This is a genomic window from Paenibacillus sp. JCM 9796 (assembly GCF_055379675.1).
In genome coordinates, this window is record NZ_AP043723.1 from 4,426,556 (window position 1) to 4,483,739 (window position 57,184).

General features: G+C 47.7%; 60 protein-coding genes, 5 pseudogenes and 1 riboswitch (2 of these 66 cut by a window edge). Of the genes and pseudogenes, 49 read left to right on the top strand and 16 right to left on the bottom strand.

Annotation, left to right across the window (positions count from 1 at the left end; genetic code table 11):
• The 3 genes from ACZ439_RS21270 to ACZ439_RS21280 form a co-directional block, all read left to right on the top strand.
• On the top strand, window positions 1-450 hold the 3' portion of the coding sequence (locus ACZ439_RS21270; protein WP_464620166.1) for an ABC transporter permease. 501 nt of this gene lie to the left of the window's left edge; only the last 450 of its 951 coding nucleotides appear in the window; its start codon lies beyond the left edge, outside the window; it ends in the stop codon at window positions 448-450.
• A gap of 34 nt (window positions 451-484) precedes the next feature.
• A complete protein-coding gene (locus ACZ439_RS21275; protein ID WP_464621153.1) occupies window positions 485-1,462 on the top strand; it encodes an ABC transporter permease in 978 nt (325 codons plus the stop codon).
• A 142-nt stretch (window positions 1,463-1,604) separates the two neighbouring features.
• Complete coding sequence (locus ACZ439_RS21280) at window positions 1,605-1,922, top strand: CHASE3 domain-containing protein (RefSeq protein ID WP_464620167.1); 318 nt, start codon at window positions 1,605-1,607, stop codon at window positions 1,920-1,922.
• A gap of 77 nt (window positions 1,923-1,999) precedes the next feature.
• On the opposite strand, the gene ACZ439_RS21285 is transcribed toward ACZ439_RS21280, so the two are convergent.
• From ACZ439_RS21285 to ACZ439_RS21295, 3 genes are read right to left on the bottom strand one after another with little or no spacing between them, the layout of a single operon-like run.
• Window positions 2,000-2,800: an ExeA family protein gene (locus ACZ439_RS21285; RefSeq protein WP_054799535.1), complete on the bottom strand. Its 801-nt coding sequence runs from the start codon at window positions 2,798-2,800 to the stop codon at window positions 2,000-2,002.
• Complete coding sequence (locus ACZ439_RS21290; RefSeq protein WP_464620168.1) at window positions 2,793-4,145, bottom strand: DDE-type integrase/transposase/recombinase; 1,353 nt, start codon at window positions 4,143-4,145, stop codon at window positions 2,793-2,795. The genes ACZ439_RS21285 and ACZ439_RS21290 overlap by 8 nt, the downstream gene beginning before the upstream one ends.
• A 49-nt stretch (window positions 4,146-4,194) precedes the next feature.
• Complete coding sequence (locus ACZ439_RS21295) at window positions 4,195-4,728, bottom strand: DUF6431 domain-containing protein (RefSeq protein WP_464620169.1); 534 nt, start codon at window positions 4,726-4,728, stop codon at window positions 4,195-4,197.
• A 482-nt stretch (window positions 4,729-5,210) separates the two neighbouring features.
• Here ACZ439_RS21295 and ACZ439_RS21300 point away from each other — a divergent pair.
• From ACZ439_RS21300 to ACZ439_RS21330, 7 genes and pseudogenes are all read left to right on the top strand, one after another.
• Window positions 5,211-6,544: pseudogene (locus tag ACZ439_RS21300) on the top strand (IS4 family transposase).
• Complete coding sequence (locus ACZ439_RS21305; RefSeq protein ID WP_464620170.1) at window positions 6,541-7,413, top strand: methyl-accepting chemotaxis protein; 873 nt, start codon at window positions 6,541-6,543, stop codon at window positions 7,411-7,413. Before ACZ439_RS21300 ends, ACZ439_RS21305 begins: the two are co-directional and overlap by 4 nt.
• A 32-nt stretch (window positions 7,414-7,445) precedes the next feature.
• The gene (locus tag ACZ439_RS21310; RefSeq protein ID WP_464620171.1) at window positions 7,446-7,790 is read left to right on the top strand and encodes a hypothetical protein; all 345 of its coding nucleotides are present in this window, start codon (window positions 7,446-7,448) and stop codon (window positions 7,788-7,790) included.
• 257 nt (window positions 7,791-8,047) lie between these two features.
• Complete coding sequence (locus ACZ439_RS21315) at window positions 8,048-8,923, top strand: D-psicose 3-epimerase (RefSeq protein ID WP_464620172.1); 876 nt, start codon at window positions 8,048-8,050, stop codon at window positions 8,921-8,923.
• 18 nt (window positions 8,924-8,941) lie between these two features.
• Window positions 8,942-9,181 carry a hypothetical protein gene (locus tag ACZ439_RS21320; RefSeq protein WP_464620173.1) on the top strand — a complete coding sequence of 80 codons (240 nt, stop codon included), beginning with the start codon at window positions 8,942-8,944 and terminating at the stop codon, window positions 9,179-9,181.
• A gap of 115 nt (window positions 9,182-9,296) precedes the next feature.
• Entirely contained in the window at window positions 9,297-9,830 is a 534-nt protein-coding gene (gene sigK, locus ACZ439_RS21325; protein ID WP_464621154.1) for an RNA polymerase sporulation sigma factor SigK, read from the top strand.
• 280 nt (window positions 9,831-10,110) lie between these two features.
• Window positions 10,111-10,563: a helix-turn-helix domain-containing protein gene (locus tag ACZ439_RS21330; RefSeq protein ID WP_464620174.1), complete on the top strand. Its 453-nt coding sequence runs from the start codon at window positions 10,111-10,113 to the stop codon at window positions 10,561-10,563.
• A gap of 138 nt (window positions 10,564-10,701) precedes the next feature.
• Here the strand turns inward: ACZ439_RS21330 and ACZ439_RS21335 are convergent.
• Window positions 10,702-10,884: pseudogene (locus ACZ439_RS21335) on the bottom strand (ABC transporter substrate-binding protein); the annotation flags it as partial.
• A gap of 159 nt (window positions 10,885-11,043) precedes the next feature.
• On the opposite strand from ACZ439_RS21335, the gene ACZ439_RS21340 reads away from it, so the two are divergent.
• The 12 genes and pseudogenes from ACZ439_RS21340 to ACZ439_RS21395 all read left to right on the top strand — a co-directional run bounded on the left by ACZ439_RS21340 (window position 11,044) and on the right by ACZ439_RS21395 (window position 21,019).
• Complete coding sequence (locus ACZ439_RS21340; protein ID WP_054798990.1) at window positions 11,044-11,943, top strand: ABC transporter substrate-binding protein; 900 nt, start codon at window positions 11,044-11,046, stop codon at window positions 11,941-11,943.
• Between the two features lie 137 nt (window positions 11,944-12,080).
• Window positions 12,081-13,076: a Gfo/Idh/MocA family protein gene (locus ACZ439_RS21345; protein ID WP_464620175.1), complete on the top strand. Its 996-nt coding sequence runs from the start codon at window positions 12,081-12,083 to the stop codon at window positions 13,074-13,076.
• Window positions 13,077-13,178: 102 nt separating this feature from the next.
• On the top strand, window positions 13,179-14,198 hold the full coding sequence (locus ACZ439_RS21350; protein ID WP_464621155.1) for a Gfo/Idh/MocA family oxidoreductase: 1,020 nt from the start codon (window positions 13,179-13,181) through the stop codon (window positions 14,196-14,198).
• 152 nt (window positions 14,199-14,350) lie between these two features.
• On the top strand, window positions 14,351-15,349 hold the full coding sequence (locus ACZ439_RS21355; RefSeq protein ID WP_464620176.1) for a LacI family DNA-binding transcriptional regulator: 999 nt from the start codon (window positions 14,351-14,353) through the stop codon (window positions 15,347-15,349).
• A gap of 223 nt (window positions 15,350-15,572) precedes the next feature.
• A complete protein-coding gene (locus ACZ439_RS21360; RefSeq protein WP_054795615.1) occupies window positions 15,573-16,571 on the top strand; it encodes a sugar ABC transporter substrate-binding protein in 999 nt (332 codons plus the stop codon).
• Between the two features lie 119 nt (window positions 16,572-16,690).
• Window positions 16,691-17,640 (top strand): annotated as a pseudogene (locus ACZ439_RS21365) (sugar phosphate isomerase/epimerase family protein).
• A gap of 80 nt (window positions 17,641-17,720) precedes the next feature.
• Window positions 17,721-18,788, top strand: a complete 1,068-nt coding sequence (locus ACZ439_RS21370) for a fatty acid desaturase family protein (RefSeq protein WP_464620177.1) — start codon at window positions 17,721-17,723, stop codon at window positions 18,786-18,788.
• A gap of 396 nt (window positions 18,789-19,184) precedes the next feature.
• Window positions 19,185-19,652 (top strand): annotated as a pseudogene (locus ACZ439_RS21375) (rhodanese-like domain-containing protein); the annotation flags it as partial.
• A 168-nt stretch (window positions 19,653-19,820) separates the two neighbouring features.
• Complete coding sequence (locus ACZ439_RS21380; RefSeq protein WP_464621156.1) at window positions 19,821-20,072, top strand: rhodanese-like domain-containing protein; 252 nt, start codon at window positions 19,821-19,823, stop codon at window positions 20,070-20,072.
• Window positions 20,065-20,352, top strand: coding sequence for a hypothetical protein (locus tag ACZ439_RS21385; protein WP_464620178.1), 288 nt, complete (start codon window positions 20,065-20,067; stop codon window positions 20,350-20,352). The genes ACZ439_RS21380 and ACZ439_RS21385 overlap by 8 nt, the downstream gene beginning before the upstream one ends.
• A pseudogene (locus ACZ439_RS21390) lies at window positions 20,312-20,667 on the top strand (DsrE/DsrF/DrsH-like family protein). The gene ACZ439_RS21385 and the pseudogene ACZ439_RS21390 overlap by 41 nt, the downstream one beginning before the upstream one ends.
• Before the next feature lie 91 nt (window positions 20,668-20,758).
• Window positions 20,759-21,019 carry a metal-sensitive transcriptional regulator gene (locus ACZ439_RS21395; protein ID WP_054795618.1) on the top strand — a complete coding sequence of 87 codons (261 nt, stop codon included), beginning with the start codon at window positions 20,759-20,761 and terminating at the stop codon, window positions 21,017-21,019.
• Between the two features lie 32 nt (window positions 21,020-21,051).
• Here ACZ439_RS21395 and ACZ439_RS21400 read toward each other — a convergent pair whose 3' ends face one another.
• Genes ACZ439_RS21400 through ACZ439_RS21410 form a run of 3 tightly spaced genes read right to left on the bottom strand, consistent with a single transcriptional unit; the run spans window position 21,052 to window position 22,819 of the window.
• Window positions 21,052-21,990 carry an SDR family NAD(P)-dependent oxidoreductase gene (locus ACZ439_RS21400; RefSeq protein ID WP_464620179.1) on the bottom strand — a complete coding sequence of 313 codons (939 nt, stop codon included), beginning with the start codon at window positions 21,988-21,990 and terminating at the stop codon, window positions 21,052-21,054.
• A gap of 23 nt (window positions 21,991-22,013) precedes the next feature.
• Window positions 22,014-22,565: a TetR/AcrR family transcriptional regulator gene (locus tag ACZ439_RS21405; protein WP_464621157.1), complete on the bottom strand. Its 552-nt coding sequence runs from the start codon at window positions 22,563-22,565 to the stop codon at window positions 22,014-22,016.
• A complete protein-coding gene (locus tag ACZ439_RS21410) occupies window positions 22,448-22,819 on the bottom strand; it encodes a hypothetical protein (protein WP_464620180.1) in 372 nt (123 codons plus the stop codon). The genes ACZ439_RS21405 and ACZ439_RS21410 overlap by 118 nt, the downstream gene beginning before the upstream one ends.
• A 169-nt stretch (window positions 22,820-22,988) precedes the next feature.
• On the opposite strand from ACZ439_RS21410, the gene ACZ439_RS21415 reads away from it, so the two are divergent.
• From ACZ439_RS21415 to ACZ439_RS21460, 10 genes are all read left to right on the top strand, one after another.
• Window positions 22,989-24,221 (top strand): aminopeptidase, encoded by a 1,233-nt coding sequence (locus ACZ439_RS21415; protein ID WP_464620181.1) that lies wholly within the window; start codon window positions 22,989-22,991, stop codon window positions 24,219-24,221.
• Window positions 24,222-24,377: 156 nt separating this feature from the next.
• Window positions 24,378-25,406: a hypothetical protein gene (locus ACZ439_RS21420; protein WP_155613811.1), complete on the top strand. Its 1,029-nt coding sequence runs from the start codon at window positions 24,378-24,380 to the stop codon at window positions 25,404-25,406.
• A 238-nt stretch (window positions 25,407-25,644) separates the two neighbouring features.
• Complete coding sequence (locus ACZ439_RS21425) at window positions 25,645-26,169, top strand: hypothetical protein (protein ID WP_054795620.1); 525 nt, start codon at window positions 25,645-25,647, stop codon at window positions 26,167-26,169.
• 23 nt (window positions 26,170-26,192) lie between these two features.
• On the top strand, window positions 26,193-26,645 hold the full coding sequence (locus ACZ439_RS21430; protein ID WP_054795621.1) for a hypothetical protein: 453 nt from the start codon (window positions 26,193-26,195) through the stop codon (window positions 26,643-26,645).
• Between the two features lie 128 nt (window positions 26,646-26,773).
• A complete protein-coding gene (locus ACZ439_RS21435; protein ID WP_054795622.1) occupies window positions 26,774-27,052 on the top strand; it encodes a hypothetical protein in 279 nt (92 codons plus the stop codon).
• Between the two features lie 12 nt (window positions 27,053-27,064).
• Window positions 27,065-28,948, top strand: coding sequence for an ATP-binding protein (locus ACZ439_RS21440; protein ID WP_464620182.1), 1,884 nt, complete (start codon window positions 27,065-27,067; stop codon window positions 28,946-28,948).
• 129 nt (window positions 28,949-29,077) lie between these two features.
• Window positions 29,078-30,319, top strand: a complete 1,242-nt coding sequence (locus ACZ439_RS21445; protein WP_464620183.1) for a DnaJ domain-containing protein — start codon at window positions 29,078-29,080, stop codon at window positions 30,317-30,319.
• A gap of 52 nt (window positions 30,320-30,371) precedes the next feature.
• Complete coding sequence (locus tag ACZ439_RS21450) at window positions 30,372-31,481, top strand: PD-(D/E)XK nuclease family protein (RefSeq protein WP_464620184.1); 1,110 nt, start codon at window positions 30,372-30,374, stop codon at window positions 31,479-31,481.
• Window positions 31,482-31,517: 36 nt separating this feature from the next.
• Window positions 31,518-32,099 carry a hypothetical protein gene (locus tag ACZ439_RS21455; protein WP_054795632.1) on the top strand — a complete coding sequence of 194 codons (582 nt, stop codon included), beginning with the start codon at window positions 31,518-31,520 and terminating at the stop codon, window positions 32,097-32,099.
• A complete protein-coding gene (locus ACZ439_RS21460) occupies window positions 32,039-35,095 on the top strand; it encodes a tetratricopeptide repeat protein (protein ID WP_054798999.1) in 3,057 nt (1,018 codons plus the stop codon). Before ACZ439_RS21455 ends, ACZ439_RS21460 begins: the two co-directional genes overlap by 61 nt.
• Before the next feature lie 121 nt (window positions 35,096-35,216).
• On the opposite strand, the gene ACZ439_RS21465 is transcribed toward ACZ439_RS21460, so the two are convergent.
• The 5 genes from ACZ439_RS21465 to ACZ439_RS21485 are packed head-to-tail and all read right to left on the bottom strand — an operon-like array spanning window position 35,217 to window position 38,936.
• Complete coding sequence (locus ACZ439_RS21465; protein WP_464620185.1) at window positions 35,217-36,101, bottom strand: transporter substrate-binding domain-containing protein; 885 nt, start codon at window positions 36,099-36,101, stop codon at window positions 35,217-35,219.
• Window positions 36,102-36,115: 14 nt separating this feature from the next.
• Window positions 36,116-36,874, bottom strand: a complete 759-nt coding sequence (locus ACZ439_RS21470) for an amino acid ABC transporter ATP-binding protein (RefSeq protein WP_464620186.1) — start codon at window positions 36,872-36,874, stop codon at window positions 36,116-36,118.
• 6 nt (window positions 36,875-36,880) lie between these two features.
• A complete protein-coding gene (locus ACZ439_RS21475) occupies window positions 36,881-37,537 on the bottom strand; it encodes an amino acid ABC transporter permease (protein ID WP_464620187.1) in 657 nt (218 codons plus the stop codon).
• Window positions 37,518-38,183, bottom strand: coding sequence for an amino acid ABC transporter permease (locus tag ACZ439_RS21480; RefSeq protein WP_155613819.1), 666 nt, complete (start codon window positions 38,181-38,183; stop codon window positions 37,518-37,520). Before ACZ439_RS21480 ends, ACZ439_RS21475 begins: the two co-directional genes overlap by 20 nt.
• Window positions 38,184-38,240: 57 nt before the next feature.
• Window positions 38,241-38,936: an aspartate/glutamate racemase family protein gene (locus ACZ439_RS21485; RefSeq protein WP_155613934.1), complete on the bottom strand. Its 696-nt coding sequence runs from the start codon at window positions 38,934-38,936 to the stop codon at window positions 38,241-38,243.
• Window positions 38,937-39,354: 418 nt separating this feature from the next.
• Here ACZ439_RS21485 and ACZ439_RS21490 point away from each other — a divergent pair, with 418 nt between their 5' ends.
• Genes ACZ439_RS21490 through ACZ439_RS21515 form a run of 6 tightly spaced genes read left to right on the top strand, consistent with a single transcriptional unit; the run spans window position 39,355 to window position 44,827 of the window.
• The gene (locus ACZ439_RS21490) at window positions 39,355-39,834 is read left to right on the top strand and encodes a MarR family winged helix-turn-helix transcriptional regulator (RefSeq protein ID WP_054795636.1); all 480 of its coding nucleotides are present in this window, start codon (window positions 39,355-39,357) and stop codon (window positions 39,832-39,834) included.
• Between the two features lie 34 nt (window positions 39,835-39,868).
• Entirely contained in the window at window positions 39,869-40,936 is a 1,068-nt protein-coding gene (locus tag ACZ439_RS21495) for an ABC transporter substrate-binding protein (RefSeq protein ID WP_230875901.1), read from the top strand.
• A gap of 17 nt (window positions 40,937-40,953) precedes the next feature.
• Window positions 40,954-41,730, top strand: a complete 777-nt coding sequence (locus ACZ439_RS21500) for an ABC transporter ATP-binding protein (protein WP_054795640.1) — start codon at window positions 40,954-40,956, stop codon at window positions 41,728-41,730.
• Between the two features lie 14 nt (window positions 41,731-41,744).
• Window positions 41,745-42,530 (top strand): ABC transporter permease, encoded by a 786-nt coding sequence (locus tag ACZ439_RS21505; RefSeq protein ID WP_464620188.1) that lies wholly within the window; start codon window positions 41,745-41,747, stop codon window positions 42,528-42,530.
• Window positions 42,531-42,555: 25 nt separating this feature from the next.
• A complete protein-coding gene (locus ACZ439_RS21510) occupies window positions 42,556-42,777 on the top strand; it encodes a hypothetical protein (RefSeq protein WP_464620189.1) in 222 nt (73 codons plus the stop codon).
• Window positions 42,743-44,827, top strand: a complete 2,085-nt coding sequence (locus ACZ439_RS21515) for a sulfatase-like hydrolase/transferase (RefSeq protein WP_464620190.1) — start codon at window positions 42,743-42,745, stop codon at window positions 44,825-44,827. Before ACZ439_RS21510 ends, ACZ439_RS21515 begins: the two co-directional genes overlap by 35 nt.
• A gap of 52 nt (window positions 44,828-44,879) precedes the next feature.
• Here the strand turns inward: ACZ439_RS21515 and ACZ439_RS21520 are convergent, their stop codons facing one another.
• Window positions 44,880-45,275, bottom strand: coding sequence for a hypothetical protein (locus ACZ439_RS21520; RefSeq protein WP_054795642.1), 396 nt, complete (start codon window positions 45,273-45,275; stop codon window positions 44,880-44,882).
• Window positions 45,276-45,592: 317 nt separating this feature from the next.
• Here ACZ439_RS21520 and ACZ439_RS21525 point away from each other — a divergent pair, with 317 nt between their 5' ends.
• The gene (locus ACZ439_RS21525; RefSeq protein ID WP_054795643.1) at window positions 45,593-45,925 is read left to right on the top strand and encodes an antibiotic biosynthesis monooxygenase; all 333 of its coding nucleotides are present in this window, start codon (window positions 45,593-45,595) and stop codon (window positions 45,923-45,925) included.
• A gap of 83 nt (window positions 45,926-46,008) precedes the next feature.
• Here ACZ439_RS21525 and ACZ439_RS21530 read toward each other — a convergent pair whose 3' ends face one another.
• Window positions 46,009-46,209: a sporulation protein Cse60 gene (locus ACZ439_RS21530; RefSeq protein ID WP_054795644.1), complete on the bottom strand. Its 201-nt coding sequence runs from the start codon at window positions 46,207-46,209 to the stop codon at window positions 46,009-46,011.
• Between the two features lie 304 nt (window positions 46,210-46,513).
• Between ACZ439_RS21530 and ACZ439_RS21535 the strand changes: the two genes are divergently transcribed.
• From ACZ439_RS21535 to ACZ439_RS21575, 9 genes are all read left to right on the top strand, one after another.
• Window positions 46,514-46,960 carry a GreA/GreB family elongation factor gene (locus ACZ439_RS21535; RefSeq protein ID WP_054795645.1) on the top strand — a complete coding sequence of 149 codons (447 nt, stop codon included), beginning with the start codon at window positions 46,514-46,516 and terminating at the stop codon, window positions 46,958-46,960.
• A gap of 303 nt (window positions 46,961-47,263) precedes the next feature.
• On the top strand, window positions 47,264-48,412 hold the full coding sequence (locus ACZ439_RS21540) for an ROK family protein (protein ID WP_464620191.1): 1,149 nt from the start codon (window positions 47,264-47,266) through the stop codon (window positions 48,410-48,412).
• A 263-nt stretch (window positions 48,413-48,675) separates the two neighbouring features.
• Window positions 48,676-49,977, top strand: coding sequence for an ABC transporter substrate-binding protein (locus ACZ439_RS21545; protein WP_464620192.1), 1,302 nt, complete (start codon window positions 48,676-48,678; stop codon window positions 49,975-49,977).
• Between the two features lie 80 nt (window positions 49,978-50,057).
• Window positions 50,058-50,975 carry a carbohydrate ABC transporter permease gene (locus ACZ439_RS21550; RefSeq protein ID WP_464620193.1) on the top strand — a complete coding sequence of 306 codons (918 nt, stop codon included), beginning with the start codon at window positions 50,058-50,060 and terminating at the stop codon, window positions 50,973-50,975.
• 11 nt (window positions 50,976-50,986) lie between these two features.
• Window positions 50,987-51,808 (top strand): carbohydrate ABC transporter permease, encoded by an 822-nt coding sequence (locus ACZ439_RS21555; RefSeq protein WP_141334479.1) that lies wholly within the window; start codon window positions 50,987-50,989, stop codon window positions 51,806-51,808.
• 30 nt (window positions 51,809-51,838) lie between these two features.
• Window positions 51,839-53,317, top strand: coding sequence for a sulfatase family protein (locus tag ACZ439_RS21560; RefSeq protein WP_464620194.1), 1,479 nt, complete (start codon window positions 51,839-51,841; stop codon window positions 53,315-53,317).
• Window positions 53,318-53,348: 31 nt separating this feature from the next.
• A complete protein-coding gene (locus ACZ439_RS21565; protein ID WP_464620195.1) occupies window positions 53,349-54,305 on the top strand; it encodes a formylglycine-generating enzyme family protein in 957 nt (318 codons plus the stop codon).
• A gap of 219 nt (window positions 54,306-54,524) precedes the next feature.
• Window positions 54,525-54,669: riboswitch (cyclic di-AMP (ydaO/yuaA leader) on the top strand.
• Between the two features lies 1 nt (window position 54,670).
• Window positions 54,671-54,820, top strand: coding sequence for a hypothetical protein (locus ACZ439_RS21570; RefSeq protein ID WP_464620196.1), 150 nt, complete (start codon window positions 54,671-54,673; stop codon window positions 54,818-54,820).
• Between the two features lie 42 nt (window positions 54,821-54,862).
• Window positions 54,863-55,522 carry a C40 family peptidase gene (locus ACZ439_RS21575; protein WP_464621158.1) on the top strand — a complete coding sequence of 220 codons (660 nt, stop codon included), beginning with the start codon at window positions 54,863-54,865 and terminating at the stop codon, window positions 55,520-55,522.
• Between the two features lie 119 nt (window positions 55,523-55,641).
• On the opposite strand, the gene ACZ439_RS21580 is transcribed toward ACZ439_RS21575, so the two are convergent.
• Entirely contained in the window at window positions 55,642-56,019 is a 378-nt protein-coding gene (locus ACZ439_RS21580) for a hypothetical protein (RefSeq protein ID WP_054795651.1), read from the bottom strand.
• Between the two features lie 243 nt (window positions 56,020-56,262).
• Between ACZ439_RS21580 and mobA the strand changes: the two genes are divergently transcribed.
• On the top strand, window positions 56,263-56,865 hold the full coding sequence (gene mobA / locus ACZ439_RS21585; RefSeq protein WP_054795652.1) for a molybdenum cofactor guanylyltransferase: 603 nt from the start codon (window positions 56,263-56,265) through the stop codon (window positions 56,863-56,865).
• A gap of 10 nt (window positions 56,866-56,875) precedes the next feature.
• On the opposite strand, the gene ACZ439_RS21590 is transcribed toward mobA, so the two are convergent.
• Window positions 56,876-57,184, bottom strand: the final stretch of a protein-coding gene (locus tag ACZ439_RS21590) for a PAS domain-containing sensor histidine kinase (RefSeq protein WP_464620197.1). 762 nt of this gene lie beyond the right edge of the window; only the last 309 of its 1,071 coding nucleotides appear in the window; its start codon lies beyond the right edge, outside the window; its stop codon occupies window positions 56,876-56,878.

The window sequence follows — 57,184 nt, forward strand, 5'->3', positions numbered from 1 at the left end:
TTGTTCATGTTTGCGCTTGTGGCAGTCCTGGAATGGTTAATTGTTAAATCCATTGTATTCAAAAAGATGTATTACGCAGGAGCAAATGTGGAAACGGCCAGAATTTACGGAATAAAAGCCGATAAGATAAAAATCATTACCTTCGCAGTCTCCAGCGTTACGGCTGCTGTAGGCGGCATTCTTGCTACTTCAAGAATCATGCATGCGGATGTTACGACGGGGGTTAACTTGGAGTTTCTGATGATAACCGCCGCAGTGGTGGGCGGAGCAAGCTTATTTGGCGGCAAAGGCAGCGTATTAAGATCGGTGCTTGGAATGGTCTTCCTCTCGGTTATTTTTAACGGGATGATCATTTTCAAAATCGATCCGTTTATTCAGCAAGTAATTGTCGGCTTTATTTTAATTATCGCCGTCTTTATTGATTCTCTACTCAATAGAAACGTGAAATGACCGATAACGCTGCAGGGGAACAGGAGTGCATGTCATGAACCTTAAACGTATGAACGGCTACTTTAAAAATGAAGCATCTTTATCATTTCTCATCAATGTAGTTCTGGTCATTGTTCTTGCTGGGTTTAGTCCATATTTTTTTAACGTGTCGAATCTGGATTCTTTGCAGACGGCGATTGCGCCTGCCGGCATTATCGCTATCGGAATGATGCTGCTTCTCGTCACCGGTGTGTTTGATCTTTCGGTCGGCTCCACGATGTGTATATGCGGTGTTGTGACCGCCATGCTTCTGGAACACGGGGTTCCCGTAGGCCTCTCCGTGCTTGCAGGGATCTTGGCCGGAACCGCAATCGGCTTGCTGAACGGGTATTTGGTCGCATATGCCAAAATCAATCATTTGATCGTGACCATCGGCATGATGTATATGATCCGAGGAATATCCGAAATTTTACTGGTCGGCAAAGGAAGGGAAGGCTATCGCAATTTTCCGGATTCATTCGTCCACCTAGGCAACGGGCAGTTTCTCGGAATTTATTATATGTTGTGGGTGTTGATCATCCTTGCTGTTATCGTACAATGCTTAATCTTTTATTCGCCGGCGGGACGTAACTTGTATTATTTGGGGGGAAACCCGGAAGCAGCGGCGTTAATGGGCTTACCTGTGCAAAAAATCAAATTGATCGCATTTGGGCTCAGCGGTTCATTAGCGGCAATTGCAGGAATTATGTCAACAGCGCGGTATGAAATGGCAAACAGGTACATGGGGCAGGGCATGCATATGAGTATTATCATCAGCTGCATTATCGGCGGAGCAAGCTTGGCAGGAGGCAAAGGGTCGATGATAGGGGCGGTTTCGGGGGTGGTGTTCACGTCTTTGCTCAGCAATTGTTTTAATTTATTTGAAGTGCAGCCTCAATGGCAAAATGTTGTTATTGGGATGATGCTGGTTCTGGTAGTGACCTCTGACGGAGTGTTGGCCCTCAGAAAACAACGTGGATTGGTGAAAAGGTAATAAAAATTATCTCAAGTTTATCTGCAATAAAATAAAATTTTATTCATTATTTACACAATAGAATAATATTCTATAATATGATCATGGGCTTTTTGGCCAATACAACCCATTTAGGCACCGATAAAAGGGAGATGTCCGCAGCATGAGATTTTCTATCAAACAAAAACTTATCGGAAGTTTTATTCTTGTTTCCCTGATTTTTGGCATTTCAGCATGGTTTTCTTATGATCATGCAACGCGGACAACAACATCGTACGATTACGTAATCGGAAGTTTTTTGGAACTGAAGTCCATTGTACAAAGCATTCAAGCAGGTTCGCATATGCAGAACGGATCTTTACGCGGATACCTGATGTATGAAACCAAAGACATGAGGGATTATACGAATTCTGCGAATAGCGATATTGATAAGTTTATTGAAAAAGGTCGCTCGTTGGCTGCTGTTACTGCTAACGCATAATGTCCGCCAGTTGACGGCGTAAGTTGTCCTGATGGTGACGGACAATCTGTCCGAGCGAGACTACGAGAAAGGGAGAATCACGATAATTCTCCCTGGATGACTCGCTTGATCATATGATCGTCGATGATGCGATTTTTGTTCTGCGAACCGTAGATGAGAGCGTGTGTACATACTTTGTTGATCATTCTGGCGGCACCGCTCGAGAAGCGGAAGATGTCATCGATCGCTCCTTCGGTGAAAATGTCATGATCAGCACCAGCGAACGTCATGTGACGGCGAATGTAATCGCCGGTCTGAGCCCGATCGTAATGTGGTAGCTTACACTGCAAGTCGATTCGCTGGCGGATAGCCGCGTAAGCCTGCAGGTTCAGGCGATCCCAGAGCTCGCTTTGACCAACCAAGATGAGCGCCATGGGACTCTGCGCATCCATCTTGAAGTTAAGCAGGAAGCGTACTTCTTCCAGCATCTCTCGATCCAGCAGATGAGCCTCATCAACGACTACAACAGGCAAGAGCCGGTGAATGCCGCGCATAAGCTCAATCTCGCGATGTAACTGGCGCTTGGCATCACCACGGTAGAACTTCGATTCGCAGCCGAGCTGCTCGAGCAATCCCTTGTAAAAATGCCGCGGGGTCAGCTTCGAATCGGACAAGTAGAGCACCTTGTACTTGGCCGGATCGAGCACTTCGGTGAATCGGCGAATCGTCGTCGTCTTGCCCGTGCCGCAATCGCCGGTTACAACGGCAAACCACTGCCGGTGAGCCGCGTACTCGAGACGACCGAGCGTCTCCTCCAGAATGACCGACTCGTAGAGCTCGCTCGTTGGTAAGTCCCGCGAAAACGGTGAACGTCCAAGACCGTAGAACGACTCAAACATGACCGTCCTCCTTGCTCACCCGGCGATAGGCCACAGCGGGTGCCTGTTCTGCCTTGCGATCCCGGTTTCGTTCCTCCGCTGCCGCGAGTAGTCTTGATGCATCCGCAGCAACAGGGCCCAGATGCTCCGGCAGCGAAGGACGCTTGCCTGCACGCTCTCCAATGACAAGCTCTCGAACACGCCACGGCACATGACCTTCGTATTCAATCGTAAGCTCCGAGATATCTGCCGGGTCGAACACCACATCCACCGTACATCCGATGAAGGGCAGACCGACTTCGTATTTGCGATCCATGAAGCTAATACAGCCGGACTTGTCTACCTTGCGTGACTCACAATGCAGAAAGGCATTCGCAAGCACATCCGGATCCACGAACCGGAGCGCCTTCTTGTCGCTGCGGTAGGCGGATTCCGGGCTTAGCTTGTTCTCGAGTGCGGAATGCGGCTTGTTCTGGTAACATTCGCTCAACCAGATCTGAAACAGTTCATTCAGCCGTTCGAGCGTCTTCGGCTTCTCGAGAGCTGCCTCGCTAAGAAAAGCGTCGACGACGCGGTTGAACCGTTCGACCTTACCGGTTGATTCCGGCGAGTAGGGTTTGGCAAAAAGCAGCCGAATGCCGAGTTTCGAACACGCACGCGTCATCCATTTGGTTCGGTATTGCTTGCCGTTGTCGAAGTACACGGACTCCGGAACGCCGAACTTCTGGATAGCTCTACGGAAGCAGTCCTCCACGATGGTCTTGTCCATGACCGGATAGAACTCACCATGGAGCACAAACCGTGTTGCGTCGTCGATGAACGTGACGAGGTACACTTGCTTCATAGCGCCGCCGGGGCCGATGGGCAAATAAGGGCCGTATTTCAGATCCGAATGCCAAAGACGATTACGATGTCGTTGTTGAAACCGCCGAGCAGCGACACCGGATTCGGCGTACATGCGCATATGACGCGTGCTGTAGCCGCGCTGGGCTAATTTCTCCTGAAGGGTGCTGCGCTTGATCTCGCCGGGCCTGATGCGACCTTCCCATTCGAGAATCTGAATGAGTTGCGCAACGCTTCGACCCGGCACCTTACGGCGAAGCAAAATGGCTTGCTCCAGTACTTCCGGCGGGATCGTCGCCTCTGACGGCTTGCGCCCTTTACCTCTGGGCTTTAGCCCCGCGAATCCCTCTTCACGATACTTGGCCAAGTACCGGCGAAGCGTCCGCTCGGAGAGCCCTGTCTGCTCACAAATCCTCGCTTTGAGTTCTCGAGCCTTGGCAGGGTCAATCCCTTCTGCTAATAGCGGAGATAAAAGCTGCACACGCTCTGAAGCGACGGCCTCGGCTTTCTTCTGATCTTTCATCTATCTTGCACCTCACTTGGTAGACTTCGAGATGAGTCTACCGCAAGGGCTAGGTGGACAAGAATGCAGAACGGGTATGTACCCACAAATTTGAATTGACGACGGGACGGACAATTCTGGCTAGCCAGCCAGAAGCGTCCCCGACGTAATGTCCGATTCGATGATGTGCAGACTGCGAAGGGACGGACAAGTTCTCCACAGGGTCCTGGTGAAAGCGAATCGCGATGGATGTTAGGCACCCAAGCCAATACGTATATGTTCCTTGAAACCAATTCTTCCAGCGCCGTAGAGTAGCGTCGTCTGCTGCTACGGTCGATGACGCCTCTGGCTCCGAAACGACTTGCTCAATACATGCGGATTCATAGCGTTTATATGGCACTACACAATCCGGAAGCTCATGATGGATGTTCCGGCACCCAGAACAACGCAGCCGGCGGATTACAAGCACACGGCTTTCCCCGTCTTCACTTGTAAGCTTCCGCTTTCGGCTCCCTATGACTCTAAGCTCTTCCCCGCAACAGGGAGAAGGTACCACTTCTGCACACCGAACAAAAAACGCCGGATGACTTCTCAACCAGCTCATACTTTGATACAATGACCATGTTGAGTTGGGGATGCATCCCGTGAACCTGTTGGCGCAGGCTCACATCCATGGGAAGCATCCTTTTCCTTTTCTGTGATACGGTCATTATATTCAGCAACTCCCGTACAGGCAATCCCGTCAGCATTTGGGCATTATCTTTCAGCGGCAACAGCTGCAAACCCGGATATAAAAGCAAAATTTGATGAATTGAAGAATTTGAATGATCAATTTCGCTTGGAATCAAACCAGGTCATGGATATTACCATCAGCAATAAGCAACTCTCATTTGAGCAGGAACAAAAAAAAGTATTACCCATTAGTTATGATACTCAACTTTCGCACCTTGAAAATCTGTGCTAAGCCTTGATGGATCTAGGATTTCCTCTCAAAAAATCTCGATCTTGACAGAAAAACACCTTTCTCGTTTGGTAAAATGGAAGTTGCTAAGGCTTACCATCCCAAACAGAAAGGTGCGTAACCCTATGGTACAACACAACTCTCTGTCTGAAAAGGGTCAAGAACGAATTTCGGCTGCGTTCTCTGCTCTGCAAATCGGTCATCTGCTGCGCAATGCCGGTATTTCCAAGTCGTTCGGTTGGTCCAGTCTCGCCATCTTTCGACTAATCTTTGTGCTTGTATTTGAAGGGCGTAACTGGTTTCGTCTTCTCAACAGCGATCGCCGCCAGTCTTTGCCTGGCAAAGATGTGGTCTATCGGTTCTTAAACCACCCGCGCTTCGCATGGCGACGATTTTTGCATGCCTTGAGTCTGAAGATCGTTCAGCATTTTGATTCCCTGACCTCCCCGTCCCGCATTCGGGCTTTCATTGTCGATGATTCGGTTCTTCGTTACTGGCCCGCGTCTTCGATCATACGACGGGGCGATATACCCGCGGCTACAACATGCTCACGCTCGGATGGTCGGATGGCTTCAGCTTCGTGCCCATTTATTTTGTCATGCTCAGTTCGGCCAAGCTGGCGAATCGCTTTTGCGAGATGAAGGAGCGTTTGTCCAAGCGTACGCAAGGCTACAAACGCCGTATCGAGGCGCTTTCGCGTAAGCCGGATGCGGTTGTGGCTCTGCTCAACCGAGCGATCGCGGCCGGATTCAGTGCGGATTTTGTCCTGATGGACAGTTGGTTTACCCAAGCGCCTCTGTTGCGTGAACTGATGGCGAAAGGTCTGAATGTCATTGGTATGGTAAAGGCGATGAAGCAGCGATACCGGTTCGACGGAAAAAGCCTGACGCTCCAGGGACTTTATGCCCTTTTGCCAAAGCATAAAAACAAGGAGATTCTGGGCTCGATCATCGTTCAAACCGCCTGCGGTCTGCCGGTCAAACTGGTCTTTGTTCAAAATCGCAATCGGCGGCGGGATTGGCTGGTTCTGCTCAGTACCGACTTGGCGTTGACAGATGCCGAGATCGTTCGTATTTACGGCATGCGTTGGATCATCGAGACCTTCTTCAAATTTGCTAAATCGTATCTGAAGCTGGGTACGGAGTTCCAAGGCCGTTCGTTTGACATGCTCATCAGCCACACCACCATCGTGTTGACGCGTTATCTCGTGATGGAATGGGAACGTCGTCACGAAAACGACGCGCGGTCACTGGGGGGGCTGTTCTTCTTGTTTTCCGACGAAGTTCGAGACCTGGATCTCAAAGCGGCTTTGCAACATCTGATTGCATTTTTCATGGAGTTCACGGAAGCTAAGTCCAAACGGAATCAGTCTGCCGTTTTTCGTCAACTCCAGCAATGGATTTCGAGTTTGCCCAGTTATATCAAGGGTTTGTTTGGACAATTAAGCTGCGAAAGTTGAGTTATGATATCTATTTCAAATCCGAGTCCTTATATAATCTGATAACCAAACAGGCTGATCAAGCTATTGCTCAAACCAAAACCGAGTCTGCAAAAGGAATGTTGAAAATTCTAATTGTGAGCATTTTTGCAACTGTCGTGGCTATTTTTCTCGGTGTTGCCATCTCTTTATTTGTAACACGGCCAATCGAAAGACTGAATAAAGTTGCTCAACAAGTAGCAAAAGGTGATCTTACTGTAGATAAGCTGCATCTGAAAAACAGAGATGAAATCTATATGCTGAAGGAATCTTTTGAGAAAATGACTGACAATCTTAGGAACACGATCAGCCGTATCCAAATGAGCGCTGAGCATATTGCCGCATCCGCAGAACAATTAAAAGCAGGGGTTGACCAAACGAACAGCTCATCCGCAGTGGTTGCAACGGTTATCGAGGAAATTGCAAACAGCGCTGAAAATACCACGCTCAAAATAAGTAGTAACACCCGGTCTCTGCAAGAAGTACTAATCGGCGTGTTAAATATTGCAGAACGGGCATACGAAGTTTCTGATTTGTCCAAAGAGACGTCAAGGGAAGCGGAAGAAGGGAATCAATATGTTGAAAACAATGTAAACCAAATGCGCTTTATTTATGAATCGGTTAAACAGTCTAATGATGTAATAGATTCATTATCCGTACGTTCTCAGGAAATCGGTAACATTTTAGATGTAATTAACAAGATAGCTAATCAAACGAACTTATTGGCTATTAATGCAGCCATTGAAGCAGCCAGGGCCGGTTCGAATGGAAAAGGTTTTGCCGTAGTGGCTAACGAGGTTAAAAAGCTGGCTGAACAATCAAAATTTCAACACATACGATTAGTGATTTAATCGAAGGAATACAAAAGGACAGTCAACAATCCGTGAACATCATGAATAACGTGTTGGACAATGCCAAATCGGGACTTGTTGCGTCTGAAGAAACTTCGGCCAAGTTCGCAAAGATATTTGAGAGCGCAAAAAATGTTACGCCACAAATTGAAGAAATCACGGCTACTATTGAACAAATATCGGCGAGCGTGACTGAAGTTTCCGCATCTGCAGATGATATATCGAAACTTGCTCAAAGCAATGCGGCACATTCTGAAGAAGCTGCCGCGACAACGGAGGAACAATTAGCGTCAATTAGTGAGATAAATAGTTCCGCAACGAATCTTGCAGAGATGGCTGAAGAGCTACGGGTATTGGTGAATAATTTTAAGCTTTAATTGCTTCAGGTTCACAGAGATGCGGGGTGGGTTTGATTCCATTTGGAGACGGTCCCGCATTCTCAGAACATGATTCCCAATTTTATATGAGTAATAGAATTCATCATGGACTGGTGGAATATTGAAAAGGGGGGATGGGGGCAATTGGCGAGATGTATAGGCTGAATCGTCATTATGTAAGCGCTTAATACTGAATGAGTTTGTTCAAAATGAATGGATTGAAAAATTGGCTTCTCGAAACATAGGAGGTAGTACCCATGTACAAATACGGTGTTCATAGTTCATTTGGCGAAAAAAATTGGAATTTTGATTTGTTTAATGCGGTGAAACGGCATGCGAAAAATGGGTTTGATGTGGTTGAGATCTTTGTGCCCACCTTGTTGATGAGGCCTAAGCATGAATATCTGGAATTGAAAAAAGTCGCTGATGAGTACGGTATAGAAATGACATATTCGACAGGACTTGCGAGAGAGCATGATCTTTCCTCCAAAGATGAGCGAATTCGCAGACAAGCAATCGAATATGTGAAACATGTTCTCGAGGTAATTGCGAGTATGGGCGGTACCGCTTTTGGGGGAGTCAACTATGCGGCTTGGGCGGGCAAGCTTGAAAACAATGAGTTCGATCGGAGAGTTTATGTCGAGAATAGCGTGAACAGCATGAAGGAATTGGCGAAAACAGCTGAGGATCTCGGTATTACTTACTTGTTTGAAGTTGTAAATCGTTTCGAGACAACGGTTATGAACACTGCCGAAGAAGGCAGAAATTTTATTGATGAAATCGGAAGTCCGAATTGCAAACTTGTGCTCGATACGTTTCATATGAACATCGAAGAGTCTAGCTTCAAGAACGCTATTCTTACTGCTGGAGATCGGTTAGGTTGTATGCATTTAGGAGAATGCGACCGCAGTCTTCCTAGCAAACATGGAAGGACAAATTGGGAAGAACTGTTTCATGCCCTTAAAAGCATAGGATTTAACGGTATTTTAACTATTGAGTCTTTTATTACGACAGGCGGCGAGATTGGGAGAGATATTGGTTTGTATCGCGACCTTACTTTCGGCAAAACCGACGCTGAACTCGACATATCGATCAGAAAAGCTTTGAATTTTCTAAAATCACACGAAAACTAGTGTGAGGAGGGGACACGAATGAAAATATATAATATTAAAGATATTGATGGTTTTTTTGAAGTGCTGGATAAGTGCCATGGTGTAGTTGAACTCATATCTTCGGAAGGGGACCGTATTAATCTCAAATCCAAATTAAGTCACTATATAGCATTGAGTAAAATATTTATGGATGCGCAAATATCGGACATTGAAATTATTGCTCATGACCCTCACGACGTTAATTTGCTGTTTCAATTTCTTGTTAACGGGAATCAATAATCATGATATTCAAGCGTTAAGCCATCGTTTATGGTGGTTTAGCGCCTTTTTTTTTAGTTTGTGCAAGTGTTGAAAGTTTTTATTTTACAGTACCAAGAGAATTTTCAACTAACCACTGGTTACATCGGTTCGTGTCCACATCGTCAAAAAATTCGATAATACGGGGGAAGATTTGGAGGATTTGATCTCGATCGGTACGATCGGGCTGATCAAGGCGATCGAGTCGTTCTCACCGAACAAAGGAACGAAGTTGGCTACATTCGCAGCTCGTTGTATCGAAAACGAAATCCTGATGCATTTACGATCCCTGAAGAAAACAAAGAAGGATGTATCCCTTCATGACCCCATAGGAACGGACAAGGAGGGAAATGAGTTTACGCTGATCGACATTCTCGGCTCGGAGGCGGACGATGTTGCGGATAAGGTCGAGCTGAAGATTGAGAAGAGCAAAATATACCGCAACCTCGATATCCTGGATGAGCGGGAGCGGGAGGTTGTCGTCGGCCGGTTCGGGCTGGAGCATGGCGGCGAGGAGCGGACGCAGCGGGAGATTGCGAAGGAGCTTGGGATTTCGCGTTCCTATGTGTCACGGATCGAGAAGAGGGCGCTGATGAAGCTGTATCATGAGTTTTATAAGGCGAAGCGGTAGTTGAATAAGCATATTAAATTTGGTCTGCCTACTAGGCAGGCCTTTCGATTTATTGGGTGGCGTTGAAGCAGCAGAAAAGCAAAAATTTTTCCTGAAATAGGGTGCATTTTATAAAATGTATTGAAATACAAATTAATCCAAGTATAATACTTGGTATAAGCGGATTGTTTAGAAGATGATTCGCCGTCTACCGGGCAACTGGAGACCAACGTTTCTGCGGGACAATTCCCGCGGCGATGCTGCGTCTCTTTTTTATTTCAATGATATGGGGGATAGGCTTATGAGAATCGGAAGTAAATTGGCGCAAATTAGGAAGCAACGAGGTTACACGGATGAAGAGGTGGCTAAATCGTTATCGCTGAACATTGTCAAATACAGGTGCCTGGAGGAGGATATTACCGAATTTACGATCGACATTCTGCTCAAACTAGCCGATGTGTTCGGAGTTTCCGTTGACGAGCTGCTGAGCCGTAATAGCTCAAGCGGGAACGATCTGAAAGCGATTTTGCTGAAAAAGCCGACCTTCGATGGTGCTGTTCTTTCGTCTCAGGATATTCAAATGATTCAAGATTTTATAACCAGACTGGCTGACCAATCGAAAAAGCTGCAGCATCTGATCGAATTGATCGGCGACGATACAGATTTTTTGCAGAAGCTGCAGGATTTGAAAATCATAAACGGAAAACTGGATAATAAACAACTGTTGCAAACGATAGAAAAAGCTTTGGCATAACGGGTCATAACGGGCGGCTTAGTCCAGACGAGGCCGTCCGTTCATTATTAGGGGCATACGGTCGTTCAAATGTTCATTTTTTTTTGAATAAAATCTTCACTTATTTCAATTTCACAAATAAGGAACGCCGGCCGACGGAGGGCTTTTAATTCGGTCAAACGTAAATTTAACAGCTTCGGCATCAAACGGGGTGCCGTCATGAAACTTCACATCATCCCGCAGCTTGAATGTGTAAGTCTTCTTATCTTCCGTTACCTCCCATGATGTAGCTAGCCAAGGCTTAAAGGTATGATCCGGTAATTCCACGATCAGGCTGTCGAAAGCAAATTATAGCTTCCTTGGCGATGACGGCGCTTGCTGTCCTCGTTCTAGCAGCTTGCGGCGTAAAGACGGACGCTCCTGTTAATGGCACGGCTAGCGGTCAAGCGGCGAATGCCAAACCGGAAGAAAAGAAAATTGACCTCTCGCAGGTTACGCGTCTTGGGAGATCAAGCCGGAGGGTTCCGTGCGGGAGTGGAAGCGGCCAAGGTATTGGAAGGCACGCCGTACAAAATCAAGTGGGCGAATTTTCAAGGAGCCGCCCCTTTATTTGAAGCGGTAAGATCAGGTGAAGTGGATACGGCTCCCGCTGGGGATACGCCTGTTCTGTCAGCTGCCGGATCCGACGTTCCGATTAAGATCGTGGCGACGACGACGAGCCCTAGCAAGAGTATTACGATTCTTGTTCCTAAAGACTCCCCGATTAAATCGATTGCAGAGCTTAAAGGGAAAACCGTAGTCGTCTCTTCCGCAAAGGGCAGCGTTGCCCAATATTTGCTCATCGGCGCTCTGAAGGAAGCGGGGCTTACCGTCGATGACGTAAAAATTAGTTTTGTGTTACCAACGGATGCGTTAGCCGCTCTTACCTCCGGAAAGATCGAGGTATGGGCGACCTTCGATCCATACAACGCCAACGCCCAAGGGCAAGGGGCACGTGTACTTAGGGATGGTACGGATATCAATACGGGCATCGGATTCTTAACTGCATCCGATATAGCGCTTGCGGATCCGGGCAAAAGGGCCGCGATTCAAGACGTTCTACAACGATTCGCCAAAGCCTGGGATTGGGGCAATCAGAACCAGGACGCGTATGCCAAGGTATATCAGGATCAAACCCGGCTAGGAGAACATACAGCCAAGGCCGTTGTCGGACGAGGGGAGCAAAGCTTGCGTCCGGTGAGCGATGACGATATCAAGAAGGTCCAGCAGGTCAGCGACATATTCTCCGAGCTGCAGGTACTTCCCTCCAAGGTTGATGTAGGCAAATTCGTGGATAAAACGCTGGCTGTGACGCGGGAATGTAGAGCAGGCGCCAGCACCCTGAAAATTATATTGAAATAATTGTATGGGTGAGCTAATATAAAGGTGGAAAAAGGTTTAACCAATCATTTGAGCGTCGAGGAGGGAAAACAAAGCTATAAAAAAATCATGCATGAAGATCAGGCATAATCTACATAATCCTAAGGGAGCTGAAATCATTGACTGCATCTGTTCGTTGGGGAATCTTGAGTACGGCACAAATCGCTCAAGATGAACTGCTGCCTGCTTTTATGGATGCTTCGAATGCAGAAGTCGTTGCCATCGCCAGTTCCAATACTAAAGTGAAAGACATTGCTTTGAAGTTCGGCATTCCTAAGGTCTATGAAACCTATGAGGACTTATTGAGAGACCCGGAAGTCGATGCGGTTTACATTCCGCTGCCGAACGCGCTTCATTCGCAATGGGTAAAGAGAGCTGCGGAAAACGGGAAGCATGTACTTTGCGAGAAGCCAGCGGCTTTAACCGCGAGTGAAGCTGAAGAAATGATAGAAGTTTGCAAAAAGAGCGATGTTCTTTTTATGGAAGCCTTTATGTATCAATTTCATCCGCAGCATCAAAGAGTACGGGAGATTATTGCTTCCGGCGAAATCGGCGAGCCGAAAATTATGAGGGTAAGTCTTTCGTTTTATCTCGATGACCGGGCTGGAAATATTCGCGTAAATCCGGCAATGGGCGGCGGCAGTATGTATGATTTGGGCGGATACTGCGTGCATTCCATCAGAAATGCCCTGGGCGCTGAACCTGTTCGAATTTTTGCTTCGGGACGGAAGGATTCCGGGGGCCGAGTGGATATGTCCGTCATCGGGATTATGGAGCTCGATAATGGAATGACCGCCTTATTCGATGTCTCGATGGATCGTACGCGGGAAGATCATTATGAAATCGTTGGAACGAAAGGCAGCGTTAAAGCGACAAGGGCCTTTGTTCCGCAAATGGTGAATGGCGAAGCCCTCATCGTGACCCAAACAAAGGATGGAATTTTCCAGGAAGAAAAGTTGATCGGACATCAGTATGTGCTTCAAGTCGAACACTTCTCTCAATGTGTGCTGGAAGGGCGAACGCCCACCTATACGCCGGAAAATACGATTCAAAACATGAAAGTGATGGAAGCGTGTCTTGAATCCATGAATAGAGAAACGTTCTTGCTCATATAAATCATCATTGTAATCGCATTCCTTCATGCTTTATCATGAACGATGGTTAAACGTTTATCCATAAACCAGGAATATAACTAGTGGAAATGAGTGAGAATGGGAATGATGAAACAGGTGCGATTTGCCGTATTGGGACTGGGGCGTTTAGGCTACATTCACGCAAAAAAGCTTGCATTAAACAATGATGTTCAGTTGGCACATGTGGCGGATACGCTCGAAGGCAGAGCCGAACAAGTCGCCGGCGAACTGCATGTAGCCAAATGGTCGGCAGATCCGTCCGAGGTTTTTAATGATCCGAGCATAGATGCTGTTATTATTGCTACTCCTACAGGGACCCATGCCGAAATGATCAAGAGCGCCGCAAAAAGCGGAAAACATATTTTTGTCGAAAAACCTGTAACCCGAACTTTGGAAGAGGCCGATGAAGTGATTAGTATCGTACAAGAGCATCGGGTGCATTGTATGGTTGGTTTTATGAGAAGATTTGACCCGGCCTTTGTCGATGCGAAAAAAAGAATACAATCAGGAGAAATAGGCAAGCCGCTTTTATTTAAAGGAATTACAAGGGATAACCCTATCGGAAAATATCCCATTTCCCCGCCAGTTGAGTTCATAAAGCATAGCGGCGGCATTTTTGTGGATTTGGCTATTCACGATTACGATATGGCAAGGTTTCTTATGGGTTCCGAAGTAACATCGGTCTCTGCAAGAGGCGGCATTTACCTGCATCCATTTATTGAAGAATACCAAGATGCGGATCAGGCGAATACCTATCTACAATTTGCTTCCGGCGCTGCGGGTGATATTGAATCCAGCCGGAATTCTCCATATGGTTTTGATTTGCGCTGCGAAATTATCGGGACGGAAGGCGCGATTCAGATCGGTGCCTTTAGAAACCATGATCTAACCCTATTAACTTCAAAAGGGAATCAGGACATGATACCCATATTCCCTGATCGGTTGTTGGATTTCTATTCGCTCGAGATGGCGCATTTTATTGCGTGTATAAAGAACAACGAGCGGCCTTCCTGTACGGAGATAGACGGTAAAGCGGCCTTAGAAATTGCCATTGCCGCTATGGAGTCCTATCGAACAGGCAGAGAAGTCAAGTTGAACCGTTAAGCGGCGGCAATATGAATTCCTTATGAATGTGTTTTCGTGCGATAATGTGGGAATTGGCGGCAACTTTTATTTTTTTGTATAATATCGGCAAGGCCACATTTCGGGCATAGCATCGCCAGATCAATTCGGGTTTAGGAAGGAGGGAATATGTGATGAAACCAACCATTGTGGATATTGCCAGGGAAGCCGGCGTTTCGATTGCTACCGTATCCAAAGCGATACATAATACCGGGCGGATGAGCGAAGAAACCCGAAAAAAAATTTTAACCATCATGCAGGATATGAATTATCGACCAAACATGATGGCATCGGCACTAAAAGGAAAGTCGACTTACACGGTTGGTCTTTTGATCCCCGATCTTTCTAACCCATTCTCAAGTGAAATTGCCCGCAGTGTGGAAGACCGCGGCAAAGAACTTGGATATAGCGTGGTTATGTGCAATACCGATTATGATCCGGAAAAGGAAGCTTGGTACATTTCCGTATTGAACCAGAAGCGGGTAGATGGCATTATTTCTGCATCCGGCTTCCAAAACGAAGACATGATAAGAGATTTAGTTGAACAACATATTCCTATCGCGCTTATTACCAGAGACAGCAAGACAATTGCTGTAGATACGGTTACGGTTGACGATTTTATGGGCGGTTATCAAGCGACCTCCTATTTAATCGGTTTAGGACATAGAAGAATAGGCACGATCGTATTGGATTTAGACAATGGACGCGAGCGGTTACGAGGATATAAGCATGCATTAGAGGAAGCAGGACTGCCGTGTGATGAAAAACTCATTCTGAGCGGCTTTACAAAAGAAGACGGAAAGGAAGCGGCAGCTAAACTGATGGAATACTCCGAACCGCCGACGGCCATCGTAGCCGGCAACGATTTACTGGCGATTGGAGTCATGCTTAGCGCCAAAGAACGGGGTATCATCATTCCTGATCAGTTATCGGTCATAGGTTACGATAACACGATTTTAGCTGAAATTACGACTCCGTCATTAACAACGATGAACCAGCCTGTCGGTGAAATGGGCCGACAAGTGATGGATTTATTGTATCAGGAAATTACTGGGAAAAAGAAGATTAAAAAACGAATTGTTATGGCTCCGGAATTGGTCATTCGGGAATCGGTGAAACCGCCATTAAGTTAGCAATGCCAAGAAGCTATCAGGACGGAAGCGATGCTCCAGCCTGATAGCGAGTGTAGGCTATGAACGCGATGCTCGTGGTTAAACGTTTATCCATCCACACTAAAATGAAATCGCTTTCGAATATGACGGGATGATAAGCAGACAATTTCACGAAAGCGCTGTCATTTTAATGTTTTGCAGCGAAAATATCGGTTGACTAAAATGAATTGAGGAGGGTTTATCCATGAAAATGAAAAGAAGCATGGTATTGTTGTTGAGCTGCTTGTTGTTTGTGACACTGATCTTCTCCGGTTGCTCCGGTGGAACGGCCGGGCCAAGTTCCCAAAACCAACCGGCGGGCAATGCTTCCTCTGACAAGGGAAAGAAAATTGTCGTTGGTGTATCCATACCTGACTTTAGCGCTATGTTTTTTACATACTTGCTTGCAGGCGCGAAGAAATATGCAGAGTCTCAGACTGATGTGAATGTCATCTATAATGATGCGCAAAATGACGCTAATAAACAGGTTAGCCAGGTTGAAACCTTCATTGCACAGAAGGTGAATGCGATTGTAATCATCCCGGTCGATACGGTTTCTGCACCGACTATAGTAGAAAAGGCAAATCAGGCGAATATTCCGATTATTATTGTGAACCGGACTTTTGATGGCATTGACAAAGCAACTGCTTATGTCGGCGGCAGTTCTATCCAATCAGGGACGATTGAAATGGAGCAAGTAGCCAAATTACTCAATGGAAAAGGCAATATTGCCATTATGGACGGAACGATGGGGGCAGAGGCGCAAATCAAACGGACGGAAGGAAATATGCAAGTCATCACCAAGTACCCGGACATGAAAGTAGTGTTACAAGGTTCGGGAGACTTTGATCGTGCCAAAGGCATGTCCTTGATGGAAAACTGGTTGAACTCCGGCAAACCTATTGACGCTGTTGTAGCTAACAATGATGAGATGGCGATCGGTGCGATCAATGCGATCAAGGCGGCAGGAAAAATGAAGGACATTTTGGTTGCAGGAATTGATGCTACACCGGACGCTTTAGAATTTATTAAGTCCGGCGAACTTAAAGTAACCGTATTCCAAGATGCGTATGGTCAAGGCGCAGGCGGGTTGGAAGCGGCTATTAAGGCGGCCAAAGGTGAACATGTTGAACATGACAATTTTATTCCCTATCAACTTGTAACGAAAGAAAACGTAGAAGAGTATGTGAAGAAATGGAAATAATCATTTTGTAGCGCTAAGGTCAGAGCAAAAGGACACTTCGCGAAGAAGTGTCCTTTTGCAGCTGACATCTTGGAAATAAAGAAAGTCAACAAATACATGGGATGGAAAGGGGAAATCTTATGAGACTATGTCTTGTAACGGATTCATTGGGGAATATGTCTTTGGAAGAAATGCTCCAAACAGCCGCATCATTAGGTTATGAGTCTTTAGATTTTGGATGCGGCAATTGGTCGGGAGCACCGCATGTCAACTTGGATGATTTGCTCGAGAGCGTACGGAAACGCGACGCTTTTGTTAATGCCATCACAAACGCAGGGCTCGAAATAGCAGCGTTGAATTGCTCCGGCAATCAATTGGCTCCCAATGAAGAAGGAAGATTGCATCAGGCAGTAGTGGAAAAAACCTTCAGACTCGCGGAGCTTCTCGGAGTAAAAAAGATTGTGATGATGTCCGGACTTCCCGGCGGAGGGCCCGAAGATAAAATCCCTAACTGGATCACAACAAACTGGCCGCCGTTGAATACACAAGTTCTGAACTGGCAATGGGATGAAATTGCGATCCCTTATTGGGAGAAAACTGTGAAGCAAGCGAAAGAACACGGCATAGAAAGGATCGCTCTGGAGAATCACGGATGCCAATTGGTTTATAATGCGGAGACCCTATATTATATAAATTAAGGAACCGTGTAGGGGAAATGGTCGGAATGAATCTTGACCCGAGCCACTTGTTTTGGATGGGAGGAGATCCCATTCTGGCTGCAAGGTATTTAGGAGAAGCCATTTATCATGTTCATGCCAAAGACGTACGTTTTGAAAGAGGAATCATTGGCAGGGATGGGGCACTTGATACCAAAACCGTCGAATGTTTTGCTGAGCGTTCATGGAATTTCGCAGCATTGGGATACGGCCATGATGCGAATTGGTGGAGCGAGTTCTTCACGGTACTCAGAATGATTGGTTATAGCGGATCCGTAAGCCTTGAAAATGAAGATCAAACTATGGATCAACTGACTGCGGTAAAAAAATCTACCAAAATACTGAAAGAAACGTTGCCCAAAATTTTCGAATAAGCAGAGAAGAAGCCAGGAGGAGAAGATCATGTCTGTCACTGTGAAACGAAGGAACTATAGTAACCGGACCAGAGAGTAGATTGGCAAAGGAAAAAGGGCTTGTTGGTGCGGAGTGGTACACCTGTCCGATACCTCGGAAGCGAATGAAAGAACTCATGAAGCGCAAGAATGGACCGGCAATTCGAGATACCATCATCTGGTTCGCTGCACTCCTAATCACAGGTGTTATAGCGTACCGCGCATGGGGGACATGGTGGGCGGTTCCGGCATTCGCAGTTTACGGCGTTCTCTGGGGTACATGCGGTGATTCCCGACAGCACGAATCCGGACACGGAACACCATTTAAGACGCCTTGGATGAATGAAGCCCTTTATCAAATTACATCCTTTATGATTCTCCGGCCTGCTACGGTTTGGCGATGGAGTCACACTCGTCACCATACCGATACCATCATTGTAGGAAGTGACCCTGAAATTGTCACCGAACGGCCTCCCGTATGGAAAATTATTTTGATTGAATTTTTCCGGATGTTTGTTGTCGTAAAAGATTATAAAAGGACTATAATACATTTCTTTGGTAAGATGAACGAAGAGGAAGAAAAATATATTCCTTCCTCAGAGCACAAAAAAGTGTACTGGGAAGCGCGTGTTTTTATACTCGCCTGTTTGGCTGTGATCCTTTCGTGCGTTTACATGCGAAGCATACTGCCGGCCATGTTTATCGGCTTGCCGGTTTTTTACGGCTCTTGGCTTGGTTGGTTATTTGTTCTTACGCAACACTTGGGTCTTAATGAAGATGTTCTTGATCATCGTTTGAACTGTCGTACCTTCTATACCAACCCAATTATTCGTTTCCTTTATTGGAACATGAACTATCACATCGAGCATCATATGTTTCCAATGGTACCGTATCATGCACTGCCAGCCCTACATAAAGAGATGAAGTCTGACTGTCCAGCGGCAGCCCCAAGTCTATGGGCGGCTCTAAAAGAAGTTATTTCGGTGCTTATAAGGCAACGAAAGGATCCCGCGTATAATGTTGTCCGTCCATTGCCGGCCACAGCGTGGCCGTATCGATATGGTCCCCACCCGTTTGGAACGGTGGTTTCAGACGTGACAGATGTACAGGAACTAAAGGCTACGCGGTGAAAATAGATTCGGGCAGATCATGTATGATGATCTGCTCTTTATGATTATTACAACTTTTCTTAAAGACAAATGCGGAACTGCTAAAGTAATTTAAAAGTTGACGAATGAGAAAATGTTTATTATAGGTGTTTACATACCTATATGGGTATATGTGGGATAAGAGGGGCTAACTTCAAATCTAATACATGTCTCCGTACAAAAACTTGGTTTAAGTCGGGATTTTTTTTACTCTTTTATATACCCCTATGGGTATTTGGAAGGGAAAAGCCCTATGGGATATGACATGGTTTATTACCAGCTTCGTCATCGGCTTCTTGAGCTCATTCATGGATTTCAATTTTATTTTAATTGTGAATACCGGAGGGAAATAAGATGAAGGATGTGCAATTGTGTGGAATGAGCTCGGCAGAATTGGCTAATAAAGTTTTGAACCATGAACGCATTCTTATTTTAGATGTTCGTAATGAAAGCGACTTTAATGTTTGGAAAATAGAAGGTAAACAAGTTCAAGTAATCAATATGCCTTACTTTGAACTGCTTGAGGGTGTTGATGCCGTTCTTGATGAAATTCCGGATGATCAAGAAGTTCTGGTTGTTTGTGCGAAGGAAGGTTCCTCAATATTTGTACCGGAGCAATTGCTTGAACAAGGTAAACAAAACATCGCTTATCTCCTTGGCGGTATGAAGTCTTGGAGTGAACATCTGGAACCGGTCAAAGTTGGGGATCTGCAAAATGGAGGAGAAATCTATCAATTTGTACGAATCGGCAAAGGATGACTGTCTTACATGGTCATATCCAATGGTGAAGCTGCTGTGATTGATGCCGTTCGGATGACTGAAGTTTTTGCAAGCTTTGCAAAAGAAAATGGGCATCAATATGTAGGCTTAAAAGAGGAAAATGGCGTATTCCGTCACTTCATTCGAAAAGCAGAACCTTCCGAAACCAAAGCGGAGAAGCAATATCCGCATACGGTGACGAATGACGAGATCCAAGCTACAGTAACCTCCGGAGATAACGTTCAGATCCTCGACGTGCGGGAGCCGGCAGAATATGCTTTTGGTCGGATCCCCGGCGCCATATCAGTTCCTATGGGAGAGCTTGAGGAGAAGATAAGCCAGCTTGATCCAAGCGGTGAGTATTATGTGGTTTGCCGTACCGGACACCGGAGTGATATAGCATGCCAAAGGTTAACCGAAAAAGGATTCAAAAGTGTTAGAAATGTAACCCCTGGTATGTCGCAATGGGCTTATGAAGTCGAAAAAGACGAAGATCAATATGGATAAAAATTCAATTATATACCGCATGGGGGTTGGATGGAGGAGGATCGAAAGTGACAATATTCTTAATATTGTGAAATATATAGATGCCGATGCATTTTCTGAGTTTATAGGGGATCAACCAAGGCCTATTAAGATTCTTGATGCTCATCTAATGGATGGTATGCCTGGTTATCATTTGTCTAAGGAGAAGCAACCGGAATATGGTAGTCTTCGTTCATTAAAACAAAATGGGGATGGAATTCATGGGAGAACAAAAAGAAAAAACAACGATTGTTCTTTTTAGCGGGGTATTGCATAAAGCTATCGCGGCATTCATTATTGCAAATGGAGCCGCCGCGTATGACCACGAAGTAACGATTTTCTGTACCTTTTGGGGGCTGAATGCACTTCGAAAGGATGAAGACGTTTTGGTGAAAAAGGGATTTCTGGAGAACATGTTCGCTAAAATGATGCCGCGCGGCGCAGACAAACTTGGTACCATGACCATGGACTTGCTCGGCTTGCAGAAGAAGGAAGAGCTTTTAGAAGGTGTTGAATATGCGGGTTAGCAGCTTATTTAGGTGATGCTGCCGATGCGAAAGTGAATTTGTTTATTTAGTAGTGAATTTTCCTTCCTTCCTGGTTGTTTTCGTTACCCATATCGGCAATAATATACCTATACCGGTATCAATCGAAAGGAAGGATTTAATATGAAATACGATGATGATGTAAAGAAAAGATTAAAACGTATAGAAGGTCAAATTCGCGGTGTCTTGAAAATGATGGAGGAGGATCAAGACTGCAAGGATGTCGTGAGCCAAATCTCCGCCGTTAGAAGCGCTGCGGATAAAGCGATTGCTTACATTGTAGCGGTGAATTTGGAGCAATGTATTATGGAGGAAAAGGAAGCCGGAAGAGATACAAGCAAAATGGTTAAACAAGCGGTGGAGTTGTTAGTGAAAAGCCATTAGAGAATACCTTCCCGGGCATCCCTTCCGAAAAATTAACCTTCAGTCAGCGTAGTGCTCAACTTCCATATTTTTTCAACATTTTGAGCATCAGTCGCATAGCTGGGATAACTCCCTGATCCGAATATGTTCTTCAATTGTGCGATGCCTGTTTCGTTTGGTGATGGCTGAACAATCTCTCTCTTATGGTTAATAAGCTGGCCGGTAACATTCTTAAATTCATCCGAGGTGCAAATGTGAAAATAGCTATCGGCCATGCCTGACGGTAAAGGATTAGTCAGATTTTGGGCCCAAGCAAGTACTTTCCAAAAGGAACGCATTTTTTTAATCGTCTCTTTTGATAGTTTTACCCGGTTAATTTGAAGGGCATTGACTTTGATCCCCTGGCTTTTAAATTCTTCTGCCATTTTGAAGGTTAGCATCAATAGCGCCATTTTCGAATCACCGTACATTTTATAAACGCTATAAGGCCGCGTGTTGCGGAATTCGCCGCGCAGATTATCGAAGTCGATTTTCCTTTTCGGGTCGAAGAAATGTTTGATGTTTGTGGTGCAAGCATGAAGGATTCTCGGGTCTTGCGATTTTTCGAGATGATCTGCCAATAAACGAGTCATCAAAAAAGGACCGAATGTGTTCGTAGCAAAAGTCAATTCGATATGCTCGGGGCTAAGTTTATACTCTTTTTCACCATGGCTTAAGTAGGCGGCGTTATGGATCAGAATGTCCAAGCGCGGGTGTTTGGCTTTAAAAGCTGAGCAAAATGTACGAATAGAATCGAAAGAAGAAACATCAAGCTCCATCAGATCTACGTGAGTATGGTTTGAAACTTCAGTGATTTCTTTTTGTGCGGCTCTACTCATCTCCATTTTGCGGCAAGCCATGATAACACGATATCCTTCTGTCGCAAACTTTAGTGCTGCCGCTTTACCTATTCCCGAATTTGCTCCTGTAATTATAACGATTTTGTCTTTCATGTCGATCCTCCTGTTTTTTCACCCTAATTTTGTCCTTCCAAATTCCCTGCCTTACGCATTTGAGCAGCGTCAATGATATCCATGGCCGTGCTATTTAATAGGTAAATCATCTTTTCCTCATCAGAATCGTCCGGCAGCAATCCATTGGCCACCATGACGGAAAGACCTGTCTGGAAAATTTTCATTTTTAATAAAAGGGTCATCAGTTCCCCGTCCGTGAGGCCTTCGAGATGGGGGTCTTGTTTCATCAGCTCCACAAGCATGCCCATTTCATGATCATGATCGTTTATGTACTCATTTTTCTTCATGACCAGGTCTCGAAACAGGACACTATACTCCTTGGCGAACCGCAGACTGGCGACTCCTATATCATGAAACGGATGCCCTGTATGTTGTTCCATCAACAGCTGTTTGCTAATAGCAAAGGTCTTTTTGATAACCTCTTGGATCAGTTCGTCTACCTCTTTAAAATTGACATAGATGGGAGCGATGGAACTCCCCAGCTTCTCAGCCACCTTCCTGATCGTAATGCGATCAATGCCTTCTGTTCTTGCGATTTCAAAAGCTGCATCGATGATTTGGTCCTTCTTGAACTTTGATTTTGGTGCCATCTCGTACTCCTTGAGTCCATGTGTGTCTTGTGATACATATCATATGATCTATATTTATGATTATACAACATTTTCAGTTTTGTGGTTAGATTACGCTGCCAATCCAAATCATTTGCGCGATCAAATTTGTTCTCGTCCCGATTTGCGGATCCTACGAAAACAATTAGAGGTTGTCCCTTTTGCAGGTGTTTGCCCCGGATCTCAACATCCTCTTTCACGACCCGTTGCAAGATCGGAGATGGTATAGAACTCGCCAGCCATTTTATGATTTTCCTGCTGGTGTACGGCCAGAAGTGATCATAGGCGGCGGTCGACCGTCCATTTTTTGCTTTCCGTCGCGTTTGCTATACAATAATAAGAAATACATAGAACCTTGGAGGGATGACAATGTCTGAATTTCAACAATTATTAAGCAAGTATGCCGAGCTAGTCGTCAAGATCGGTGTCAATATTCAGAAAGGACAGACGCTGGTCGTAAACGGTACGATTGATTCTGCCGAACTGGTTCGCTTGATTGTAAAAAAAGCTTACGAATCAGGCGCTTATTTGGTCAAAGTGAATTGGACCGACGATACGGTATCCCGTTTGCGGTATGATATGGCGGCAGATGAATCGTTCCTGGAGGAGCCGAAATGGTATGCCGGGGAAATGCTGGAGCTTGTCGAGAAGGGCGCGGCGGTTATCAGTATCGTATCGTCGGATCCGGATCTGCTAAAAGGCGTGGCCCAGGAGCGGATCGTCAACTATCAGAAAACATACGGTAAAGCGATGGCTAAGTACCGGCAGTATGTGCAGTCCGACAAGTTCAGCTGGTGCGTCATTGCGGCTCCTTCGAAAAGTTGGGCTGCGAAGGTATTCCCCGGGCTGCCGGAGGAAGAACAGGTTAGCAAGCTGTGGGAGGCGATTTTCCGGACGGTGCGGGTTGATCAGCCTGATCCGGTCAAAGCGTGGGAGGAGCATATCAGCAACTTGAACCGGAAATCGGACTATCTCAATGGCAAGAAGTATAAAAAGCTGCATTATCTCGCTCCCGGCACAGACCTGACCATTGAGCTCCCCGAGGGCCATATTTGGGTAGCTGCCGACAGCATCGACGAGCGGGGGAATGCTTTTGTCGCGAACATGCCTACCGAGGAAGTGTTCACCGCGCCGTTAGCCGGCGGGGTCAACGGTACAGTATCCAGCACGAAGCCCTTAAGCTACGGAGGCCATCTGATTGATGAATTCACGCTTACATTTGAGAACGGGCGTATTGTCAATGTAACCGCCGCGCAGGGTGAAGAAACACTGAAAGGCTTGGTCGAGATGGATGAAGGCTCGCATTACTTGGGCGAAGTTGCGCTGGTTCCCCACCGGTCTCCGATTTCAGAGTCCAACATCCTTTATTACAACACACTTTTCGACGAAAATGCTTCTAATCATTTGGCTATCGGAAGCGCCTACGCTTTCTGCTTGAAGGACGGAAAAAAGATGTCACAGGATGAGCTGAAGGAAAAGGGGCTCAATACGAGTATTACCCATGTCGATTTTATGATCGGTTCGGGGGGAATGGATATTTTCGGTGTGACGGCCGACGGTACAGAGGAGCCCGTATTTAAACAGGGCAATTGGGCATTTTGATAAGACGTGCATGAAGAAAGGCTAAATACGGCTCAGCATTGAGGAAGAGTCAGCTGGTCCCGGAGATCGAAGTAAGCATATTAGGTGCCCCGCTTTTGCACCTGATATGCTTTTTTGTACCAACATCAGCAAGCCCTTGAAGGAGGCCCTCCAGGCATGAGAGAAGATCAGAAGCCGTACCAGATCATCCTCACGATGGTCAAAAACAGAACGAAATTGAAGGACTGGGTCATCTCGGAGACCATTCGAGCGGGAAAAGCGATTTTAGAGGAGAGAGAGAAGAAGGAGAAGCCTAATGTGTGGGATCGCATCTACGATGATTTCGATCTCCCCGAGGATTTGCCGCGAAAGCTCAGAGACCTGAAAAAACTGCAGCTGAAGGATTTTTGCGGCATGGAACCGCCTCAAAGGAAATGCTATAACCAGTTTGTCCATTATTGTTCGATGCTCTCCGAAGGGCTAGGCGCCGAGCCGAGCCTTAAGACGATAAGCGATAGCATACAAAGAGACCTGCAGCTTTACTTAACCACGATCCAAGAGTTTGTGGCAAATTACAACCTTACTCATCCCGTCGTGAAGGAAAAGGACGCTCCGGCTGCCTTGCCCCCGGAAGGGACGGTGAACCTGGAACCTGCGGAAGAGAACTCAGCCGCTCAAGCGGCCGGGAAGGCTGCAGCCCATGCAGCTATCATGCACCATTCCACTAAGGCAGGGGAAGGGAGGACGACGCTCTTGGACATCAGGGTAGTGAAGCTGAATGAGCTTATGGAGACCTTTCTCGATGAGATGAATATGTTCCATGCGGAATCGACCTGGGAACATATAGCCGACCATGCGGAATATGACCGCTTTATCGTGATGAAGAAACAGACGACCTTTCGGTTCAACTCGGATTATGGGGATATGGTGTTTACCGTCTTTGAAGCTCCTGTTGAAAATAATGTATATGTGATCTCGCTGGGGCCTATGGACGATGAGGTCGAAGTGGTGACCTACGAACGGATGGAGGAGGCCATTTCCGCGATTATGGAGTTTATCCATTCAAATCATGATTATGCGCTTGATCACTTGGAAAGAACGTATACGAAAACGTACGAATTGGCCGATGGAGTAACCCATACCGAGCGTTATTCCTATGACACCTTGTCCTCGATTAGCGACAAAATAGCCAAGCTGCTGTCCTAGGCTAAAACAAACGCAAACCAACCGCTTCCCTCGGGGAACGGTTGGTTTTTTTTGTTCCCTTCTGCGGTGAAATCGGGGAAAACGGGGATTGCGGGGATCGCGTTACAGGCCGTGTTCAAGCCGTATACTAAACCTATCGAAAGCATGCGGCACTTCAGCGGAGGGCAGTAATAAAGAACCTTGAGCTGCCACCCGCCGCTGGTGCTGACAACCCACGATTCCAAGGAGGCTGATTCTCATGTCCAGCTCGAAGTGCGTGTCCCAACAGATCCAGTACCTGATACTAAGCTCGATATTTGACGACCCGGATTACCAAAGCTCAGGCATAGCGGCAAGAAACCTGCTCGTGATTCTTTGCGAGAATAAAGCGAAGTGGCTGCAGGTCGGCGTGGAAAGGGCGAACAAGTCATTCGAAAAGCGCATTCGTTGGGCGCTATCGGCGCTGGTCAAATCCCATGCGCTCCAATGCTCGGGGAACGGGACCTATCGTATGGGCAAGCAATTTCACGAGGTCTTGAAGGAGCTGACTTACGATCTCTGTGAGAAGCTCGAGGTACAGCTGGACTTCTGCGGACTCGACTGCGAGGAGATGGAGCAGTTGTCGACAAACCGTGAGAGGCTCATGAAGAGCTTGGATAACGGTACCGTTGCGGTCCGTATCCTGGAATCGGAGCGGGATAAGCAACTCCATCTGTTCACCGCGGAGCAGGTTACAAGACTGGCTCGGCATAGCGTAGGTCTTCAGATCTACAGCTACGCCTGATTCAGAAGGGGGCCTTATTCCGAATGGACATTAAGGTTACTCCGTTGTACGAGATGATCGAGGGCTTTCTTGAAGAGATGAATACCATCCATGCTGAAACGACATGGGAGCGTATAGCTGAGAACGCGGATTACGACCGCTATATCGTCACAAGGAAGCAGGAAACGGTCATCTTACATTCCGATTATGGAGATACGGCTTTTCGTATTGTGGAAGCCCCCCTGGAGAACAGGATCTATGTCCTTTCCATGGGGCCTATGGACGATAAGGTGGTCATCCATCTGTATGACGCGATGGAGGAAGCCATCTCATCGATTATGGAGCAGCTGAACGCAGGGAGCCCGGAAGTCCGTGTGGATCATATCGAACGATCTTATATCAAAACCTACGAAGCGGATGGCTATATGAAAACCATTCACTACGCCTACGATACCGTGTCCTCGCTTAGTCTTAAAATTGCGAAGCTGCTCGCGTAAAACGGGGGAAGCGGGGATTTCGGGGACCCCGTTTCGGCCGGCCGGCATGACCTATACTTGTTTTACAGAACACGAAAGACGTACAAGCTGCTTCATCAAAGAAGATGACGAATTAAGGAGGAGTTACCGTGATCCAGCATCGCATCCCTTTTCAATTTCTGGTTCAGGAAGGCCGGCTGACCGGTCCTCTACTCGAGGATAAGGAATCCTTCATGCGCCAATGGCAGGCCCGCAGCGTTCAAGTCACGATCACAGGACATCCCGAAAGCTCGCTGATCGTGATCACGGACTTGGCTGACACCATTGAAGCCATGCTTCCGGCAGACGCTTCGTATGAATGGGAGTTCATCGCCTCGGTCCTTTCCAAGCCCCATCAATTTATTGCCGAAATCACGGTGTATCCTTAAGGAGGACTTCAAATGCTCAAGCTGATTAGCGCAAGGACTCGTTCCCATAGTTTACAGACCGGAGAGATCATGCAGTACCTTCCGCTGCCGGAGTTAACGTATAAGGAGCTAAAAGCCGACTTCAAAGCTGCGCCGCATCTGGCCGTGATTGACGAGCTGGATTTGTCGGGGGCAGGGGGAGTGCTGGTCAAATGCAAGTACCGCGAGGATGGAATTTTGGCAGCAGCCTACTTGTTTAAGAAGTTTGAACTGCAGTCAGGACATCAGCTCAATGTGGCTGAGCAAGAGGAGGATGACGACGCCGAGACGGATGCGGACTACCCTTCCGGCGAGGAGCCGTATGACGGTGAACCGAAGGGGAACGTACCGCATGAGGTTTATTCCATCCTCTACAAGGAGGAGAACCTAACGAGCCTTCCGGTCATCACTTCCCGGGAATTAAGCAACGCTTACAATCAATCGCCGCCGATGGCCGGCGGCTTCGGCTTCCATCCCTATCAGCCCAGTTGGGGGGAGGAGAGTAAGACTAAAAAGCCCTACTGGTTTGAGGGAAAGTATCCTCTAGTGGTTACCGAGGGGCCCATGAGTTTTGTGAAACCGACGGAGGCCTTTAAGCATGTGGGCCGGTTTATCATTTACATCATGGAGGAATCGAGTTTTTTTCCGGAAGAGGATCTTCCAACGGATACGGAAACGATTGACAACTTTGAGAAAACGCTGCGGTTTGAATTGGACTTTGAGAGCTGCCGGATTGCCTCTCCTTCGAGCGTTTATTTACAGGGTGTGATTGCCGAATGCGCCAGGGAACAAGGGTACAGCCTATCGAAGATGGTGGACCGCGTCAAGCTGATTGAGCTCCTCAAAAGCTACCGCGGCCACAGCTTTGCCAGCTATCAGGATATGGAAATCTTGGTCCGCAAAGCAATTAAAAAGAAGAAGAGCCGCTCGAAAACATTAACCAAGGCTGATTTCGACAAGGTGTTTATCATTGGCGAAACGCACAAGAAGGCTTCCGCTGCTTTGAAGCCATCCGGTGCCGCAGCACTGCTGGATCAAATGATTGGGCTGGACGACGTGAAGGCTCAATTAGTCCGGGTCGTAAAGCGGATGAAGTTCGATAAGCAGCGCAGTGCCAGCGGCCTGAAGACGTCGGCAACCCACATGGCGGCCGTATTCATGGGCAGCCCCGGCACGGCCAAAACGACGACAGCCCGCATCTTCGGCCAAATGCTCTGTGAGGAAGAGGTGCTCAATAACAACCAATTTGTCGAAGTGAGCCGTAAAGATCTCGTCGGGAAGTATGTCGGCTGGACAGCCCCCACCGTAGCAGGTTTATTCGGAAAAGCGAAGGGTGGAACTATTTTTATAGATGAAGCCTATAGCCTTATGAGTGAGGGACAGAAGGATGGCTTTTCCGACGAGGCCCTGTCGGAGATTATCAGGCAGATGGAGAACAATCCGGATACCCTTGTTATTTTTGCCGGCTACACGGATAAAATGAAGCATTTTATACAAGAAGCGAATCCGGGCTTGCGTTCAAGGCTAACCAACATCATTGCCTTTGAGGATTATACGCATGAGCAAATGTGGGGGATTTTCAATTACTTTGTGACGAAGGAGGAGTATGTTCTGGCGGATGCTCCCCTCGTGAAGGAAAGGGTGGAGGAGTTTATTGAGAAGATGAAAGAGCTCGGCCCCGGGAATACGGGGAACGGCAGACTCATGCGTAAGCTATTTAAGTCGGCCGTCAGCTATATGGCGGAGCGGGAGGCTCAGGACCTGAGAACGTTGACATTATCCGATGTCGAACAGGCGGCAGCTGAGTTATTCAGAGCGGAAGCGGCGGTCTTGCGCGAACAGCATGCGACAGGCAGCAGAATCGGATTTGTCGTTTGAAGCACCCGTTGTAGGCAGGAAGAACTAGGATGACGCCATTTTTTGGGTCCATCCCATTTCACTAGACTCATTAGTAAGGTAGAATATAGAAAAGGCTCAGAAAATTTCAACCCAGGATGAAGGTGTAAGATGTATATTAATGATCCTTATGTAGTGCTGAGCGTCTTGCCGGATGCCGACGAGAAAACCGTACAAAAAGCGTATCGCACGCTGATGAAAAAATACCATCCCGATATCAGCACCGAAATCAACAGCACCGAAATTGCCAAGAAAATCAATTTGGCCTATGAAATGGTCTTGAAAAAGTTCCGGCATCGTGATGCTTCCGATGCGCAGGATGCTCCTGACATGGAGGGTGCGGAGTCGGGAGGGGAGGCTTCCTTTGAAACTGGGCAGGAGGCCATGCATACGTTCAGCGTACCCGGTATGGGCGGCGGTTACTTTTCCATCGGTGAATTTCAGCTGCTGCATCTAAGCTATAGAGGCCCCATCCTAAGTCTGGCGGAGCGTATGGGCAAGGGGGACTTTGCCGAGCAGCACTTCGATGAGATTTTTACACATATTTACGACAGGCTTCATCCCAAGAAAAAAAGAATAAAGGCTGCTCGGCAAGCGAAGCCGGATGCTCCAGTAGTGTGGACGGATGCGGTAACCTTTGCGGATATGTGCTTTGAAATCATTTTGCGTATCGTGCTGGGCAAAGTCACGGAGCCGATCCGACAGCAGGAGCTTAACCGGATTACGGAGCTGGATCTATCGTGCCCGATGCTGAGCGATATCGAGGATTTAAAGTACATTCCGAATATTCGAGTGCTGGATGTATCGTTCACGGGCATCGAGGATACGAATCCAATCGAACAGCTGAAGCATTTGGATACCCTGCTCCTTTCCAAAAGCGATATCCCGTACCCTCCATCCGCGCCTTTAAGGGTCAAGGAGCTGTATATGAGCTATTGCAGCGACCTCCAGCTGGAGCATATCGGTCTGCAGACACAGCTGGAATTGCTCGATGTCTCAGGCAATGACCTTACGGATTTAGGCCCGATCGTGCAATTGACCGCCTTAACGGACTTGATCATATACAACAACAGTCTGACGAGGCTGGACGGGATCGGCCATCTTCAGCAGCTCAAGCGGCTGGATATCTCCTTGAATCCGATCACGAATATCTCCGAGCTGGCTCAGCTTCCGGATCTGGCGTACATCAACCTCAACTGGACCCGGGTCGAAGATTATTCACCGCTGCTTCAGATGAACACCCTGCGATTTGTCGATGTGAGCTATGTCAGCGATTCGGTGCTGCAGCGGTATGAATCGCTGTGGCAGGAGCTCGAAGGCAAGGGTGTCACGGTAAAGAAAATACCGGATTGAACTCGGGAACGGTGCGAATGGATCGTTTAAGTATCTCTAGGGAGGATAGACGTTGGAGACTCATACATTGGAAATCCGAATAAACGAGCTGCTGCAGGACCCCAATTTTCTCAAACTAAAATCGCTTCAATCCAAGAGCAACCTGTTCGAAATTATCGCGGCCTCTCATACCGAAATGTGGCACAGCGCCTTTGTGAAATGGCTCATCGATCCCGGGTCCAGCCTGGGCTTAGGCACCTTTCCGCTGCAGCGTTTTTTATTTATGGTCAGCCGTTACGGCGTGTTTCATGAGGAGGCGGTGGTCGTACTGGATTTAGCCGCTATTGTGGACGAGGAAAAGCTCAAGCTCAGCGAAATGCTGTTCCAAACCGAATATGCGGACAGAAGCGGAGAGGATAAGCTTAGGCTGGACATCATCGGAACGAACGATGTGCTGAGAATTACGATTGAAAATAAAATTAAAGCGAACGAATCGAAGGATCAGACCGAGAGGTACTATCACTATCTCCAGCAATCGACCGGCAATTTTGAATACGATCTGATGATCTATTTATCCCCGGACGAGGCCAAGGCGCCTTCCTCCAGCAAGTTTATTCAGATCAATTATCAGTTGCTCTGCGATCATGTGATTAAGCCGTGTCTTCAGCATCCGGAACTTACCCCGGAGAATAAGTTTTTGATCCTGCAATATCTGGCGAATCTAGGCAAACCGATTAAAGGAGGAAAGGTGATGGCCCAACCGAACAGAGATCTTTGTCTGACTATTTATAATGCATATAAGGATGTTTTCGATGAGATTTACGTATCCGTCAAAGGTGAGGCGCCTGCTTCCAGAACAACGGCGGAGCAAATTAAAAGCTACAATATTTCCCTGTCGCAGCTGATGGAGAAGGGGATTCTGTCTTTAAGCGATCAATTCAAGGCAAGCTTCAAAGGCAAAGACTATACGGCTGCCTTGATTAAGCTTCCGGAAGACGATGCGGTTCAGATAAAGTTCCACGATCAGCTGTTTAACAGTCCCTCGAAAGCGGCCACCGCGATTACCCAAAAGAATGCGAACGGCTGGAACTTTTGGGATGTCTACGATGTGAACGGCAGATTTAAAGGGAAATTGTCCGAGTTAAGAGCGGAGTTAACCAAAGACGAACAAGAAGAGCAATGATTACCTATTCCGAGACGGCTAAAGGGTGAGGGAACGGTGGCTTTTAATCCGGATGAGCTCCATAAAATCAAATCATACAGCAGAGATCAGCATGTATCGGTCATTTACGAGTATATAGTAGGGAATAAATCCCAGGAGAAGGTGTCGGCATTAACCGGCATAGAGGAGTGGACGGTATCCTCGATTATCCGGGCCTATAACTTTAATCAGAACAAGACCGGAAGCTTTCGATCCGGTACGGACCGCGGCAAATACAGGGGCACGGAGAGAGAGCTTGTCAGCAAGTTTGTGAACCTGCATTATCCGGGAAATGTCGAGGCACGGACGACGTTTGCCGATTTTATCGCCAAGCACAAAAAGCAGGTCCCGAAGCCGCCGGCTGCTCCTCCCAGGCAGACTTACGTGCAAAGGCCCGTACAGCAAAGTCCTGTGCAGAGATCGAAGCCCCCGGTCCCGAAGCCGGCTCCTGCACCTCGTCCGGTGGTTTACCAGCCACGGCATCCGAGCTGTATAACAAAGCGATCGGGCTTTGGAACGAGAGAAATCACAACCGGGACATGGTGGATGGGTTTAGACAGGCTGCGGAGCTGGGCCATGAGGATGCTCCTTATTATTTAGCCGTTTACTATAGAGATCGCGGGCACTATGGGGCGGAAAATCTTCAAGCGGCACAAGGCTGGTTTGCGAAGGCGCTGGAGCGCGGCTGCAGACAGGCCAAGCTTGAGTATGGGGATTTTTATTATGAGTTGGCTCTGAACGCGAAGGCTTTAAAATTATATAACACGGTAGTTCCAAGCTATGAAAAAGCGGCGAAGGCCGGTCATTCCGGCGCTCAAAACAATCTCGGCGTGCTGTATGCGAATGGGGAGGGTGTGACCCGGAACGATCAGCTGGCTGTGTATTGGTTCGATCTGGCGGCGAAGAATGGCAACCGGTTCGGGATGAGCAATCTGGCCTACAGATGGATGAACGGCTCCGGCGTTCAGCAAAATGATGTCCAAGCTTTATATTGGTTTGAAAAGGCAGCCGGCCTTGGGGATGAGGACGCAAAGAAGCAATGTGCTGATATCGCGTTTAAGCTGGGGAGAAGACTCGGCAAATCAACGGATGAGCAGGATCGGAAGCAGGCCTTTGATTACTACCAGAAGGCGTTATTGTACGGGAATCAGGAGGCGCTGTTTTACTTGGCGCACAGTTATGCAAACGGCCTTGGCGTGAATCAAAGCTATCGTCAAGCGGCCGAATACTACGAAAAAGCCGCACAGCGGGGCTCAGCAGCAGCGCAAAACAATCTGGCGGTTTTATATGCGAATGGTCATGGAGTGACACAGGATCACGGTCAAGCGCTCTATTGGTATGAGCAGGCCGTGAACAATGGCAGTAAGGTAGCCATGCGGAATATGGGCTATTGCTATAAAGAGGGAAGGGGCTGTCCGAAGAATGCCTATGGGGCTGTGCACTGGTTTGAGAAGGCGGCGGAATTAGGCGACGAGGAAGCTAGGAGCCAGTGCGCCGAAGGCGCTTATTGGATCGCCGAGCAGTTCTATAAATCCAGGGATGTGCAGGAAAAAGGGAAGGCCTTTGAATACTTCGCCAAGGCACTCAAGCATGGCCATGACAAGAGCTTGCTGAACCTGGCCGTATGCTGCGAGTATGGACATGGCGTGGAGCAAAGTTATGCGAAAGCGATTGAATATTACCAACAGGCACTAAGCAAAGGGATCGACAAAGCCTATGAATGGTTGGCGGACGCCTATTATCAGTATGGTAAAGAGTACGACGAGGAAGAGAGTTATGACGAGGCTATAGCGATGTTTGAAAAAGCGGCTGAAATGGACCATGAAGATGCGATGATCGCTTTGGCGCAGTGTTACTTTGAAGGTAAGGGAGTGAATATGGACGACCATGCCGCTGCCGAGTGGTACGTGAAGGCGGCTGAAGTCTGGTCCGCGAGGACCTCGGCTGAGGAACACTATATGGAAGCGGCCGAGAAGTGCTTCAATCACTATGAGATTGAGCGCGGTTTGGCATGGTACGAACGAGCGGCTGACTTAGGCGCCGGAAAAGCGATGGTCGCGCTGGGCAATTACTATTTCGGGGAAGAGGATTATAATGACGACCCCGAGTACGAGACCGCGATCGAATGGTATCTTAGAGCCCTGGAGCAGGGTGATGACGATGGCGAATATCATTTATACCGCTGCTATATCAAGCTTGGTGAACAAGCGTGGGAAAACAGAAATATCGAACAGGCCATAGCGATGTATAAGGAAGCTAGAAAGTACGGATATGGGGATTCAACGAAAGAGAGTCTTCACCGATGCTACTGTCATCTGGCAAGAGCCGCGGTAGACGCGGAGGACTATCGGCTGGCGGCAGAGCATTATGAACAAGCGGAAGAACATGAGCGGCTCGGTGAAGAAGAAGACGCCTATATAGAGAAGATCGGTGATCATTTTTATGATAGCGAAGACTATTACGGTGCATGGAATTGGTACAAGAAGTCCGGAAATTTGGCTCGGCAGACGGGCCGGGCTCAAAATGCCATAGGCTTGTCCTACATCAGGAAGAACGGGAAACAGCCTGATTTCGTTCAGGCCTTCTATTGGTGTAAGCAAGCGGCGGAACAGGGATTTAGCCCCGCCCAGTACAATGTGGGCGGCTTTTATCTCAACGGGGACGGCGTTCAACGGGACTTTACGAATGCGGTGTACTGGTATGAGCAGGCCGCCAAGAATAGACACAAAAATTCGTTACATAACTTGGCCTTTCTATACATGTCGGGCATGGGGGTTCCCCAGGACTTGGATCAAGCGGAGGAGCTGCTGACCGCGGCTTATTTACAGGGCTTCGATAATCGCACCTACCGGTTTACATGCAAGCCGCTGTCTCCCTTGAGAAGCTTGCTTGCCCGGACCGCCTCCGTGAAACCGAGTCCTCTGGAGAGTATGAGAACGTTGTACGCTTTAAAATACCCGAACGAAGACGGGCAAAGGCTTCTAAAGTTTGCTGACTTCTTAGTCAAGGAAAGACAACGCTTCGAATTGATCTATGAAATCGGCCTGTCCTATGAAACGGGCTACAGCCCCCTGCTCGGCGTTCGCGTCGAATCGGACATGGCGAAAGCATTCGTTTACTACAAGGAAGCCGTGGATAAAGCAGGCGATGTCCGGGCGATCGGTAAGCTTGGACATTGCTATAGACACGGCAAGGGGATCGGGCAAAGTGACGAAAGGGCAATAGAAGCCTATAAACGAGGTGAAGCTTTGAAAGATCCCGAATCGTTGAACGCGCTTGGGGAGTGCTATTTCACTGGACAAGGGGTCGGACAGGACTATAGCAAGACGTTTGAGTATTGCTCCTACGCGGCGGAACAGGGCCATGCCGAGGCGCAGTATAATGTGGGCTTCTGTTATGAGAACGGCTACGGTGTGGAGCGGAATGAAAGGGCTGCATTGGAGTGGTATGTAAAGTCGGCTGAGCAGGGCTTTGCCTTGGCTGAACAGCAAGTAGCCGTATGCTACGAGCTGGGCATCGGCGTCGAACCGAGTCCGGAGAAGGCAAGGGAGTGGCTGGCGAAGGCTGGAGCGAAGTCATCGAATGCTTCACTGTGATATAGGTAGGGCACGAGGAAAATTGCTGCTGCTAGCGCTTTAGAAGTTCATGTAAGTCGAATTAAATAAAGAGGCAGGAAGCGCCTTTACCATGGTAAGGGCGCTCCCTCAGAAGTAACCGCTACTTCAGTTTTCCGCCTTCTACAACAATATCATCCGGATTGATTTCGGGACCAAATTCCTTTTTCAGGTATTCATCATAAAGTTTATGCAAAAACTGCTCTTTCCCTAATGCTTCAAGCTCGCTGTTAATCCAATCATTCAATTCTTTGTTCCCTTTTTTGACTCCACCAGCCCAAGGGGTAGGCTCTATTTGCTCCGGTAAAACGTGAAAGTCCGGATTTTCTCGAGCCCAAGAGTAAATGACGACGTTATCCTGGAAATAAGCTTCAGCACGACCGTCTTTCAATGCTTGTAAAGCTTCCGTGTTCTTCTCGAATTTAATAAGCTCCGCAGTCGGCACATTTTTGGTCAGATACAAATCGGCCACAGAGCCTTTTACTACAACGACCTTTTTCCCGGCCAAGTCTTTCGTGGATTTGATATCGCTTTTTTTGCTTGTTAGGATCTGTACAGCGGTTTTAAAATACGGATTGCTAAAATCGATAACCTTTGCGCGTTCCTCTGAAACAGACAAGGTTGCTAGAATGAGATCTACTTTGTCGGATTGGAGATAAGGTATCCGATTGGGTCCGGTTACAGATACCAACTCGATTTTGGATTCGTCCCCCAGCAAGTCCTTGGCGAATCTTCGGGCCAGAGCAACTTCGAATCCGACAAATTCCCCTTTATCATTAACATAGCCGAAAGGAGGAGAGTCCGTTTTCACGCCTACAATCAACTTGCCGCGATCTTTGATTTTCTGAAGACCGTTTCCTTCTCCCTCTTTTACTGCCGTTTCGCCTTGTTGTTTGGATGCGGTTTGCTCCGGTTGATTTGTGCCGCAGCCAACGAGAAGTCCAAGAACCAACATTATTGCTATCAATGAGTTTACATATTTTTTCATTTGAATTCTCTCCCTTAGTTGTATGAGTTATGAATAAATTGTTTAAGAAATTGCTGTGCTCGTGGAGTTTGGGGAGATGTGAAAAATGTTTGGGGTTCTCCAATTTCACAGATATGCCCCGAATCCATAAAGATAACCCGATCCGCGATAGCTCTGGCGAAACTCATCTCATGTGTGACAATCATCATCGTCATCCCTTCTTTGGCCAGCGACAGCATGACATCCAACACCTCCTTGACCATTTCAGGGTCAAGAGCCGCTGTCACTTCATCAAACAGCATCACCACAGGATTCATCATGAGCGCTCTTACAATAGCAATACGCTGTTGTTGACCACCGGACAATTGCCTTGGGTAAGCATTCTTCTTATCCGACAGTCCGACCCGCTTGAGTAAGGCCTCCGCTTGTTGCAACGCTTCTTCCTTTGTGCGTTTTTGTACCTTGGTAGGTCCCAATAATATGTTTTCCATGACCGTCATATGGGGGAACAAATGATAGCTTTGGAAAACCATCCCTACTTGCTGTCTTATTTTTTTCCAATCCGTGTTTTTCGCGGTCAAATCCTCGTTGCGAAACAGCACAGACCCCCCTTGAATTTCCTCCAGGCCGTTCAGGCATCTCAACAGGGTACTTTTCCCGCACCCGCTAGGACCGATAAGCACGATCACCTCCCCTTTTGCTACCTTAAGGCTTATGTTATTTAAAACCTGATTCTTCCCGTATGACTTAGATACATCTTTCAACTCTATTAAAGGTTCAACCACTTCGTACATCTCCTTCTAATAATGCCAATCCCGCTCTAACTTCCTCGACCATAACGAAATAGGGTAGCATAATAGGAAATAAAAAATAAATAAACAAGTATAAATGAGAAGGGACTGACCTGTTCGTTCGATAATTTCCTGCCCGATTTTAATCATTTCCCTAGCCCCGATCAAGACGGCAAGAGAAGTGCTTTTAATCATTCGAGTGTAGATGTTCATCACTGGAGGGATCATTCTCCGCAAAGCTTGAGGGAGGAGCACATGTCGATATAATTGGTACGTGCTGAGACCGATGCTTTTCCCCGCCTCCGTTTGTCCCTTCGGCAATGATTGCAGGGCTCCTCTGACGATTTCCCCGATTTCAGCAATCCCCCAGAAAGATAAAGCCAGAACGGCTGCTAGTATACCGGGGACTTCGATTCCCCACAGAATGGGAAGTCCGAAAAAGAAGAAAAACATAAATACAAGAACGGGTACTGCCCGAAATATTTCTACATAGGCTCTTGTTAAAATCTGAATCCCCCGGATAGAGGACATTCTGAAAATACCGAATACAATTCCGCAGACCGTACTTATGCATAAAGAATAAATCGCAATCCATAAAGTTTGAATAACTCCGTTAAACAATAACGGGATTGATTTAAACAATAAACTAATTACCGAATTGTCCATAGGTTAACTTCCTTTCGAAAAAGGATAAACATAGGGACAACGGAAGAATGAGAATGAGGTAAAATGCCGCAAGCATGATAAACATCTCAAACGTTTTATAATAAGTAGCGATCAAATCCGTTGTTGTGTAAAGCAGCTCGGGAATAGCGATGGCGGAGACGACCGATGTCTCCTTAAGCAGAAAGATGAAATTCCCTATGAATGCAGGAATAGAAATTCGGATGGCCTGCGGAAGCAAAATAAATCTTAGAAGTTGTCCCTTGGACAGCCCTATGGCTAGTCCAGATTCGACCTGACTCTTCTGTACCGCCTCCAATCCCGACCGGAACACCTCTGTCATGTAGCCCCCTCCGAGAAAAGTCATGGCAATAATCGCCGTTGTATATCCCGGAAACTTTAAACCCAAGCTTGGCAAAGCAAAGTATAGAAAAAATAGCTGAATTAACAAAGGTGTGTTGCGAGCTACTTCTACGTACAATTGAACGATTCGTTTTACCCATCCTTTTCTATAATAAAGGAGTATGGTATTTAATAATCCTACGAGCAGCGAAGTAATAATGACCGTAACCCCAACTTTAATCGTGACGACAGCCGCATCGATAAAGCGAGGGATCTGCCCTAGCATGAAGGTGAAATCAATGTCCATGTTCTATCCCCTTGTTGTACCCCTATATAAAATGTCATGCTTTCCTTTCCGTGAGATTCATGAATTCAGAGCGATTTCGATCACTGCTTTGGCATGGATAAAGGTTGTATCAAAGATCGGAACCGGTGAATCTTCTTGTTTGATCAGCAAAGTGATTTCCGTACAACCGAGTATGATCCCCTCGGCTCCGTTAGTTATTAGATTACCAATAACCTCTTTATAGAATTCACGGGAGGAATCCTTGATTTGCCCGATACATAATTCGTTGTAAATGATATGATTTATTTTTTCACGTTCAACGTCTTGAGGAACAATAAGCTGTAGACCATAGTGATCCTCAAGTCTGTTTAAATAAAAGCTATCATTCATCGTAACGGATGTCCCGATGAAACCTACTCGACTAATGCCCGATGAAACAATACATTTTGCCGTTTCATCGAGAATATGCAAGAACGGGATTGTAATCGATTCTTCAATCCGATCAGCTACCTTGTGCATCGTATTCGAGCAAAGGATGACCACATCACAACCAGCTCTTTCTAATATTTTGGCTTTATCAGACAGATGGACTGCGATTTCATCCCAGTTCCCGTCATCTTTCAGCCGTAAGATCTCTTCTCGGTCTACACTGTAAAGAATTATTTTTGCCTGTGCATACTTTCCCCGTCGTTCCTTAACCATGCTGTTCATAAGACGATAATACTCAATTGTCGATTCCGCACTTAACCCGCCTATTAGCCCTATCGTTTTCATCATTCGATCCCATTTCCCTGTTGGTTTTATTCTGTAGACGGAAGCTTACAGATAGCTGCCTGCATCACCAATTAATCCAATTTAATTAATGGGATTAATATCTCATAGACAATAAATTAGCACCATCTCAATGAATTGTCAATCTAAAAGGGATACTTCGATACCCCTCCACGATCATGAGGGAATTGTTTAAAATCACACTTGACATATCGGAATTATAGAGATAAAATTTCCTTATTCAAAAGTATCTTTCCATTCATTTATTAACTACATGAATAAAATCAATGCCGATTGGATATGCCAAAGGCTCCTGAATTCCCTTTCGATTGTGAAAGGGCAGGGGTCTTTTTACGTTTTTTCTAGACAGATAACGTAAATAGATCCTGGAACAAACCTAACTTGATGAATGGAGGGCATCATGGCAGAGCATCATGATCATTTATTGGAGGAATTGGACTACTATTTTCGCAAAATGGTCCGAAAGTTTGTCGTAGAACGGGACAAAATTGCAATCGAAGGCCTGGTAAGCCTTCCCCAAATTTTGATTCTGAGGATGCTGGATCAGAAAGGGCCGCAAAAAGCAGGCGAGTTGGCGGAAGAACTGGATTTTACTACCGGCGCGATCACGGCGCTCTGCGACAAGCTGGTCAGGGCGGGCTTGGTAGAGCGCGCAAGAACCGAAATAGATCGGAGAATCGTGATTGTACGCATTACGGAAGCAGGGACAACGTTTCTCAAGCGCAATGAAGGCATAAAGGGGAAATTTCCCGGAGTTCTCTTTGACGGATTTACGGAAGAAGAAAAAAAAATTCAATTGGAATTTTGTCTGCGAATTTTGGCCAACCTGCCGGGTATTTCCAAAGCGGTGAAGCCATTTGTCCAATCGAGAGACGAATAACGTTAAATCGAACATCATTTAGGGGGAAAAAACGATGAAAATGACGGCATTGAAAACAGTTGCTCTTACATTCAGTATGTTTACGCTTGCTTTAACGGCCGCTTGCTCAACGTCATCTACGGCGAATAACGCGGCAAGCACCCAAACGGCGGCGCCCGGCGCAGCCGCTGAAGTCAGCGCCAACCAGCAAACGCCGGTGAAGGTAAGATTAGCGATCGATACGGCGGCAGGAGGTTCCTTTCAGTTCCGTATCGCAAAGGACAAAGGTTTTTTTCAGAAATATGGTATTGAACCGGAAATATCCAATTTCGCTTATGGGATCGATACGGTCAATGCTTTGCTGATCAGTAAAGCGGATACGGCTCTTGCTGCAGACTATGCTTTGATCAACTCGCTGGGGAAAGGGAATATGACCGTTGTCAGCGCGCTTACGCGCACAAACGAGAAATCCGCCGCCAAGACGCTGCTATTCGTCAGAGACAATATCAATAAGCCGGAAGATTTTAAAGGGAAGAAGCTCGGCGTTGCTAAAGGAACCGTGTACGAATACGTCTGGGCTAAATATCTGGAGAAGAACCATATTGACGAAAAAGAAGTGAAATATGTGCCATACAGTACGCCGGATGAAGCGTTCGTTTCCTTGCAAAAAGGAGACATGGATGCCGTTTGGATCGGAGGCGCGCTGATCGATAAATTTAAGACGATTAAGGGCGTCAAATCCTTAATCGACGTATCCGGCTCCGGCGTAAACATCAGTTCGTATTTGCTGCTCGATTCGTCGTTCGTCAAAAATAACCCGGATGCCGTCAGCTCGGTGCTGAAAGCGTTGGATGAAGGGATTCGCTATATTCCGGATCATAAAGAAGAAACGGCAGAAGTAGCGTTCAAGGAGCTGAAGCTGCCGAAGGACCGCGTACTGGAAGATTTGCAATCAACGAACTATACGCTTGGATTTACCCAAGAAGATTTTGATCATTTGCAGGATGTTAAGCAATGGGTCGAAAACAAAGGCATATTAAAAGACAAGTATGAGCTGAAGGATAAAATTAATATCGATCCGTTGAAAAAGGCGCTGCCTGAAACGGCAACCTACAAGCCGTGAGAGGAGATGGATCGAACATGGCATTACTGGCAAAGCCGAAGACCATTTATATCGAGAACGTCAATAAAACCTTCTCGGATACATCCGGCGCGAATGTGCACGATGTTCTGCGAGACGTGAACCTGGTCGTTAAGGAAGGGGAGTTTTTCGTTCTTCTCGGTCCGAGCGGCTGCGGGAAATCGACCCTGCTTAACATGATAGCAGGATTTATCTCGAAAACGGAGGGGCGTCTCGCACTCGGCGATGAAGACATTGACAAGCCGGGCAGTGACCGGGCTATGGTATTTCAAAGTGCGGACGCTTCGCTGTTTCCATGGCTCACCGTTCGGGAAAATGTGGAATTCGGCCTGCGCATGAAGAAAGTCCCGAAGACGGAGCGAAACCGGATTTCTGACGAATTTATTCGGCTAGTCGGGCTTTCAGGGCACGAAGACAAATTCCCCAAAGCGCTGTCCGGGGGGATGAAGCAGCGGGTACAGCTGGCAAGGGTGCTGGCGAACGATCCGGCCATTCTTCTCATGGATGAGCCGTTCGGCGCCTTGGATGCCATGACGCGTCGTACCATGCAGAAAGAACTGATACGTATTTGGCGGCAGACGAACAAGACCGTTGTCTTTGTGACGCACGATATTCAGGAGGCGCTCCTGCTGGGCGAGAGAATCGGCATTATGTCTATCGGTCCGAACTCGCGGATATCCGATGTGTATGACGTTCGGCTGCCCTATCCCAGAGACGTGGCGGATTCGAGATTCCTTGAGCTCTTACAAGCCATTGAGAACCATTTTGAAGAATAGAGGGGGCGCCAAACTTGACTTTTTATAAAAAACTGCTGAATTCAGGCGTAGTCACCTGGATCATCGTATTGATCGGGTGGCAGCTCCTGTCTGTCGGTTCCAATCCGGATTTTCTGCCCGGTCCTGTGCATACGTTTCGGGGAATGATTGAATTATCCCAGGATGGTTCGCTTTTTCGCTATATCGGGGTTAGTTTCGCGCGAGTGCTTGCAGGCTGGGTGCTCGGCTGCGCTGCGGCCATACCGGTCGGGCTGCTGATGGGAAGGGTGACCGTCATCCGTACTTTGACGGAGCCGTTCATTAACTTCATCCGGTTTATTCCGCCATTGGCGTTCATTACCTTGTTTTTGCTGTGGTTCGGGATTGGAGAAACGTCCAAGATCGTTTTGATCATGTACGCCACATTATTTATCGTCATCCTGAATACGATGACCGGCGTGCTGTCGGTCGAGGAGGATAAGGTTCGTCCGGCCAGAAGCATGGGGGCTTCCGAATGGCAAATATTGCTTCATGTGATCATTCCGTCTACCGTGCCTTATATATTCACAGGCATGAGGCTTGCGATGGGTACATCGTTTATGGCGATTATCGGCGCGGAGATGGTAGCTGCCAATGAAGGCGTCGGATTCATGATCTGGAGCTCCAGACTTTACTTCAAGACGGATTGGATCTTTGTAGGCTTGTTCTCTTTAGGCGTCATGGGTTTTGTCACGGACCGTCTGCTCGGTTGGTTCGGGAGCGTCGCGCTGTCGCGTTACGGTATTGTAGGCGGAGCCGTATTTCGCGGTAAATTGAAGTAACTTAAATCGCAAAGGAGGACTTAGCATGTCTGCATGGAAAGATGAATCATTTCAAGGCGTGATCGGCCGAACAGTGGAAGAATCGGTGCCTTGGTGGCCAAAATCGGATAAACCGTCTGAAGGACACCCCAATATCGTTGCCATCCTGTTGGACGATCTTGGTTTCGCCCACCTGGGCTGTTACGGTTCTGATATTCACACGCCCCATATAGATGCGCTGGCAGCGGGGGGGGCTCCGCTACAATAATTTTCATACAACGGCGATCTGTTCTCCGACGCGGGCGTCGCTTCTGACCGGGAGAAATCCGCATAGCGCCGGGGTGTCGTTCGTATCCGAATATGATAGCGGTTTTCCTCATAGTCGCGGGAAAGTACGCAAAGATACGGCATTGATTAGTGAAATTTTGCTGGAACATGGTTACAGTACTTATGCGGTAGGAAAGTGGCACTTGGCACCGGGAGTACAGCAAAGCAATGTGGGGCCTTTCGACAATTGGCCTTTAGGAAGAGGATTCGAGCATTACTACGGTTTTTTGTCCGGTGCGACAAGCCAGTGGCATCCTGACCTGGTGGAGGATAACCGCAGAGTGCCCCAGCCCAAAAAACCGGAGGAAGGCTATCATTTGACGGAGGATTTAACGGACAAGGCGATCGAATATATTCGTGACCACCACAGCGCCGCGCCGGACAAACCGTTTTTCTGTTATTTGGCCTACGGTGCGACGCACGCACCTCATCATGCCCCCAAGGCGTACATCGATAAGTACAAAGGAAAATATGATAAGGGCTGGGACCGCACTCGCGAAGAGTGGTTTGCTAAACAGCAGGCGCTGGGCATTATCCCTCCGGATGCGAAACTGCCGCCTCGCAATCCCGGAGTGAAGGCATGGGATGAATTAAGCGCCGACGAACAGCGGCTGTATGCCCGGATGCAGGAAGCATTTGCAGGCTTTCTGGAACATACGGACTATCATATTGGACGCTTTGTGGATTTTCTGAAGACCATCGGACAGCTGGACAATACCTTGATTATCCTGCTTTCAGATAATGGAGCTTGCGCGATGGGCGGGGAAGAGGGAACCGTAAATTCTTGGAACGGATTGGGGGGAGCTCAGGAGTCGTTTGAAAGCAAATTGAAACGAATTGACGAAATAGGCAGCCCTTTGGCTAATAATCATTACCCTGCCGGTTGGGCTCAGGTCGGGAATACGCCTTTAAAGTGGTATAAATCGTTCGTGCATGCAGGGGGAGTCAAGGATCCGCTTATCATCCACTATCCTGACAAGATCAAAGATGCCGGCGCTATTCGCGGCCAGTATCACCATGTCATCGATATTGTACCGACCATTCTGGAACTGCTGAACATCGAAGCTCCGTCCGTATTGAAGGGCGTGCCTCAGAAGCCGATCGAGGGAGTGAGCATGGCGTATACGTTTGATGATGGAAAGTTACCGACACGGAAAGAGGTCCAATATTACGAAATGGTAGGCAACCGGGCCATTTACTATAAAGGTTGGAAAGCCGTAGCGGTTCATAAGCCGGATACTCCGTTTGAAGAAGATTCATGGGAACTGTACCGGGTGGATGAGGATTACTCGGAAATGAACGATTTGGCCGGGCAAAATCCCGGAATATTGCGTGATTTAATCGACCGTTGGTGGGTGGAGGCCGGCAAATATGGCGTGCTTCCGCTTGACGGGCGCTCGCTGGCCGGGATAATCCGCGCCCGGAAACAGATCATCACACAGCCCGCCGGACCGGTGCGCAGGAAGTACTATCCGTCTTCATCCCGTTTCCACGCCTCGGTTGCCCCGGATCTACGCAGTAAATCATTTGAGATTCGTGTGCCGTTATCCCGTCATAGCTCCGGGGAAGCAGGAGTGTTGATTGCCCAGGGGGATGGTTCCGGCGGCTATACACTGTATATTCAAGACAACCGGCTTGTATTTCATTACAACTATTCCGGTGTTCAGACTTATACGGTAAGCTCGGATCAGGAGCTTCCTGCCGGTTCGGTCGTTCTCCGTTTGTTGATGCTGCACACAGGCGACAATGAAGGGACAGTCAAAATGTTCATTGAGGATCGGCAGATCGGGGAAGGAGCCGTCGGTCATACCGGGTTCCTCGGATTTTCCGGCGGTCCTTTCCAAATCGGGCGTGACGACCAAAGCGCTGTCAGTCCTGCTTACACGGCGCCGTTTGCCTTCACCGGCACGATCGATCATGTGGCCATTACGCTTGGAGCCTACGATTTTGATCTTGAAGCGGCTGTAACTCGTGAATTGGCAACGGAGTAGCCCCAAACAGCATAGATTTTATGGTCAAGAAAGACCCTAAAGGTCAAGGGTGTCACCAATTGGTGACACCTTTATTCGGGAGCGGGAGCGTCCGACGTATTCGCTTGTCACTGGCGATCATACTCGCCAGTTCTGTGTTTGTCAGCCTTTTCATGATATACCTATCGCGGTTGCCGGCAGGCTTCAGATGATCTGTGCTGCCAAGTCGTATCAGCACTGAGCTGTGCTCCTCTGTCACTCTGAACACGATCAGATCCGGACGTTTCATCGGCACAGGCCGAATGGCTTCTCCGAAACCCAATTCCGCGGGCAATTCCTCATGCTTAATTCCCGGTTCCAGGTCAGCTTGCTTCCAACCGCTGATCGTCGCTCGTTTCACTGCAAACGGATTTGTACTAACGAAAGGCGATTGCTCATTGGCTAGGCACGACTCAAATACGATGCTCATCGGACACTCTCCTCGATTTTTGGGAATGCGTGATTGTCTGCGTCTTCCGTTGTTTGACGGGTACCCTTATCATACTCGCAATCTGTTAATTTACTTTTAGATTTTTGTGTTATTCTTTCACAGCGTTCAGACAAATACCGACAAGATGCTGCTTTTTCATGCATCAGGGTGCTCATACGTTTTTAACAATTTACGTGTCAAGCGTCCTTCGTTTGACAATGATAATCGTTATCAATTAAACTTGAATAAGAGCGAGCACCGGCGCCGAAATGTTTCAAGAAGCGGCACAATAAGGCAAGCAGAAGGAGGAGGAACCCGTGCTTATTCAAACCAGAACCGTCACGGTGGAGAAGGGCAATGCGGACAAAGTCGTTGAACGCTTCAGCAAGGAAGGTCCGCTTGACGGGAGGGAAGGCTTGATCGATATTACCGTCATGGTGAACAAGAGAAGTAAAGAAAACGAAGAGGTCGTCATCGTCGTTCGCTGGGAATCGGAGGAAGCCTGGAAAAATTGGGAGAAGAGCCCCGAGCACATTCAAGGGCACCGGAACAGCAAGGGACAACAACCGCCTGAGTATGTGATCAGCACGAATGTGAGCATGTATGAAGTGAAAGCCGTCAGAAAAGGCAAGTTCGTTCAAACGACGTAACTGGAAATCGCGAAATAACCAAAGGCTGTCCTTCCCTCATCTTGAGGGTGCGGGGCAGCCTGTTGCCGTTAGATACTTCTTGTCTAAGTCTCTCGCTTGGCTTTGGTCTTGTAAACGATCAAAATCGTGCTTCTTTGGGTCTCTTTCCCGGAAGGCGTTGTCTTTATAACCGAGCCGTAACACACATTTACGACCTGAGTCTCATTTAACCCCGCCAAAAACTCGTTAGCCTTATGTTCCGCATAAGAGTTATCCGTATCAACGAATTCTTTAACTTGGATCATCGAAGTACCTCCTTTCAGCTAGTTTCAGGTAACATTTAATGTAAAAAGAGTATAAAAATGGATCGAGGCATCCCGCGATAATAGCGGAATGCCTGCACTTAAGTAAGCTTAGCACCCCAAAGTATAAGTGTCAATCGATCTTTTGTTGTCGAAGAGATTTGGATTGGATTTACAGATATTACTTGGTATAATGATCTGAAGGTCTCCCTTGTGGAGACCTCTATTTACTTAGGAGGGATTTGTATGAGAATGTTCACTAGCTACTCTAAATGGGTTGTGTTCAGTAAGGGAGGGGAAATCTACTATGAACCGTAGTATTATGTATCAAGGTTCACGAACCCAACTGATTAATCAACTTGTTTATTTTGATGAAGAAAAGTTCAATTTCTTGAATCAGTATTTTCCGGAACACAACGTGAAACGCAGCACGGTTGAGCAGGTATTGGCTGTTTATGCGACCACGCTTGAGAAGATAGTCGCTGATCTAACCGAAGAGAATCTAAATTCCGTCGCACTGATTGGCAGTCAATTGGAGCTGCGGTATTTAGATGACGATTCGCCCGAGTCGTACACCATTGTTTTCCCGCATCTGGCGGACCCCAATAACAACAAGATATCTTTCTTGTCTCCTCTCGGGTTTCAGTTATTGATGGCTAAATCTCAAGAGACCTATCGGCTTGATGTACCTTCCGGTGAAATCCGGCTAAGAGTAGAAGGCATCAAGTTCGTTAACAGCGGCGATGTAAATTAGCCCATATAGAGGATTGAAACGAGCCGGCTTACTGATCCGTTTATAATTGGCAGGCATAGGGAAAGCGTCGGGTGACAGATCGTGTTGATGATCTGCCCGACGTTTTTTTCAGGTGCGGCAGTCATGCGTTTACACCTAGGGTAGAGGTGGCGTCTGCTCCTGTTTTTTTGAGGAGTTGCTCAAAGGGGCTGCAGCATATTACTATGGGAATAAACCAAGGAGATTCTGCCAAGCGCCATGTTATACACCGATAATGAGACGCTAACACACAGGCAGCGGTCACCGCATAAGGAGTAAAACGGCATGTCACTTAAGGGGCAAAATATTATTCGAGCCAAACAAACGAACCGTTCGAGGGTACTCCAATCCCTTCTAAGATATGGACCCACTTCAAGACAGCATATTGCGGAAATGACGCAACTGACTTCAGCAACGATCAGCCATTTGACGGCTGAGCTTATTGAGGAAGGGTTGATCCGGGAAGTCGGTTATTTGCAAGAAGAGGAAAAAAAAGTAGGCCGCAAATTCATTGCTCTTGCTTTAAATGGAGATGCGTCTTGGGTGGTCGGTATTCATATCCACGTGAGTCAAGTGGAACTTGGACTCATTAATCTTCATGGACTTATCAAAAAAACACGTCAATTCCCCTTGTCCCCGGGAATAAATGAAGCTGCATTTACCGAAATGCTGATCAAGGAATTGAAAGCATTTATTTCGGATATCAACGACGTGCAGATAGCGGCTGTAGGCATTGGATGTCTAGGTTTAATCAGCTTTGACAAAGGCGAAATACTCAACGTCGAGCCGTTAGGCTGGGGACCTGTCCCGCTGGCTGTCCAAATAACGAACGCCGTACAATTGCCCGTATATATAGACAATAATGTCCGTGCCATGACGTTGGCCGAAAAGATGTTTGGAGAAAGCAAACAGGTATCCGATTTCTTGTGTATTTATATAGGGGAAGGAATCGGATCGGGGCTTATTCTCAACGATAGGCTTTACAGAGGGGGACCCACGGGCTCGGGGGAATTCGGTCATATGACGTATATGCCGGACGGCATCTCATGCTGGTGCGGGAACAGGGGGTGCCTGGAGCAATATGCTTCGAATACGGCGATATCGCGGCAGCTTCAAGCTTCGTGGCCCCGTGTGCTGCATGCCTTCGAGCAGGGAGATTCCGAGACCGTTCAAGCCATGCGTCAGGCGGGAAGGGCTATTGGGACGGTGCTTGCCTCTTATATTAACATTCTGCATGTCGAGAAGGTTGTTGTCGCAGGAGTCATGGCTGGACCTGGATTTCCGTTGATTAGCGAGTTAAAGAAAGAAATCGAATGGAGGTCTTTTTTATTCAAAAGAGAAAAGGTACAGATTGAAAGCTCTTCATTCGGAGAGCATATCGGTCTGATCGGTGCCGCCAGCCTGGCGCTTCAGCATGAAATATTTATAAGATGAAGCCATTATTGCAATCATTGGCCTCATGAAGCAGAATGTCAAGCAAAACGGTTGACAGCCGAAAGAGGCGATGCTATCATACAAACTAATAATTCCCACTAAATACATAGGTTTATATTGAATAGTGTGTTGACCGGACGTCCGGAAACTTATCTATATATATTTCTGCAACAAGAAAAAGTAAGGGGGAATAGGTTCGTTTAATTAATTAAAATGATTAATCAAATAATGCCCGAAAAATGACGGGAAGAAGGAGACTGGCCATGAAGAAAAAAATGCCCTTGATCACCATGACTCTTGTATTAACGATTGCAGCTGCAGGCTGCTCAAGCGGTTCTCCGAATCAAAACGGGGCCGAGACAGCCTCCAATTCCGCGAAACCGGCATCATCGGAGCCTGTATCCATCGAATTTGCCGCGGGGAAGGATGCTTCCGGTGAACTGGAAAAGTCGATTGCCCGTTTTAACAGTACCCATGACAACATTAAGATCAAATATGTCGAGCTTCCGCAGGTGCCTAATGAACAAATGACCCGGTACAGCACTTGGTTCAACAGTAAAAGCAATACCCCGGACCTGTTTATGACCGACGTCACATGGCCTGCCATGTTTGCCTCCGCCGGTTGGCTGGCGCCGATTGATGAATATGCGGATGCTTCCTATCTGCAGCGATTCTGGCCTGCTGCTTTTGAAGTAGGCAAAGTCAATAACAAACAGTACGGGATTCAAGGTTATATGGATGTCGGGGTGTTGTTTTACCGTAAAGATCTGCTGGATAAGTACAATTTGCCCGTTCCCCAAACGTGGGCTGAACTGACGAAAGTATCCCAGGAAATTCTCCAGAAGGAAAATGATCCGAAATTGACCGGCTATTTATTCCAGGGGGCCAAAATCGAGGGTGCTACAATCAACTGGCTGGAGCATCTCTGGGGTCAGAATGGAGATATTTACGATCAGGGCAAGGTGAAGGTAGACAGCGATAAAGGCATTCAAGCGTTGAAAACGATGAACAACCTGATCACGCAGGACAAGGTTTCTCCCGTTAGTGTCAGCACTTCGAATCCGAATGACAATACGATCGCTTTTAGCGCGGGCAACGCCATTTTCATGAGAAACTGGCCTGCGGCTTTTACTCAGCTCAAAGGCACGAAAGTGGAAGGCAAGGTAGGAATTGCCGCGATACCGCATTCGGACGGTTCGGAATCGCATTCTTCCACCGGCGGATGGGTCTACGCTATCAACCAGTTCTCCGAACATAAGAAAGAAGCTTGGGAAGTGATGAAGTTTTTCTTGAGCGATGAGGAGCAAAAGTCGATGGGCACGAATGCGAGCAAAATTCCGTCGGTCAGGAAAGTGTTTGACGATCCTGAGTTGAAAAAGGCACAGCCTATCTTCGAACAGCTGCCTGCTGTGATGGAAAAAGCGAAAAGCCGGCCCGTCTTAAGAAATTACGAGCAGATCAGCCGAAGTGTACAAACGCAGGTGAACCTCGTTCTGTCCGGTCAGAAGGATCCTGAGGCCGCGTTGCGTGACGCACAGAAAGAAATTGATGAGAAATTAAAATAAAGGAGAGAAAGTCAGCCCGGTCGGAGAGGCTTCTCTTGCCGGGTGTTTCCTAATTAGCACGAAGAGGGGGAGGCGTTACCTTGCCATCCGTCAAACCGCTGAAGCGGCCATGGAGGACCGGAAGATGGACCGATAAGCAGGTGGCTTGCCTGTTAATCTTACCGCCGGTTTTGTTCTTATTGATATTTACATTGTATCCCATTGTCCGGGTGTTCTGGATGTCCCTTTACCATATCTCGATCACGGAGCCTTGGCTGGGATCGCCTTTTGTCGGTTTGGAGAACTATACGACAGCATTCCGTGACCACCGGTTTTGGCAATCGTTAGGATTTACGCTCTCGTTTTCATCGATTACGGTTATTTTTGAGCTTATTATCGGATTGTACCTTGCGATTTTGGCTAACAAAGCGTTCCGGTTCCGGGGATTTGTCCGGGCGGCTATCTTGTTTCCTTGGGCGCTGCCCACGATTACGAACGCCTTGACTTGGCGTTGGATGTTTAATCAGGATTACGGCTTGTTTAATGCGATTCTTCAGGCGCTGGGATTTATTCAGAAGCCGCTCAATTGGCTGGGAGACGGCAAGCTGGCCTTTACCGCGATATGTATAGTGGCTATCTGGAAAACATCGTCGTTCATGGCGATCATTCTGCTTGCCGGCCTGCAATCTATTCCGGGCAGCTTATACGAAGCCGCTAAAATCGATGGAGCGAACCGTACGCAAATTTTATTTCGAATTACTTTGCCCCTGCTTCGCAATGTCATTCTCGTTTCTTTGGTTTTACGCACCTTATCGGCGATGCAGGCCTTCGACTTGATGTACGGCTTGACTCAAGGCGGGCCCGGCAACGAAACGGAATCATTGCCTATGTATATTCACACCACAACCTTTATCGATATGCAGTGGGGCTATGGATCGGCTCTGGGGGTGCTGCTATTTATCGCCTTATTCGTTCTTTCCTTTGTTTATGTCAAAGTATTGTATGATCCCGACCGATAGGAGGGCTGGTGTTGAAGTCTGCGAATAAACTGTTTTTTTATAGTACGGTGCTGCTGCTCGTCGTCGTCTCCTTTTTTCCGTTATATTGGCTATTTGTTACTTCGATCAAGCCGACTGTTGAACTGTTCGATACTCCGCCCAGGTTGATGACCTGGAAACCGGTCCTGGAACATTATATCCGTGTTTTTGAACAGCCCTTCGCGGAATATTACTGGAACAGCACGGTTGTTGCCTTCTATACGCTGATAATTGCTCTGGTATTGGGCTTCATGATGGGGTATGCGTTGTCGAGGCTGCAGTTTCGGGGGAAACCGTTAATTTTAATGCTGGTCGTCACAACGTCGATGTTTCCGCCCATGACGATGGTGCTGCCTATATTTGTAGGACTGCGCGATTTAAGCTTGATTAACACCTACACCGGATTAAGCCTGACGCATGCAGCGTTCGCGTTGCCTATGGTGATCTGGCTGTTGTCTGCCTTGCTGAATGAAATTCCGAAGGAATTGGATGACGCCGCTTATGTGGATGGAGCAAGCCGGATGCAGACGTTTATTCGAATTATTTTGCCGTTATCCGCCCCGGCGACCGTTACTGCAGCCATTCTGGTGTTTGTGCATAGCTGGAATGAATTTTTATTCTCGTTTACTTTAATGTCCAAGGCCTCGCTTCGTACCTTACCGGTAGGGGTCATGATGTTTCAAGGGGAGCACGACTTTCCTTGGGCGACTATATCCGCGGCGATCGTTCTGTCTGTCGTACCTCTCGTCTTCCTGATTTTTTTATTCCAAAAAAAGATTATTGCCGGACTGACGAACGGAGCCGTGAAAGGGTAGCACCATATTACGCGCAAAGGATGATAAACCATGAGATTTTTATTGCTGGATTTGGATTCATTACGCCCCGATCATTTGGGCTGCTACGGCTATCACCGTAATACGTCGCCTCATATTGACAAAATTGCGGAGCAAGGAGTTCGCTTTACAAACTATTACACGTCCGATGCCCCCTGCTTTCCATCGAGGACAGCGCTAATGACGGGAAAGTTCGGCATCCACAACGGGGTTGTCGGTCATGGCGGGACCGCCGGCGATGTGCGTCATGAAGGAGAGCGGCGACAATTTCAAGATACATTAGCCAAGGAGAGTCTGCCTGCTTTCATACGTTTTGCCGGATTAAAGACAGTATTAATAAGCCCTTTCGCGGAACGGCATTCGTCCTGGACGTTTTATGCAGGCTTTAATGAAATTCATAATACCGGGAAATGCGGGATGGAATCGGCCGAGGAAGTGACGCCTGCCGTACTGAATTGGATTGAGCACAATGCCCGGAAGGACGACTGGTTTCTTTATGTGAATTATTGGGACCCCCATACGCCGTACCGGGCACCGGAAGATTTCGGCAATCCGTTTGCTGACGATCCTCTGCCTGCGTGGATTACGGAGGATGTGCTGGAAGCCCATAAGCTCAAGGTCGGACCGCATAGCGCAAGCGAAATTAATATGTACGATAATCAGACCAGCGAACAATTTCCCCGTCATCCCGGAGAAATCAAGGATATGGCAGGATTACGGAGAATGATCGACGGATACGACTGCGGCGTCCGTTATATGGACGAGCATATCGGTTCCATCTTCGCTGCTTTGGAGGCTCAAGGGGTGATGGATGATTTGGTCGTCATCATAACGGCGGATCATGGCGAGAACATGGGCGAACTTGGAATTTACGGGGAGCACGGAACCGCGGATCAGGGTACTTGCAGAATTCCGATGATTATTCGCTGGCCGGGTGTAACACAGCCCCATGTTGATCATGGTTTGCATTATCATCTGGATCTGAATCCAACGCTTGCCGAGCTGCTCGGACGTAAGCCGCTGCCAAGCTGGGACGGCCAAAGCTATGCACCCGCCGTGCTGAATGGCCAGGAGGCGGGCCGCGACTACCTTGTCGTTTCACAATGTGCTCACGTTTGTCAAAGAAGCGTTCGTTTCGGGCAATGGCTCTATATCCGAACGTATCATGACGGGTACCATTTATTCAATAAAGAGATGCTGTTCGATATCGACAACGATCCTCATGAGCAAACGAATCTGGCTGCGGAGCATCGCCAAGTTTGCCGAGATGCGGTATATTATTTAAATGAATGGCATGACCACATGATGGAGACAATGCCTTTCGACGTAGATCCGCTGTGGACGGTTATGAAAGAGGGAGGACCTTATCATGCCAAAGGTTTCTTGCCGAAGTATACGCAGTGGTTGGAGCAGACAGGACGCGGTCATGCTATTTCAGAGCTGAAACGGAGACATCCTGCGGAATTCGGTCACGGCTATCCGAAGCTGTAGGGGCTCTGTTTAATCGTGGAGGATGATTGAAATGAATGCAAAAAAACCGGGCTGCTGCTCGGCCAGCAGAGAGGATTCGAGCTTACCGGATGCTCATTCCTTGCCCCTGAACGTCATACCCTCGTCCAAAGATCCTAAAGAAGGCATGATTTATTTGCCCGGCGGTGAGTTTTTAATGGGAACCGCAGATCAGGAAGGGTTTGCCCAAGATGGCGAAGGCCCCGTTCGTTCGGTTCGGCTGGATCCCTTTTATATCGATCCTTATACAGTGAGCAATGCGGAATTCAAGGCATTTGTCGATGCTACCGGTTATCGCACGGAAGCGGAGATCTTTGGCTGGTCCTTTGTGTTCCACTTGTTCGTTTCCGCCGAAACTGCGCAAGGAGTGACACAAACGGTTCGGCAGACGCCCTGGTGGTGGGCCGTGAACGGTGCATGCTGGAAGCATCCGGAAGGTCCGGATTCTCACATTGATGACCGCATGGACCATCCGGTGATTCATGTTTCCTGGCATGATGCGTATGCTTATTGCCAATGGGCCGGTAAACGGCTGCCGAGCGAAGCGGAATGGGAGTATGCGGCAAGAGGCGGTCTTGTGCAAAAGCGTTATCCGTGGGGGGATGTCCTCAAACCGGATGGGGAGCATCGCTGCAATATTTGGCAGGGCAAGTTTCCGGAGAAAAATAACTGCAGCGACGGTTATGCCGGAACCGCGCCTGTCCATGCTTATAAACCGAACGATTACGGGCTGTATAATGTTTCCGGCAACGTATGGGAATGGTGCTCGGACTGGTTTAGCGCGAATCATCCGGCCGCCCCGCTAATAAACCCGCAAGGTCCGCCGACAGGTCAGGAGAAGGTGCTGCGCGGAGGCTCCTATTTGTGCCACAAATCGTATTGCAACCGGTACAGAGTCGCTGCCCGCAGTAAAAATACACCGGATAGCTCCACGGGGAATATCGGTTTTCGCTGTGCGGCCGACGCCTGATAGGGAATAAGAGCTCCTGTAGAACTCGTGACCATCCGTCGCAAGCCTTGTCTGATATGTCGAAAGCCCGAGACGGCTCTAATGAGCGGTCGCGGGCTTTTTTTTACAAAATTTAGCACAGATGTGTCAAAACCCAAAATAAAACGAAAAGAAAGGAAATCAATGTAATTCATGGCAGTTATAAGTTTGAAGTCCATGAAACCACTATGCTACTCTAATAAAAATAATGGGCCGAATCCAGTTCAGCAGAAGATCTGGTACGGGGGATTCTTTACAATGGGGTGAATGTTCGTTAACTATCGAACTAGGGAGCAGCCTCTTCCGAATCCGTCAACTAACCTCGAAGGCCGCAGGAGGAATTTGATTTGAATCGTTTTTGCAAGAAGCTTATTTGGTCGTGCGCTTTTTCCTCGATCGGACTGCTTGCCATGTTTCATGCGGGAACAGCACAAGCTGCCGCCAATGATGTTAAAGTGCAGATTAACGACAGCCTGGTTTCCTTCCCCGAAGCATAGCCTTATATCGATAACACCAACACTTTGCAAATCCCTTTACGTGTGCTCGTTGAGAAGCTTGGTTACAAGGTCGAGTGGAGCATGGAACAAGCGCAGGTGAAAGTTACGTTAACCAACAACAACAAAACGATCGCCTTGCAAACCGGGGATCGAAAAGCTCTGGTTAATAAAAAGGTTGTCAGCATGGATGCTCCTGCGCAATTTATACAAGGCAGCGTATATCTCCCTCTACGCTTCGTATCCGAGACGTTCGGCTATAGAGTCCAGTGGGATGCGGATAACCGGATTGCTATTATTAACGAAGACGGATTATATCATGCCCCGGCTTGGTATGCGCCGAAGCCAAAACCGTCTGTCACGCAAATTGCCTATAAGTACCTGGGAGTTCCTTATGTATGGGGCGGCCGTACACCGAATGGCTTTGATTGCTCCGGATTTGTGGACTATATATACGGGCTCAACGGCATCGATTTGCCCAGAACATCCCTGGAAATGTATAAGACTGCAGGCAAGGCGGTGAGCATCCCTCAGGAGGGAGATCTTGTTTTTTTTGCGGAGAAAAACAGAACCTCCCACGTAGGGATTTATTTAGGCAATCAACAATTTATTTCAGCGACCAATTCCGGCGGCGTCTCGGTGGCAAGTTTGACAACCGGTTACTGGAGTAAAAAGTATGTAGGAGCTAAACGAGTCACGTCATAATAATCCTTAAGCTCAATCGTAGGGGCTTGCACAGAAAAGAACCTGGCCGTCGGCCAGGTTTTTCATATTGATGGGGTTCATAAGCCGGAAGCTATTCCAAGCTGCAAGCCGTTTGCACGCTAAAAACGGAATAAAACGGACCAAAAGGATACCTTCTTGGCAGCCTGATGACGTTTGGAACGGGAAATTCGGAAAGCCTCCTGGTCATCATGGAACGAATCGGGTTCATCCTTCGTCTCCGATTCCTTCAGAGCTTGTTGTTCGGCGGCTGCGGCTAACTCGATATGCGTCTGACGACATTCAAACAACTGCCGCTCCAAGTCATGAACCTGCTGAGCAAGCAGCAAGTTTTGCTGCTGCAGCTCCGTAATCAGATTATGGAGATATCGAATGGTTAGTTTCGGTTTCTTCGAAGGAGCGGGCGTCTCATGGTTTTCTCTGGGTCCGAACGGCAACAGATACTTCAACTCTTCTTCCTGGAATACCTCATTTGCCAACGTAACGGCCTCCTTTACATAGAAAATGACGGTATTGCTGCTAGTTTCATCTGCTAGTTTAATAGTACACAAGTTTTTCTAAGGAAGCTGTCGAAGCCTGCTGTCAAAAACATGGAAACCTTATCGGAGAACCGCATGGTGTGTACCGTCTTTCGGAAGTGATGCAAATCACTGCCTTTGGACAGCGGAAATGATGTAATAAGCATATAAAACAAGCCCAATGCAGAGAAGGAGTGAATGGTTATGATGTCCGGACTGATATTGGCAGGGGGGCGAAACCGGGGGGCGAACGGAGAAAACAAGGCGTTCTTCATGCTGGACAACATGACGATCGTGGAGCGTCAAATTCGTGAGATGGAAAAATGCTGTGAGGAGATCATCATCGCTACGAACGATCCGCCCCCCTTCCTGCGAAAGGTAGACCGGGGGGTTCGAATCATTACGGACTATTTCCCCGGCAAGGGTCCCCTAAGCGGGATGCACGCGGGCTTAACCTTAGCGCAGCAACCGCATGTATGGGTTGTCAGCTGCGACATGCCTTATATCTCTTCGAAGGCGGCGGAATTGCTGCTCGCCCGTGAGCAGGAAGGGTTTGAAGCGGCCATCCCTGCCATAGGCGGCAGCGCGCATCCGCTGCACGGGGTGTACGACCGCAGCTGCGCGGTGAAGATCGGCGCCTTGCTGGAGCAAGACGAAGCGACGCTCTCCACGCTCTTAAAGCAGTTATACTGGTGTGAGCTGCAGGAGTCCGCTTTTGAAGAGAAAGCCATCGACAGCCGGTTCGTCGCCTCGATCAAGACGAAGGAAGACGATGAGAAGTTATGGCTTGGAGGAAGGCCGCTGTGAAGTCGGCCTTTCATTTCGGTACGATGAATGAAACCTTCGTTCCATGCCCGGGCCTGGAACGGACCGTGAATGTGCCGCTGACGCTGCGGGCCCTTTCTTCCATACTGAACAGCCCGACGCCTTGGGACAAGGTATCGCGGACAAAGCCCTTCCCATCGTCCTCCACATGCGCTTCGACATAGGTATCGTGTTCGAGCAGCTCGACGCGGGCTTCAGCTACATCCGCATATTTCGCGGTGTTCGTCAGGGCCTCCTGAACGATCCGGTAGATGGTCGTTTCTTTATTGGCATCGAGACGTTGGCGCAGGTTGCTGCGGAA

What these genes read in the sequence shown, in the direction of transcription:
- ACZ439_RS21275 (WP_464621153.1), top strand. Translation starts at nt 485, where the DNA reads ATGAACCTTAAACGTATGAACGGCTACTTTAAAAATGAAGCATCTTTA.
- ACZ439_RS21280 (WP_464620167.1), top strand. Translation starts at nt 1,605, where the DNA reads ATGAGATTTTCTATCAAACAAAAACTTATCGGAAGTTTTATTCTTGTT.
- ACZ439_RS21285 (WP_054799535.1), bottom strand. Translation starts at nt 2,800, where the DNA reads ATGTTTGAGTCGTTCTACGGTCTTGGACGTTCACCGTTTTCGCGGGAC.
- ACZ439_RS21290 (WP_464620168.1), bottom strand. Translation starts at nt 4,145, where the DNA reads ATGAAAGATCAGAAGAAAGCCGAGGCCGTCGCTTCAGAGCGTGTGCAG.
- ACZ439_RS21295 (WP_464620169.1), bottom strand. Translation starts at nt 4,728, where the DNA reads ATGAGCTGGTTGAGAAGTCATCCGGCGTTTTTTGTTCGGTGTGCAGAA.
- ACZ439_RS21315 (WP_464620172.1), top strand. Translation starts at nt 8,048, where the DNA reads ATGTACAAATACGGTGTTCATAGTTCATTTGGCGAAAAAAATTGGAAT.
- ACZ439_RS21320 (WP_464620173.1), top strand. Translation starts at nt 8,942, where the DNA reads ATGAAAATATATAATATTAAAGATATTGATGGTTTTTTTGAAGTGCTG.
- ACZ439_RS21330 (WP_464620174.1), top strand. Translation starts at nt 10,111, where the DNA reads ATGAGAATCGGAAGTAAATTGGCGCAAATTAGGAAGCAACGAGGTTAC.
- ACZ439_RS21350 (WP_464621155.1), top strand. Translation starts at nt 13,179, where the DNA reads ATGATGAAACAGGTGCGATTTGCCGTATTGGGACTGGGGCGTTTAGGC.
- ACZ439_RS21355 (WP_464620176.1), top strand. Translation starts at nt 14,351, where the DNA reads ATGAAACCAACCATTGTGGATATTGCCAGGGAAGCCGGCGTTTCGATT.
- ACZ439_RS21360 (WP_054795615.1), top strand. Translation starts at nt 15,573, where the DNA reads ATGAAAATGAAAAGAAGCATGGTATTGTTGTTGAGCTGCTTGTTGTTT.
- ACZ439_RS21385 (WP_464620178.1), top strand. Translation starts at nt 20,065, where the DNA reads ATGGATAAAAATTCAATTATATACCGCATGGGGGTTGGATGGAGGAGG.
- ACZ439_RS21395 (WP_054795618.1), top strand. Translation starts at nt 20,759, where the DNA reads ATGAAATACGATGATGATGTAAAGAAAAGATTAAAACGTATAGAAGGT.
- ACZ439_RS21400 (WP_464620179.1), bottom strand. Translation starts at nt 21,990, where the DNA reads ATGAAAGACAAAATCGTTATAATTACAGGAGCAAATTCGGGAATAGGT.
- ACZ439_RS21415 (WP_464620181.1), top strand. Translation starts at nt 22,989, where the DNA reads ATGTCTGAATTTCAACAATTATTAAGCAAGTATGCCGAGCTAGTCGTC.
- ACZ439_RS21420 (WP_155613811.1), top strand. Translation starts at nt 24,378, where the DNA reads ATGAGAGAAGATCAGAAGCCGTACCAGATCATCCTCACGATGGTCAAA.
- ACZ439_RS21425 (WP_054795620.1), top strand. Translation starts at nt 25,645, where the DNA reads ATGTCCAGCTCGAAGTGCGTGTCCCAACAGATCCAGTACCTGATACTA.
- ACZ439_RS21430 (WP_054795621.1), top strand. Translation starts at nt 26,193, where the DNA reads ATGGACATTAAGGTTACTCCGTTGTACGAGATGATCGAGGGCTTTCTT.
- ACZ439_RS21440 (WP_464620182.1), top strand. Translation starts at nt 27,065, where the DNA reads ATGCTCAAGCTGATTAGCGCAAGGACTCGTTCCCATAGTTTACAGACC.
- ACZ439_RS21445 (WP_464620183.1), top strand. Translation starts at nt 29,078, where the DNA reads ATGTATATTAATGATCCTTATGTAGTGCTGAGCGTCTTGCCGGATGCC.
- ACZ439_RS21460 (WP_054798999.1), top strand. Translation starts at nt 32,039, where the DNA reads ATGGTGGATGGGTTTAGACAGGCTGCGGAGCTGGGCCATGAGGATGCT.
- ACZ439_RS21465 (WP_464620185.1), bottom strand. Translation starts at nt 36,101, where the DNA reads ATGAAAAAATATGTAAACTCATTGATAGCAATAATGTTGGTTCTTGGA.
- ACZ439_RS21470 (WP_464620186.1), bottom strand. Translation starts at nt 36,874, where the DNA reads ATGTACGAAGTGGTTGAACCTTTAATAGAGTTGAAAGATGTATCTAAG.
- ACZ439_RS21475 (WP_464620187.1), bottom strand. Translation starts at nt 37,537, where the DNA reads ATGGACAATTCGGTAATTAGTTTATTGTTTAAATCAATCCCGTTATTG.
- ACZ439_RS21480 (WP_155613819.1), bottom strand. Translation starts at nt 38,183, where the DNA reads ATGGACATTGATTTCACCTTCATGCTAGGGCAGATCCCTCGCTTTATC.
- ACZ439_RS21485 (WP_155613934.1), bottom strand. Translation starts at nt 38,936, where the DNA reads ATGAAAACGATAGGGCTAATAGGCGGGTTAAGTGCGGAATCGACAATT.
- ACZ439_RS21490 (WP_054795636.1), top strand. Translation starts at nt 39,355, where the DNA reads ATGGCAGAGCATCATGATCATTTATTGGAGGAATTGGACTACTATTTT.
- ACZ439_RS21495 (WP_230875901.1), top strand. Translation starts at nt 39,869, where the DNA reads ATGAAAATGACGGCATTGAAAACAGTTGCTCTTACATTCAGTATGTTT.
- ACZ439_RS21500 (WP_054795640.1), top strand. Translation starts at nt 40,954, where the DNA reads ATGGCATTACTGGCAAAGCCGAAGACCATTTATATCGAGAACGTCAAT.
- ACZ439_RS21510 (WP_464620189.1), top strand. Translation starts at nt 42,556, where the DNA reads ATGTCTGCATGGAAAGATGAATCATTTCAAGGCGTGATCGGCCGAACA.
- ACZ439_RS21515 (WP_464620190.1), top strand. Translation starts at nt 42,743, where the DNA reads ATGCGCTGGCAGCGGGGGGGGCTCCGCTACAATAATTTTCATACAACG.
- ACZ439_RS21520 (WP_054795642.1), bottom strand. Translation starts at nt 45,275, where the DNA reads ATGAGCATCGTATTTGAGTCGTGCCTAGCCAATGAGCAATCGCCTTTC.
- ACZ439_RS21530 (WP_054795644.1), bottom strand. Translation starts at nt 46,209, where the DNA reads ATGATCCAAGTTAAAGAATTCGTTGATACGGATAACTCTTATGCGGAA.
- ACZ439_RS21535 (WP_054795645.1), top strand. Translation starts at nt 46,514, where the DNA reads ATGAACCGTAGTATTATGTATCAAGGTTCACGAACCCAACTGATTAAT.
- ACZ439_RS21540 (WP_464620191.1), top strand. Translation starts at nt 47,264, where the DNA reads ATGTCACTTAAGGGGCAAAATATTATTCGAGCCAAACAAACGAACCGT.
- ACZ439_RS21545 (WP_464620192.1), top strand. Translation starts at nt 48,676, where the DNA reads ATGAAGAAAAAAATGCCCTTGATCACCATGACTCTTGTATTAACGATT.
- ACZ439_RS21560 (WP_464620194.1), top strand. Translation starts at nt 51,839, where the DNA reads ATGAGATTTTTATTGCTGGATTTGGATTCATTACGCCCCGATCATTTG.
- ACZ439_RS21565 (WP_464620195.1), top strand. Translation starts at nt 53,349, where the DNA reads ATGAATGCAAAAAAACCGGGCTGCTGCTCGGCCAGCAGAGAGGATTCG.
- mobA (WP_054795652.1), top strand. Translation starts at nt 56,263, where the DNA reads ATGATGTCCGGACTGATATTGGCAGGGGGGCGAAACCGGGGGGCGAAC.